Below are 57,671 nucleotides of genomic sequence, written 5' to 3' on the forward strand. Positions count from 1 at the left end.
GCCGGCGCCTACCCGGGATCGGGGCAATCGATCCACTATGCGCACGGCCCGGTACCCCAACTGGACACCGTCTACCTCGACCAGGCCCATGGCCTCGCCTTCCTCGACGCCGAGGCACAGTTGCACAAGTACCGCACGCTGTTCGACCGGATCGACGCCGTGTCACTGAGCCCGGAAGAGACCCGATCCCTCATCGGCAACCTGATGCGAGAGTTGTGAGGCACCCCGAATGAACTGGCAGAAGTCGTCGTACTGCTCCGAAGGCGCGTCCTGCGTGCACGTCGCCACCGCCCCCGAAACCATCCACATAACCGAATCCAGCGACCCGACCGGCGCGATACTCACGGCCACCCCCGCCGCCTTCGGCACCCTCCTCGCCGCACTCAAGAACGAACCGCGCGGCCCCCACGCCCCGATCCAGGTCACCTTCGGCAGCGAGGACGAGGACACCGTCCGCATCCACAGCACCGCCGCCCCGCACACCGCAGTGACCACCGACCGCGCCAAGTGGAACGCCTTCGTACTCGGCGTACGGGCGGGCGAGTTCGACCACTTCGCACAGGCCGGCTGAAGCCCGTCAACAGTCAGCAGTCGAACACCGACCAGCAGATGTCGTTGCGCAGCCGCTGGTCATCAAGCACGAGTTCGCGGATCGCCTCCGGGAGCCGCTCGCGCTGCCACTGGCACTCCAGTCGCCCCGCGGCCTCGCTCCCGCCTTCCGGTGCCGCCGCACGTGCGGCCTTGATCGCGTAGGCGGCCGCGCCGAGTTCGTGAGCGGCGACGTGGGCGACGGCCCCGGCCTGGCCGGCGGCGTACGCGGCATGGCGTGCCGCCCCACGCAGATCTCTGGCCGCCCCCATCGCATGGCCGCCCGCCGCGCGAGCCTGCATCATCGGGACCTCGCCCCGCACCCAGGCCCGCGCGTGCTCGATCGCCTGGCGTGGCCGCGGATCCCCGGGCCGGGCCGACTCGAAGAGACCGAGGACGTGTTCGGCACACGAGGCGGCCCACAGAGCGAGGAGACGGTGATCCGCGTCGGTGAGAGTCCCACCACGGCGGATCGTCACGAAGCGAGGGTCCCGGACCTTCGGAAGGATCACGACGCCCAGGGTGCTCGCCAGGCACCCCTACGGCAAGCACGGCAGAGCACGGCAGAGCGCCAACAGGCGAGCGAGTGACGCGCGTAACCCTGTCGACTTTCTGCCCACTCCCTGTCCATTTCCTGTCCTCTGCCTGTGGGCGAAGTCAAGCCACTCCCATCCCCCCTCCATCGCCCCGCCATTGATCAGTAAGCCCCAACCCCCTTCAGTAATGCGGAAGTCAGGATTCCGAAACGGTCTTGTTTGTCGCGTACTCAACAAGCGATGGTCTACGCGGGTCGCCGCCCCTGCCGGACACCTCCGGCAGTCCCCCCATCGCAGGCCTCTGCCCACCACGCCCAGGAGGCTGTACCTTGCGTACGACCACCCCCAACTCCCCCCACATATCCGGCAGATGGCGCCGCGTCGGCTCGGCAGTCGCCGCCACCGCGGCCCTCGCCCTCGCCGGACTCGGCACCGCCGTTCACGCGAACGCCGCCACCACCGACGCGATCCCCGCCACCCACAAGGTGAGCACCAAGGCGATCGCCGCCCAGGTCGCCAAGGCCCACGTGCAGTACACGAAGGCATGCGCCGCGACCCCCAAGAAGGGCTACGCCGCCTGCAACGCGCTCCGCGTCACCGGCGGCACCACCGCCTTCATGGAGAAGCAGGCCGCACTCAAGGGCAGCACGCCCAAGACCGTCAAGCCGAACGCCGCCTCCGACGCCCCGACCGGCTACGGCCCCTCCGACATCCAGTCCGCCTACGGCCTGACGAACGCGGCCGCCTCCAACGGCTCCGGCAAGACGGTCGCCATCGTCGACGCCAACGACGACCCCAACGCCGAGGCGGACCTGGCCACTTACCGCGACCAGTACGGCCTCCCCGCCTGCACCACCGCCAACGGCTGCTTCAAGAAGGTCAGCCAGACCGGCTCGACGACCTCCCTCCCCTCCGCCGACAGCGGCTGGGCCGGCGAGATCTCCCTCGACCTCGACGTGGTCAGCGCGACCTGCCCGAACTGCAACATCCTCCTCGTCGAGGCGACGTCGGCGAGCGACGCCAACCTGGGCACGGCGGTCAACGAGGCCGTCAAGCTGGGCGCCAAGTTCGTCTCCAACAGCTACGGCGGCTCGGAGTCCTCCTCCGACACCACGTACGACTCCTCGTACTACAACCACCCGGGCGTCGCCATCACCGCCAGCGCCGGCGACAGCGGCTTCGGCGCCGAATACCCGGCCGCGTCCAAGTACGTGACCGCGGTCGGCGGCACCGCCCTCAAGACGTCCTCCAACAGCCGCGGCTGGACCGAGAGCGTCTGGAACACCAGCAGCACCGAGGGCACCGGCTCCGGCTGCTCCACCGTCGACGCCAAGCCGACCTGGCAGACCGACACCGGCTGCACCAAGCGCATGATCGCCGACGTCTCAGCGGTCGCCGACCCCGCCACCGGCGTCTCCGTCTACGACTCCTACGGCTCCGACGGCACCGGCTGGAACACCTACGGCGGCACCAGCGCCTCGTCCCCGCTCATCGCGTCGGTCTACGCCCTCGCGGGCACCCCGGGCAGCAGCGACTACCCGTCCCAGTACCCGTACAACGCGGCCGGCACCTCCGCCCTCAACGACGTGACCAGCGGCAGCAACGGCTCCTGCTCCACCAGCTACTTCTGCACCGCGAAGTCGGGCTACGACGGCCCGACCGGCTGGGGCACCCCCGAGGGCCTCGACGCCTTCACCGGCTGAGCACACGGCACCACACCGCACGACCGCCCCGTCGGGTCACGGGGAGCCGCCTGAAGTGAGGAGAACGTGGGGTCTCCTCGGCGGCACGGAAAGGGGAACGGGTCACGGCAGCCGGCCGCGGCCCGTTTTCCCACGCCTGGACGCCTCGTCCCCGGTCATCAGGGGCCGACCGACTGACCCTCCGTCACCGAACGGGCCCCGGCGGCCAGCTGCGCCCCGTTCACCGTGCCGGGATACCCTTCACCCGGAGAACATCGGCACGACCACTCCCCCGACCGGCCGTCAGAAACGGCCCAGGTCATGAATGGGGTCAACGACGGAACCCCACCAAGGGTTCCGCTCAGGCCTCATTGCCCGGCGTGACATGCCGTGATACACAGAGTGACCTAAGTGCTATTCGTACGAAACCCGCCAAGCAATGACGTCAAAGTCGACATACGACGGCAGCATTGTCGGCGAGAATGAGCCTGACCTCTGCACCCCCGCAGGGGGACTGCGGAACTACCCACCAGGGGCGGTGACTTACATGCTCTTTGCGGCCGACAAGGGAGACATCAACACCATCATCGGCGGGATCGCTCCGGACTGGGGCCCCTTCGGCAGCCTGGGCAACGAGGCGAAGGTGATGATCGAGGTCGTGATGGCGGTCGCCATCCTGCTCTGTCTCGGCCTCGCCGTCTGGGGTGCCGCGAAGCAGCGCATCGGCGCGACAGCGCTCCGCGACACCTTCAGCGCCGAACAGGGCAAGGGCCTGATCATCGCCGGCCTCACGGGAGTCTTCATCATCGGTTCCCTGGGCACGCTCTTCACCATCGTGTACGGCATGGCCGTCTAGCAGGCTGTTTACGGCAGGCGTCCTCCCGTCCGCCCCGGGCACGCCCGGCCCCCCTCCACCCACCCGCCCGTCGCGCCCACCGGCTGAGGTTGCGTTTCCCTGATGTCGAGTCACCACACCGCGCCCGCGCGGGAACCAGCACGGCTACCGTCGTATGTCTACGAGCTGGAGAGGGCGTACACGGCATGAGTCTCGGAGACGAGCACGAGGCCTCCGGCGGTTACGGCGGCACGGGCCAGACCCGGACACGACTGCCCGAGACGGGCGGCGACGTGTACGGGGGCGCACGGCGCGGCGGCCGCTCGTCGTCCCGGAGCCTGATCACGGTGGTCGGCGTGGTGGTCCTACTGATCGCAGCGATCGCCTTCGCGAACCGTGGAGGAGACGATTCCTCTTCGGCCGGCGGATCCGGAAACAAGCCGAAAGCATCGACAACGGCAGCCAGCGGCACGAAGCCGGTGCAGTCGGGGTTCGCGCATGACCAACAGGGGGCGCAGAGCGCTGCCGCGAACTATGCGGTGGCGCTGGGGTCGGCCGAGATGTTCAACGCCGTCAGTCGGCACGACATCGTCAACACCGTCTACGCCCCCGATGTCGCCACCGCTCGGCAGTCAGACCTGGACAGCGCATACTCCAGCGAGAAGTTCCTGAGCAACATCGGCCTCGACAAGGACGGCAGGGCGCCGAACGGCCAGACATTCGTCTCCCGTGTCGTTCCGGTGGGCACCAAGGCCACGTCCTTCAGCGAGAGCGCCGCCACCGTCGAGGTTTGGTACACATCGCTCTTCGGCCTCTCCGGTGAGACCTCGACCAATCCGGTGTCCGAGAGCTGGTACACCACGACGTACCAGCTGAAGTGGATCGACAACGACTGGAAGGTCACCGACTTCCAGCAGAAGGACGGACCCGTGCCGGTCGGGCGCGACCAGAAGGCTTCCACCGCCGACGACATGACGAAGGCTGTCGAGGAGTACGGAGGCTTCACCTATGCGCGCTAACCACCCCTTCCTCAAGGTCTCGGTCGCTGTCGCCACCGTCCAAGCCACCACCGTGCTGTTGGCCACGCGCGTCTTCGCCGCACCCACGCCCACCCCGACGACGAGCAACGACCCCTGCGACCTCATCCGCGGCCCCGCCAAGGACTACTGCGAACGCGGCAGCGGCGACAAAGGCAGCAGCAACGGTCCCTCCATCGACCCCACCGGCACCCTCGACCCCCTCTCCTCCCTCGCCAAGGGCTGCGCCGACGCCGCGTCCTGGACCATCGGCAAGCTCGGTGACGCCGTCAAAGAGACCGCGAACGTCGACTTCACCAACAGCAAGTTCCTGCAGCAGTACGCCGTCGTCTTCGCCGCCTCCACGATCCTGACCCTCCTGCTGTGGCTGCTCGCCGTGGCCAAGCGGGCCGTCCGAGGTGTCCCCCTCACGACGGCCATCTCGGAGGCGATCGGGTTCCTCTGGCTGACGGTCCTGGCGTCCGCGTTCACGCCCCTGATCCTCTACACCGTCGTATCGGCGACCGACGGCGTGACCGACGTCCTCGCGAAGACCACCGGCAACCAGACGGACACCTTCTTCGGCACGTTCTCCGGCGCCCTCGACAAGGGCGAGAACATCGGCGGCGGCCCCATCATGCTGATCGTCGTGTCCCTGGTCAGCATCCTCGCCGCGGGCGTCCTCTGGCTGGAGCTGGTCATCCGCGCCGCGCTCCTCTACGTCGGCGCCCTCCTCGGCACCGTCGTCTACGCCGGCCTGGTCGACAAGAACCTGTGGGGCCACGTCCGCCGCTGGGCGGGCATCATGATCGCCGTGATCCTGGTGAAGCCGGTCATCGTGATCGTGCTCGGCCTCGCGGGCGCGCTCTCCTCCGACAACGGCCCGAACTCCTTCTCCGCCGTCGTCTCCGGCCTGGCGATCATCCTGCTCGCCATCTTCGCCAGCGCGATGATCTACCGCTTCGTCCCCGGCTTCGGCGACGAGATCGCGAACGGCCGCAACAACCGCCTCATGCAGGGCGCCGAGAGCAAGGCCGCCGCGGTCATCAGCTCCCCGGCGACCATGGTCGCGCAGGGCATCAAGACCCACAGCGCCCGCGCCAACGACAACGGAGGCGGCGGCCAGTCGTCCTCCGGCGGCGGCGCCCGCCCGGCCAACCCGGCCAGCGGCGGCGTGGCCGCCCACAGCACCCGCCCCTCGAACGGCGGTTCCGGCGGATCCGTCCCCTCCGCCGCACCCGCACCCCGTTCGTCGAGCCCGGTCAACACCCCGCACGCCGGCAACAACCGCAACAGCAGCAGCAACCGCACGGGAGGTGAAGGGCGTTGACGACCGAGTCCCACCTGTCCCATCCGGTCACGCCCCGCCGTACATATCTCATCGGCCGCGCCCGGCCGAACGCGATCGTCGGCCGCAACCGCGAGTCCGGCGAGATCGCGCTCATCGTCGGCGGCGCGTTCCTCGGCATGATGTGCGGGCTCCTGGTCCCCGTCCTCTCCCTGCGCATCGTGCTGCTGATGGGCTTCCCGCTGCTCGCGCTGGCGGCCGTGTACGTGCCGTACAAGCACCGCACGTTCTACAAGTGGTTCGAGATCAACCGCAGTTACAAGCGCACCCTGAAGCAGGGCACGCTCTACCGCAGCAGCGTCATCGAGGCCGGCACCCACCTCGACGGGCGGGAGGTCGAGATCGGGCCGCCGCCGGGGATCGGCCGCATCACCTGGCTGGCCGCCCCCTTCGGGCCCGACGAGATCGCCGTCCTGCTGCACGCCGACCGGCGGACGGTGACGGCCGCGATCGAGATCGAGGGGCCGGGCGTCGGCCTGCGCGACTCCGAGGACCAGGAAGCCCTCGTCGACCGCTTCGGCACCCTCCTCAAGCACGTGGCCAACGGCGACGGCTTCGTCACCCGCCTGCAGATGCTCGCCCGCACCCTCCCCGCCGACCCGGACGCCCACGCCAAGGACGTCGCCGTACGCGGCGACGAGAAGTCACCGGGATGGCTGCAGGGCTCGTACGACCAACTGCAGTCGATGGTGTCGACGAGCAGCGAGCAGCACCGCGCCTACCTCGTCGCCTGTATGCACTTCACTCGCGAGCTGGCCGCCGAGGCGCACGCGATGGCACGGGCGGCCCGCCCCCAGAGCGGCCGCAAGGTGGACCGGGACGCGGGTCTCGCGGTCGTCATGGCCCGCGAGCTCACCGACATCTGCTCCCGCCTCCAGGAGGCGGACATCCGCGTACGGCAGCCCCTCGGCCAGGGCCGCCTCGCCTCCCTCATCCACTCCATGTACGACCCGGACCACCCGATCGACCACATCCAGGCGATGACCAAGCGCAACGCCTGGCCGGCCGAGCTGGACGCCATGCAGCCCACGTTCCTCCAGGCCAAGACCCGGGAATCCAGCACCCGCGCTCCCTGGTGCCACGCCACGGCCTGGGTGAAGGAATGGCCGATGACCCCGGTGGGCGTCAACTTCCTGGCCCCGCTCCTGGTCCACACCCCGGACGTCATCCGAACGGTCGCCGTGACGATGGATCTCGAACCCACCGAGGTAGCCATCGAACGCATGCTGACCGAGAAGACCAACGACGAGGCCGAGGCCTCCCGCGCCGCCAAGATGAACCGCACCGTGGACCCCCGTGACGTCGCCGCCCACAACCGCCTGGACCAGCGCGGTGAGGACCTCGCGAGCGGCGCCGCGGGCGTGAACCTCGTCGGCTACATCACCGTCTCCTCCCGCAACCCCGAAGCCCTGGCACGCGACAAGCGGACCATCCGGGCGTCGGCCGGAAAGTCGTACCTGAAGCTGGAGTGGTGCGACAGAGAGCACCATCGCGCCTTCGTGAACACGCTTCCGTTCGCCACCGGCATCCGAAGGTAGGGGCTGAGTTCTGATGCGGGATCCGATGTCCGTCCTCACCGACGCCTTCACGGGCTTCCTCTTCGGAAAGGTCGAGACGACCCGACTGCCGGTGCGCACGTCCACGGGCCAGGCCCAGGCGGTCTACCTCCCGACCGCCGCCCCCGGCCTCGGCGACTCGGGCGTCATCATCGGCCGCGAGGTCTACTCCGGCAAGGGCTACATCTACGACCCCTTCCAGCTCTACGGCCAGCAGCTGCCCGCCCCGCACTGGCTGGTCCTCGGCGAGTCCGGCAACGGCAAGTCGGCCCTGGAGAAGACGTACGTCCTACGCCAGCTGCGCTTCCGCGACCGCCAGGTCGTCGTCCTCGACGCCCAGGGCGAGGACGGCGCCGGCGAATGGAACCTGATCGCACAGGAGTTGGGGATCACCCCCATCCGTCTGGACCCGACGGCGGCCCTGGACCACGGGATCCGGTTGAACCCGCTGGATCCGGCAATCACGACCACCGGTCAGCTGGCCCTCCTGCGCACCATCATCGAGGTGGCGATGGGCCACGGCCTCGACGAGCGCTCGGGCTTCGCGCTGAAGGTCGCGCACGCCTACGTCAACGAGACGATCGTCGAACGCCAGCCGGTCCTCACCGACATCGTCGAGCAGCTACGGCACCCCGAACCGGAGTCGGCCGAGGCGATGAACGTCGCCATAGACGACGTACGGGCGTGGGGCCTGGACGTGGCACTGGTCCTGGACCGCCTGGTCGACGGTGACCTGCGCGGCATGTTCGACGGCCCGACCACGGTCGGCATCGACCTGGACGCATCCCTCACCGTGTTCGATTTGTCCCACATCGACCGCAACTCCATCGCCATGCCGATCCTGATGGCGATCGTCGGTGTATGGCTGGAACACACCTGGATCCGCCCCGACCGGAAGAAGCGCATCTTCCTCGTCGAGGAGGCCTGGCACATCATCAACAGCCCCTTCGTGGCACAGCTGTTCCAGCGACTGCTGAAGTTCGGCCGACGACTGGGCCTGTCCTTCGTCGCGGTCGTCCACCACCTGTCCGACGTGGTGGACGGTGCGGCGGCGAAGGAGGCGGCGGCGATCCTGAAGATGGCGTCGACGCGGACCATCTACGCCCAGAAGGCGGACGAGGCGAGGGCCACGGGACGCGTCCTGGGCCTGCCGCGCTGGGCCGTGGAGATCATCCCCACGCTCACCCCCGGCATCGCGGTGTGGGACGTCAACGGCAATGTCCAGGTCGTCAAACACCTCATCACCGAGACGGAACGCCCACTGGTCTTCACCGACCGCGCCATGACGGAGTCGTCCGCCGAGCGCGACCTGACCGTCGACGCCCTGCGCGCCGCCGAGTTGGAGGCGGAGGAGCGCGCGGCCGCCTTCGTGGAACAGCACCTGAGCGACTTCGAGGGACCGTCCGAGTCGACGGTGGCGTAGCGGGAGGCTGGACGTGGTGAGACCGGACGACCACAGGCGGGAAGGCAGGGAGGGCCGGGGCGGCATCCCGGACGGGCTCCTGATCGGCATACTCGCCTTCCTGCTCGGCATGACCCTGCTCGTGTGGTCGGCCACGGGTCTCGCCGGCTGGTTCGCCCGGGACGGCTGGCCGGACGGCGTCACCTTCACCCGCACACCCCTCGCCATGCGCCACCTCATCGGCGAACCGCACGACATCCCCGGCGCCTGGCCCGAGACACCCCGGGCCCAACTCTCCGGATACGGGCTGTTCTGGGGCCTGTTCATCGGCCAGCTGATGGTGCTGTTCGTCCTGACCGTGTTCTCGATGGGAACGTTCGTACGCTGGCGAGCCGTCCGGCAGAAGCGCCGAGCCGCACAGGCCGTCGCGTTCGAGGCGCCCAGGCCCGCGACGAGCCCGGCACCCGAGCCGATGCCGAGCCACCACGAGGTCCCGACCCCGAGAACAGCACCGCCGGCACCACTGGCACCAGAACCGGCCGGACTCCACCAGGAAGCGGCACTCACGCCCGAGCCCGCCACCTCGCCGTTCGCCGGCGAAACGGTCATGGTGGGGGGACAGGAAAAAATCCTCGTGGCCCCGCGCGAGAGCCGCCAGGCCACCGCGACCCAGGCCGTACGGGACGCAGAGGGCCCGGCCCTCGTCATCACCTCGAACCCGGCGGTCTGGACGGACACAAAGGACGCCCGATCAAAACTGGGCCCCGTCCTCCTCTACGACCCCGCCCACCTCTGCGACACCCCGGCCCGCCTCCACTGGTCCCCCACCGCCGGCTGCGAGGACAAGCAGACGGCAACAGCGAGAGCCGCCGCGCTCCTTGCCCCGGTCCGCCCGACGGCCAAGCTCGACCAGGCGCTGTCGGAGACAGCCGAAACGCTCCTGCGCAGCTATCTGCACGCCGCCGCGGTCGACGGCCGCACCACCCGCCACGTCCACCGCTGGTCCCAGGGCTCCCAGGTCCAGGACGCGGTCCGCATCCTCCGTACGAATCCCAAGGCGGCCCCGGGCTCCGCGGGCGAACTCGAGGCCGCGCTCACCGCGCATCCCGAACGCCGCGACATGGCACAGGAGTTGACCAGCCGAGCCCTCTCCGCCCTCTTCACCGTCAACATCCGCGAGGCCTGCACTCCCAACCGAACAGATGCCCTCGCCTTGGATTCCTTCGTCCACGAAGGGGGCACGCTTTATGTGGTGGGTGAATCCATCGAGGACCCCAGAACCAACCCAGGCGCGATGCCCCTTCTGACGGCACTCGTCTCAAGCGTGGTCGAGCGCGGCCGGCACATGGCCGAACGGTCATCCTCCGGTCGCCTCGACCCACCACTGACGCTCGTCCTCGACGACGTCGCAGCCGTGGCTCCACTTCCCCAGCTCCCGGAGCTACTGGCCACCGGAACGGAGCGGGGGCTGCCGACGCTGGCCCTGCTCCGCTCCCGGGAACAGGGCCGCGCCCGCTGGCCGCACGACGAACTGCCGGTGTAGCGCCTCAGCTTGCGTCGCGTTCGAGCACGAACTCCAGCTCCAGCTCACCGGCGCTCTTCGCCAGCGGCACGGTCCGCCCGCTGGGCAGGAACCCCGCCCTGCGGTAGAAGGCCTGAGCCCGCCCGTTCTCCTCGTGCACGATCAACCGCACCAGCTCGACTCCACGCGCCCACGCCCACTCAAGTCCGGCGTCGAAGAGCACCTCGGTCAGACCGATCCCCCGGAGCTCGGGCCGTATGAACACCCCGACGACATGCCCCTGACTCCGCTCGACAGGAAAGCCGGCCCAGTCCGTCGCCCCGGGCTCCTCGATCAGCACGGTCAGTGTCCCCACCCACTCACCGTCCGGCCCCTCGGCAATGAACTGCTGCGCACCCAAGGCACCCTCGGCACCGCCGGCCGTACGATCCCGCCAGAAGGAATCGGGGTGAGCCAGCGCCTCCTCGTAGGTCTCCAGGAAGGCGAGATGCGCGACCGGATCCTGCAACGCGACAAGCCGCAGTGCCTTCGCCTCAACCCACTCATCGGTACGTACGGGACGGATCTTGTAGTTCATGTCAGACACGGTAACCGAACGCAGAAAACCCCCGGACCGGTATCCCCGGCCGGGGGTTTTCTTAAAAATTGTTCGGCGGCGTCCTACTCTCCCACAGGGTCCCCCCTGCAGTACCATCGGCGCTGTAAGGCTTAGCTTCCGGGTTCGGAATGTAACCGGGCGTTTCCCTCACGCTATAACCACCGAAACACTATGAAACTGTTCAGCCGCACCGTTGTCGTGGCCCGACAACGGGGCTGTTCGTGGTTTCAGAACCAACACAGTGGACGCGAGCAACTGAGGACAAGCCCTCGGCCTATTAGTACCGGTCACCTCCACCCATTACTGGGCTTCCAGATCCGGCCTATCAACCCAGTCGTCTACTGGGAGCCTTACCCCATCAAGTGGGTGGGAATACTCATCTCGAAGCAGGCTTCCCGCTTAGATGCTTTCAGCGGTTATCCCTCCCGAACGTAGCCAACCAGCCATGCCCTTGGCAGAACAACTGGCACACCAGAGGTTCGTCCGTCCCGGTCCTCTCGTACTAGGGACAGCCCTTCTCAATATTCCTGCGCGCGCAGCGGATAGGGACCGAACTGTCTCACGACGTTCTAAACCCAGCTCGCGTACCGCTTTAATGGGCGAACAGCCCAACCCTTGGGACCGACTCCAGCCCCAGGATGCGACGAGCCGACATCGAGGTGCCAAACCATCCCGTCGATATGGACTCTTGGGGAAGATCAGCCTGTTATCCCCGGGGTACCTTTTATCCGTTGAGCGACGGCGCTTCCACAAGCCACCGCCGGATCACTAGTCCCGACTTTCGTCCCTGCTCGACCCGTCGGTCTCACAGTCAAGCTCCCTTGTGCACTTACACTCAACACCTGATTGCCAACCAGGCTGAGGGAACCTTTGGGCGCCTCCGTTACTCTTTAGGAGGCAACCGCCCCAGTTAAACTACCCATCAGACACTGTCCCTGATCCGGATCACGGACCCAGGTTAGACATCCAGCACGACCAGACTGGTATTTCAACGACGACTCCCCCTGAACTGGCGTCCAGAGTTCACAGTCTCCCAGCTATCCTACACAAGCCGAACCGAACACCAATATCAAACTGTAGTAAAGGTCCCGGGGTCTTTCCGTCCTGCTGCGCGAAACGAGCATCTTTACTCGTAGTGCAATTTCACCGGGCCTATGGTTGAGACAGTCGAGAAGTCGTTACGCCATTCGTGCAGGTCGGAACTTACCCGACAAGGAATTTCGCTACCTTAGGATGGTTATAGTTACCACCGCCGTTTACTGGCGCTTAAGTTCTCAGCTTCGCACGCCCGAAAGCGCACTAACCGGTCCCCTTAACGTTCCAGCACCGGGCAGGCGTCAGTCCGTATACATCGCCTTACGGCTTCGCACGGACCTGTGTTTTTAGTAAACAGTCGCTTCTCGCTGGTCTCTGCGGCCACCCCCAGCTCATGGAGAAAATCCAATCACCGGTGATGGCCCCCCTTCTCCCGAAGTTACGGGGGCATTTTGCCGAGTTCCTTAACCATAGTTCACCCGAACGCCTCGGTATTCTCTACCTGACCACCTGAGTCGGTTTAGGGTACGGGCCGCCATGAAACTCGCTAGAGGCTTTTCTCGACAGCATAGGATCATCCACTTCACCACAATCGGCTCGGCATCAGGTCTCACCCACATGCCATCCGGATTTACCTGGATGACGGGCTACACCCTTACCCCGGGACAACCACCGCCCGGGCTGGACTACCTTCCTGCGTCACCCCATCACTCACCTACTACAAGTCTGGTCCGTCGGCTCCACCACTTTCCATTCCCCGAAGGGTCCGGAACGGCTTCACGGACTTAGCATCGCCTGATTCAATGTTTGACGCTTCACAGCGGGTACCGGAATATCAACCGGTTATCCATCGACTACGCCTGTCGGCCTCGCCTTAGGTCCCGACTTACCCTGGGCAGATCAGCTTGACCCAGGAACCCTTAGTCAATCGGCGCACACGTTTCTCACGTGTGTATCGCTACTCATGCCTGCATTCTCACTCGTGAACCGTCCACCACTGCCTTCCGGCGCGGCTTCACCCGGCACACGACGCTCCCCTACCCATCCATGCGGGCGTTGGCCCTATAGCATGAATGACACGACTTCGGCGGTACGCTTGAGCCCCGCTACATTGTCGGCGCGGAATCACTAGACCAGTGAGCTATTACGCACTCTTTCAAGGGTGGCTGCTTCTAAGCCAACCTCCTGGTTGTCTGTGCGACTCCACATCCTTTCCCACTTAGCGTACGCTTAGGGGCCTTAGTCGATGCTCTGGGCTGTTTCCCTCTCGACCATGGAGCTTATCCCCCACAGTCTCACTGCCGCGCTCTCACTTACCGGCATTCGGAGTTTGGCTAAGGTCAGTAACCCGGTAGGGCCCATCGCCTATCCAGTGCTCTACCTCCGGCAAGAAACACACGACGCTGCACCTAAATGCATTTCGGGGAGAACCAGCTATCACGGAGTTTGATTGGCCTTTCACCCCTAACCACAGGTCATCCCCCAGGTTTTCAACCCTGGTGGGTTCGGTCCTCCACGAAGTCTTACCTCCGCTTCAACCTGCCCATGGCTAGATCACTCCGCTTCGGGTCTTGAGCGCGCTACTATACCGCCCTATTCGGACTCGCTTTCGCTACGGCTTCCCCACTCGGGTTAACCTCGCAACACACCGCAAACTCGCAGGCTCATTCTTCAAAAGGCACGCAGTCACGAGAATGTGCAAGCACATTCCGACGCTCCCACGGCTTGTAGGCACACGGTTTCAGGTACTATTTCACTCCGCTCCCGCGGTACTTTTCACCATTCCCTCACGGTACTATCCGCTATCGGTCACCAGGGAATATTTAGGCTTAGCGGGTGGTCCCGCCAGATTCACACGGGATTTCTCGGGCCCCGTGCTACTTGGGTGTCTCTCAAACGAGCCGCTGATGTTTCGACTACGGGGGTCTTACCCTCTACGCCGGACCTTTCGCATGTCCTTCGCCTACATCAACGGTTTCTGACTCGTCTCACGGCCGGCAGACCGTAAAAGAGAGATCCCACAACCCCGTATACGCAACCCCTGCCGGGTCTCACACGCATACGGTTTGGCCTCATCCGGTTTCGCTCGCCACTACTCCCGGAATCACGGTTGTTTTCTCTTCCTGCGGGTACTGAGATGTTTCACTTCCCCGCGTTCCCTCCACTTGCCCTATGTGTTCAGGCAAGGGTGACAGCCCATGACGACTGCCGGGTTTCCCCATTCGGACACCCCCGGATCAAAGCCTGGTTGACGACTCCCCGGGGCCTATCGTGGCCTCCCACGTCCTTCATCGGTTCCTGGTGCCAAGGCATCCACCGTGCGCCCTTAAAAACTTGGCCACAGATGCTCGCGTCCACTGTGCAGTTCTCAAACAACGACCAGCCACCCATCACCCCGAACCTAAGTCCGAGTGCACTGGGGCCGGCATCAGAAGAACGAGCAACGCTCGCACCCTCAGACACCCAACAGCGTGCCCGACACCCCCGCCACTCATGATCAGCTTTCCACGCCCCGAAGAGCAGTACTCACAGCCTGAGATGACCGAAGATGCCGAATAATCAACGTTCCACCCATGAGCAACCACCGTCGAACGTGTGCCGACGTAATGGCCCTGGACCACCAGGCACGCCTGGCGGTCTAGATGCTCCTTAGAAAGGAGGTGATCCAGCCGCACCTTCCGGTACGGCTACCTTGTTACGACTTCGTCCCAATCGCCAGTCCCACCTTCGACAGCTCCCTCCCACAAGGGGTTGGGCCACCGGCTTCGGGTGTTACCGACTTTCGTGACGTGACGGGCGGTGTGTACAAGGCCCGGGAACGTATTCACCGCAGCAATGCTGATCTGCGATTACTAGCAACTCCGACTTCATGGGGTCGAGTTGCAGACCCCAATCCGAACTGAGACCGGCTTTTTGAGATTCGCTCCACCTCACGGTATCGCAGCTCATTGTACCGGCCATTGTAGCACGTGTGCAGCCCAAGACATAAGGGGCATGATGACTTGACGTCGTCCCCACCTTCCTCCGAGTTGACCCCGGCGGTCTCCTGTGAGTCCCCATCACCCCGAAGGGCATGCTGGCAACACAGGACAAGGGTTGCGCTCGTTGCGGGACTTAACCCAACATCTCACGACACGAGCTGACGACAGCCATGCACCACCTGTACACCGACCACAAGGGGGGCACCATCTCTGATGCTTTCCGGCGTATGTCAAGCCTTGGTAAGGTTCTTCGCGTTGCGTCGAATTAAGCCACATGCTCCGCTGCTTGTGCGGGCCCCCGTCAATTCCTTTGAGTTTTAGCCTTGCGGCCGTACTCCCCAGGCGGGGAACTTAATGCGTTAGCTGCGGCACCGACGACGTGGAATGTCGCCAACACCTAGTTCCCACCGTTTACGGCGTGGACTACCAGGGTATCTAATCCTGTTCGCTCCCCACGCTTTCGCTCCTCAGCGTCAGTAATGGCCCAGAGATCCGCCTTCGCCACCGGTGTTCCTCCTGATATCTGCGCATTTCACCGCTACACCAGGAATTCCGATCTCCCCTACCACACTCTAGCTAGCCCGTATCGAATGCAGACCCGGGGTTAAGCCCCGGGCTTTCACACCCGACGTGACAAGCCGCCTACGAGCTCTTTACGCCCAATAATTCCGGACAACGCTTGCGCCCTACGTATTACCGCGGCTGCTGGCACGTAGTTAGCCGGCGCTTCTTCTGCAGGTACCGTCACTTTCGCTTCTTCCCTGCTGAAAGAGGTTTACAACCCGAAGGCCGTCATCCCTCACGCGGCGTCGCTGCATCAGGCTTGCGCCCATTGTGCAATATTCCCCACTGCTGCCTCCCGTAGGAGTCTGGGCCGTGTCTCAGTCCCAGTGTGGCCGGTCGCCCTCTCAGGCCGGCTACCCGTCGTCGCCTTGGTGAGCCATTACCTCACCAACAAGCTGATAGGCCGCGGGCTCATCCTTCACCGCCGGAGCTTTCAACCACCACCCATGCGAGTGGCAGTGATATCCGGTATTAGACCCCGTTTCCAGGGCTTGTCCCAGAGTGAAGGGCAGATTGCCCACGTGTTACTCACCCGTTCGCCACTAATCCACCCCGAAGGGCTTCATCGTTCGACTTGCATGTGTTAAGCACGCCGCCAGCGTTCGTCCTGAGCCAGGATCAAACTCTCCGTGAATGTTGTCCCGTAATCGGGATGACACCACGAGAGCGGAACAGCCGGGCGGAATAAGCCCAGCCGTTCACAGCGTCCTCGCTGTGTTTTACTTCAAAGGAACCTCGACCACCGGATGATTCCGGCAGACGGGGTATCAACATATCTGGCGTTGATTTTTGGCACGCTGTTGAGTTCTCAAGGAACGGACGCTTCCTTTGTACTCACCCTCTCGGGCTTTCCTCCGGGCGCTTCCCTTCGGTCTTGCGTTTCCGACTCTATCAGACCGTTTCCCGATCCGATTTCCTCGGTGCTTTCCAGGTTTCCGCTTTCGCGTTTCCCTTTCCGGCGGTTCCGACTCTATCAGATCCTTTCGGGCCTGACTCCCAGTCAGCGGGCTTGTCCTCGCGGCCGTTGGGCCGTTCCGACGTCTCAAACCTTAGCGGATTCCTTGGGCAGTTCCTAATCGGGCTGCCCGCCCCAAAGTGAATTGAATTTCGGCATGCCGAAATCAATCCCGTTGGGAGGTTGTGCTGATGGTTTGAGGTGCCGCTCGTGCGGCGGAGGTGCTGTCGCAGAACCGTTACGGCCCCGCGGCAACCCGGAGAACACTACGCATCCCCCAGGGGGCTGTCAACTGCCCCCTGTCAAGATCTTTTCTCTTCGCCTCAGTCCAGGTCGGTGAGGCGTCCGCCCGCGTCCGGCTGGGCGTGCTCCACCCTGCGCAGGAGGCGGGTGAGGACCTCGCCGAGGGCGGTGCGCTCCTCCAGGGACAGGTCCTGGAGGAGGTCCTCCTCGAAGACCGTGGCGAGGCGCATGGCCTCGAGCCACTTCTCGCGGCCCTCCGCGGTCAGCTCCACGATCACACGGACGCGATTGGACTCGTCGCGCTCCCGGGTCGCCAGGCCCTCGGCGACCATGCGGTCGATGCGGTGGGTCATCGCGGCCGGCGTCAGCCCGAGGCGCTTGGCGAGGTCGCTTGGGCCCAGGCGGTAGGGGGCGCCGGAGAGGACGAGGGCCTTGAGGACCTCCCACTCGGCGTTGCTGATGCCGAGGGCGGCGGTCTGGCGGCCGTAGGCGACGTTCATACGGCGGTTCAGCCGGGAGAGCGCCGAGACGATCTTCTCGACCTGGGGGTCGAGGTCCCGGAACTCGCGCTGGTACGCAGCGATCTGCTCTTCGAGGGTCGGCTCCGCGACGCCGGGGGTCTGGGCCATGTGCGCAGTATCGCACGGGGTTCGTTGGCATTGAAGTACTTCTGGATGTACTGTTTAGCTTCGAACTTTAGCTTTGAAGTCTTCGGTGCTAAGTACTGAGGTACTCCAACTATCTGAGAGAGGTGAACGTGACCAGGGCGATGGGCGCAGCGATGCGCCGGATCCACGTGGGTAACGCACTCAGCGCGTTCGGGCTCGGCTTCACGGTCCCGTACCTGTACGTCTATGTGGCGCAGGTGCGAGGGCTGGGGGCCATGACGGCGGGGCTCGTCCTCGCCGTCTTCGCCGTGGCCGCGTTGATCGTGCTGCCGTTCGCCGGGCGGGCCATCGTCCGGCGCGGTCCGCTGCCGGTCCTGCTCGCCGCCCTGGTCACCGCCGCGCTGGGAGCGCTGAGCCTGGGGCTGGCGAGCAGCGCGACGACCGTGCTGCTGTCGGCGGCGGCCCTCGGGGCCGGGCAGGCCGTGATGCAGCCGGCACTGGCGACGATGATCGTGGACTGCTCCACGGCCGACACGCGCTCGCGTGCCTTCGCCACGCAGTTCTTCCTGCAGAACCTCGGGCTGGGTGTCGGCGGGCTCATCGGTGGTCATCTGGTCGACACCTCGCGCGTCTCCTCCTTCACTCTGCTGTTCGCGATCGAGGCGGCGATGTTCCTACTGCTGGCGGTCGTGATGACGACGGTGCGCATGCCGCACTCCCCGCGGATCGAGGACGCACCTGCGGGCTCGGGACGGGGCAGCTGGAAGCAGCTGCTCGGCAATCGGGCCATGGTGCAGCTGTGTGTGCTGGGCTTCGTGCTGTTCTTCGCCTGCTACGGACAGTTCGAGTCGGGGCTGAGTGCGTACGGCGTCGAGGCCGCCGGGATCTCGACGTCCGCACTGGGCACGGCGCTGGCCGCCAACACCCTGATGATCGTCGTCGCGCAGTTCGCCGTGCTGAAGTTCGTCGAGCGGCGTCGGCGGTCTCGTGTGATCGCGGCCGTGGGGCTGATCTGGGCCGTCGCGTGGGTCGTGGCGGGATACGCCGGACTCGGGCACGGCAGCCAGGAGATGGCGACGGCTGCGTTCGTGTCGACGTACGCCCTGTTCGGGCTCGGTGAGGCGATGCTGTCGCCGACCGTCGCTCCGCTGGTCGCCGATCTCGCGCCGAGCGGGATGGCCGGGCAGTACAACTCCGCCTTCGCCCTGGTGAAGCAGCTCGCGCTGGCCGTCGGGCCGGCGGTCGGTGGGCCGATGGGGGCCTCGCTGCAGGCTCCGTACATCGTGACGTTCCTGCTGTTCTCGCTGGGAATCACCTACCTCGCCGTACGGCTGGGTCGGCAGCTCACCGCCGTACAGGATCGGCCGTGGCTGGGCAGGAGCCGGGTGGTTGCGCGGGGTGGGGCGTCTGCGGAGACGGTGGTCGCGGAGGCGTAGGGCCGGTCAGGTCTTCGGGAGGACGAACTCGCACCAGACCGCCTTTCCGCCGCCCGGTGTGCGGCGGGAGCCCCAGTTGGAGGCGATCGTCGCGACGATCGCGATGCCTCTGCCGGATTCGTCGGCGGGTTCCGCGCGGCGGCGGCGGGGGAGGTGGTCGTCGCCGTCGGTGACCTCGATGATCAGGCGGCGGTCGGTGCGGCGCAGGCGCAGGCGCATGGGCGGGGTGCCGTGCTGGAGGGAGTTGGCGACGAGTTCGCTGGCGGCGAGGACCCCGAGGTCGTGCAGGTCTGCCGGGAACCGCCAGCTCGTCAGGACGCCCGAGGCGAACGCACGCGCGCGGGGGGCCGCTTCGATGCCGCCGAGGAGTTCCAGGGCCGCGTTGCGGAACAGGTCGCTGTCCGGGCCGGTGCGGGCCGGGTGCTGGAGGACGAGGACGGCGACGTCGTCGTCGTGGTCCGCCGTGACGCCCGCCGAGCGGACCAGGCGGTCGCAGACGACCTGGGGCGTGCCGGTCGCGCCGGACAGGGCTCGGGCCAGGGACGCGATGCCCTCGTCCAGGTCCTCGTTCCTGCGTTCCACCAGGCCGTCCGTGTAGAGCACCGCCGTGGAGCCGGGGCTCAGGGGGATCGAGCCCGATGTGTGCATCCAGCCGCCGGTGCCGAGCGGCGGGCCGGTCGGTTCGTCCGCGCGCTGGACCGCTCCGCTCTCGTCCCGGACGAGGATCGGGAGGTGGCCGGCGGAGGCGTACACGAGGCGGCCCTCGTTCGGGTCGTGGATGGCGTACACGCACGTGGCGATCTGGTTGGCGTCGATCTCGATGGCCAGGCCGTCGAGGAGCTGGAGGACCTCGTGCGGGGGGAGGTCGAGGCGGGCGTAGGCGCGGACCGCCGTGCGGAGCTGGCCCATGACGGCGGCGGCCCGGACGCCCCTGCCCATGACGTCGCCGATGACCAGGGCCGTGCGGCCGCCGCCGAGGGTGATGACGTCGTACCAGTCGCCGCCGACCGCCGCTTCCGTGCCACCGGGCTGGTAGGTGGCGGCGATGCGCAGGTCGTCGGGTTCCTCCAGCTCCTGAGGGAGCAGCGAACGCTGGAGCGTGACCGCCGTTTCGCGCTGCTGGCGCTCGCTGGCGCGGAGGCGTTCGGCGGCTTCGGCGTGGTCGGTGACGTCCGTCGCGAAGACGAGCACGCCCGCGTGGTCGCCCTCGGTGACCGGGGTGCAGGTGAACGTGTAGGAGCGGCCGTCGGAGGCCTTGCGGGACTTGAGGGTGCGGGGCTTGCGGCTGCGCAGGACCTGGTCGAGGAGCGGGAGCAGGCCCAGTTCGTCGAGTTCCGGGAGGGCCTCGCGGGTGGGTTCGCCGAGCGGGCGCAGGCCGAAGGCGCTCACATAGGCGTCGTTGACGTAGGCGACGCGGTGGTCCGGGCCGTGGACCAGGGCCACGAGAGCCGGGACGCGGTCGAGGACCTCGCGGACGGGGAGTGCGTCGACGGCGGGTACGGGTGTGGGCTCGTCGGTGAGCTGTTCGGCGCGGGCCGCGGGGACGGAGCTCGCGGTCTCGGCCTGCCGGTCGGGGGCGGCCGTGTGATCGGTCCGCGCTGCGGCGCGGCGCTGCGTTCCGGGGAGCCGGGCGCTCCAGCGCGTGAAGTTCACGAATCCTTGCCTCGTGTCGTCGTCTTCGGCGTCTTCGGCCGACTCCGGCCCCGGCCGGAAGGCTGGGGCGTGATGCCCCCGGGATGCAGCACGGTGGGGAGAGCCTCTTGGGTTCGAGGAGCGAGCTTCTGCTCGCCCTGGGGGCGGGGATCAGTTAGGCAGTGTGGCCTACCGGGGCGACATCCGTCAGACGCCTACCCGGTCGGTGGAGTTCCTCGGTCCGGTCAGGACGACCCCTTCGGGTCGTTCATCGGGTCGGTAGGAGGCTTTCCACCGGCCGCGAGTTCGAACTCCGCCCGGGGATGTTCGAGCGAACCGAGTGAGACGATCTCCCGCTTGAAGAGGCCCGACAGCGTCCATTCGGCCAGGACACGGGCCTTGCGGTTGAAGGTGGGCACCCTGCTGAGGTGGTAGACGCGGTGCATGAACCAGGCAGGGTAGCCCTTCAACTTGCGCCCGTAGACGTGGGCGACGCCCTTGTGCAGGCCGAGGGAGGCGACCGAGCCGACGTATTTGTGGGAGTACGTCTCCAGGGGCTCGTCGAGCAGGGCGTGGGCGATGTTGTCGGCGAGGAGCTTGGCCTGACGGACGGCGTGCTGGGCGTTCGGGGCGGTCTCCGTGCCGGGTTCGTCGGCGGTGACGTCGGGGACGGCTGCCGCGTCTCCTGCCGCCCACGCGTGCGTGGCGCCGTCGATCGTCAGCTGGGGGGTGCACTTCAGCCGGCCTCGCCCGGTGAGCGGGAGGTCGGTGGCGGCGAGGAGCGGGCTGGGTTTCACGCCGGCCGTCCAGACGACCGTGCGGGTCGGGAAGCGAGCGCCGTCGCTGAGGACGGCGACCCGGTCCACGCAGGAGTCGAGGCGGGTGTGCAGGCGTACGTCGATGTTGCGGCGGCGCAGTTCGGTGACCGTGTAGCGGCCCATCTCCTCGCCGACCTCGGGCAGGACGCGGTCCGAGGCCTCCACGAGGATCCACTTCATGTCCTCGGGCCGGACGTTGTGGTAGTAGCGCGTGGCGTAGCGGGCCATGTCCTCGAGTTCACCGAGCGCCTCGACCCCGGCGAATCCGCCGCCGACGAAGACGAAGGTGAGCGCCGCGTCGCGGATCGCGGGGTCGCGGGTGGAGGAGGCGATGTCCATCTGCTCGATGACGTGGTTGCGCAGGCCGATGGCCTCCTCGACCGACTTGAAACCGATGCCGTGGTCGGCGAGACCGGGGATCGGGAGGGTGCGCGAGATCGAGCCGGGGGCCAGGACGAGTTCGTCGTACGTCAGCTGCTCCGGCCCCGCTCCCTCTTCCTCGGTGGCGAGGGTGGTGAGGACGGCGGTGCGCTTGGCGTGGTCGATCGACCGGACCTCGCCGATGACGACATGGCACTGATCGAGGACGCGGCGCAGCGGTACGACGACATGGCGGGGCGAAATGGCGCCGGCCGCCGCTTCGGGAAGGAATGGCTGATAGGTCATGTACGGGTCGGGAGTGACGACTGTGATCTCGACCTGGCCCCGTCTGAGTTCCTGTTTCAGCGTCCGCTGCAGGCGCAGGGCCGTGTACATCCCGACGTAGCCGCCGCCGACAACGAGAATGCGCGCACGTTCCTTCACCATCCCATGACGCACCCAGCGCTGGAGTTTGTCCACAGCCCCGACAATTTGTGTGACCGCGTGCCCAGGACGCCCAGGCTTGGCCGAATTGCCCGAGTGCTCGGAAGGATTGCAGGTCAGCGGGTGTGTGCCCGGTGACCTTGGGGGGTGCAATCGGGACGTAAGCGGCCCGTACTCCGATCGGGGGGCGCTCCGTGCGGAACCTGCCCCTTCTGAATTGACCCTCGCTCAACTATGTTCGTGTGTCGACGGGGTGTAGGGGGATGCGCTCATCGCTCACCGGGTCCGCGACAGGCGGGACGGTGAACCGAGCCCGTTCCCACGCCCTGGCAACCAATGAATGGCGGGGAGAGTCTCCGGGGGGAGACGTCATTACCGGGGGAACACTTATGCATGTTCAGGATTCTCATTGGTCGACCGCGTCAGCACTGGCATCGGGCGGCATCGTGAGCGCGGCGACGAGCAACGGACGCGGGGACGCCTCGCGTACGACTCCGCTGCGCGTGGACGCACAGCGCAATCTGGAGCACGTCCTGCGCGCGGCGCGGGAGGTCTTCGGCGAGCTGGGGTACGGCGCGCCGATGGAGGACGTGGCGCGACGGGCGCGGGTGGGTGTGGGCACCGTGTACCGGCGCTTCCCGAGCAAGGACGTCCTGGTGCGGCGAATAGCCGAGGAGGAGACCTCCCGGCTGACCGACCAGGCCAGGTCGGCGCTCGGCCAGGAGGACGAGCCGTGGTCGGCGCTCTCGCGCTTCCTGCGGACGTCGGTGGCCTCGGGCGCCGGGCGGTTGCTGCCGCCGCAGGTGCTGCGCGTGTCGGTCTCCGACGAGCAGGCCGACGGCACGGTGTTCGACGAGGCCCGGGTGCCGCAGCAGCGGACGCAGCCGGGTTCCGGGGAGCTGCGTCTGGTCGCCGACGGAGTCCCGAGGATCTCGGCGGACGACGACACGGGCGCGGCGGCGCTGCTGGAGGTCGTGGGCCAGCTCGTGGAGCGGGCGCGTGCGGCCGGTCAGCTGCGGCCCGACGTGTCGGTGTCGGACGTACTGCTCGTCATCGCGACGGCCGCACCCTCGCTTCCGGACGCGGCACAGCAGGCGGCGGCCTCGGCTCGGCTGCTGGACATCCTGCTGGAGGGGTTGCGCTCGCGGCCGGCCTGAGTGGTCCGTGCCTGCGGGCGGATCGATTCGGTGACTGTGGTGGGGCGTGGGCGGTGCGCGGCGTGAGCCGGGCAGCGCCGGGAATGCGCCGGACGCCGGATATGCGTCGGCCGCCGGGAATGTGCGGGGCATTTCCGGCATGCCGCCCAACTTCCGTGTGGTGAGCGGTAATTGAGCCTTCCCCGAATGGGTGATGGCTAGTACTACGGCACGACAAGTCCCCACGGACGAGTGGATGGTCCGCACTGCGGGGTCCTGAACAAAAGCCAATATGGCACTCTGACCCGGTGTTCGGGACTGGTTGGGCAGGCAGCGGGGGCTTTCCGCGATGAGCTTTGACGGGCGGGACGAGTCGCCGGGTGACGGCGACGCGGAGGCCGGCGGTCCGCCGCAGGTGCCGAGTCAGGGAGGACGGGCGGGCGTCCCGCGGAGCGGCGGCCGCGCGGAGACCGTCGTCCCGCAGCAGGGCGGCGAACCGGTCGAGCCCGTCGAGGGCACTGTCCCGGCCCAGCGCGATCGCCGGGAGGACGGAGTCCTGCCGCCGCCCCGGGATCTGCCGCCGTCCGACGCCGAGCTGATCGGGCGGATGCGCTCGGGCGACGACACCGCCTACGAGGAGCTGTACCGGCGCCACGCGGGCGCGGTGCGCCGGTACGCCCGCACCTGCTGCCGCGACGCCCACACCGCGGACGACCTCACGGCCGAGGTCTTCGCCCGCATGCTCCAGGCGGTGCGCGGCGGCCACGGCCCCGAGCAGTCCGTACGCGCCTATCTGCTCACCACCGTCCGGCGTGTGGCCGCGAGCTGGACGAAGTCCGCCAAGCGGGAGCAACTGGTCGACGACTTCGCGGTGTTCGCCGCGCAGGCCGCGCGATCCTCCGAGACGACCGACGACACCGCGTCCCTCGGCTCGTTCGGAGCGGGTCTGGACCTCGGGGCCGATGTGCGCGCGATGCACGAGGCCGAGCAGTCCATGGCCATGCAGGCCTTCCTGTCGCTGCCGGAGCGCTGGCAGGCCGTGCTGTGGCACACCGAGGTCGAGGACGAGTCGCCGAGCGAGGTCGCCACTCTCTTCGGGCTGGACGCCAACGGCACGCGGGTGCTGGCCAGTCGCGCCCGCGAGGGCCTCAAGCAGGCCTACCTCCAGGCCCACGTCAGCGCCACGCTCGCCCGCGACGAGGAGTGCGCGCGCTTCGCCGACCGGCTCGGCGCCTACGCCCGCGGCGGACTGCGCACACGTGCCGAGCGGGGACTGCGCAAGCACCTGGAGGAGTGCGCCAAGTGCCGGCTGGCCGCGGGCCAGATCAAGGAAGTCGCCAACGGCATCCCCGGCGTGGTGCCGGTCGCGGTCATCGGCTGGTTCGGTGCCGCCGGGTACGCCAAGGTGGCCGCTCTCATCGCCGGCGGCACCGGAGCCGGTGCCGCGGGCGCCGCGGGGGCGGCCGCGGCCGCGAGCGGCAGCTCGTCCGGCGGGGCGGGTGCCGGTGGTGCGGCGGTCTCCGAGGGGCTGGGGGCGCCCGCGAAGGCCGGTATCGCCGCCGGTGTCGTCGTCGCGGCGGGCGTGGCGGTGGCACTCGCGTTGTCGGGGAGCGACAGCCCGGCCGGGAAGCCGGACGCCAAGGCCCCCGCCTCGACACCGGCCGTCCGCCCGGAGTCACCGAAGCCGAAGCCGACGCCGACGCCTGCGAAGAAGCATCCCGAGCCGAAGCAGCCGGTGATCGTGCCCGTGGTGGCCGCCACGCCGAGGCCGGCCCCGACCCCCACACCCCGGCCGAAGCCCACACCGACTCCGACTCCCACCCCGACCCCCACACCGAAGCCGACCCCGAAGCCCACCCCCACACCGGCCCCACCCGCGCCGGTCGTCTACCAGTGGAGCGAGCTGGCCTACGACGTCACGGGCGACGGCACGCGGCCCGAGATGCGGCTCGGCGGGAGCAGCTGGGTGTGGCAGCGCTACGGCCTGTCGATCGCCGGCAAGTCCTACACCCACGGCGTGACCGTGCACGGCCGGTCCTCCGCGACCGTCGACCTCAACCGCACCTGCTCCGCCTACGACGCCATGGTCGGCATCGACGATCTGACCCTGGGACTGGGCAAGGTGTCCTTCTCGGTCTACGCCGACGGCGTGCGGCTGTGGAAGTCCGCGACCATCCAGGGCGGCGACCCGGCGGTGCCGGTCCATGTGAACCTCGCCGGGCGCAAGAGCGTACGGCTCGTCGTCGAACCGCGCACCGACTTCGACTCCGTGACGCTCGCGGACTGGGCCGAGTCGAGGTTGACCTGCTCGTAGCGGACCGCGGTCGGCCTACGGGAGGTGCTCGGCGGGGTGTGCGCGCAGGGCCTCGTCGAGTTCGGTGAGAAGGTCGTCGACGGTGAGGGGGGCGCCCCGGTCCTGTTCCTCCTCGTACGCCCCGGTGCTCAGCGTGGCGCGGGCCGCGTCATCGGCCCGGTCGGCCTCGGCGCGCTCCGGCATGGGGCGTGGTGCGCCACCGCGCAGTTGCTCCGCGGCGGTGAGCAGGCGGACCGCGCGCCGATGGTCCCCGAGATCGGAGAGCAGAACCGCCGCGCTGTCCACGAGGGTCGCCGTGACCACGTCGGCGCACCGCCGCTCCACCGCCTCGCGGAAGGTGTCGGCCAGCTTCGGCAGTCCGTGCGCAGGGCCCGACTCGGCGGCCGTCACCACGGCGTCGATGGCGTTCAGCATCACCATGAACTGGGGTGGTGGCGTGCCGCGTCCGGTCTCCTCCCGCGCCGCCCGGTGCAGAACACGCGCGCGTGCCGTGTCCTTCTCGTCCAGCGCCAGTAGGGCGCGCATCAGCAGGACGAACGCTCTGGAGTCCGGGACCCCGTAGCGATCGGCGGCAGCGGTCGCCTCGTCCAGCCCGCTCGACGCGGCCCGGCGGTCGCCCGCTCGGTAGGCGATCTCGGCGAGCCGGGCCAGCAGGAACGGCGACTCGGCGTGCGCCCCCACCTCGTAGGCGAGCCGCAGCGCCTCCTCGTACTCGCCCTTGGCCTCTTCCAGGCGGCTTCGGGCCATCGCCGCCTCGCCGGCCGCGCTGCACACCTGGGCCCGCATCCAGCGGTCGCCGACGCGTCGGCTCAACACCCTGAGCTGCGCGAGATCCTCGTCCACGCCCTTCATGCCGCCCGGTGAGTCGACGGCCATGTGCGTACGGAACATCAGGGCCACGCCGATCGCCCAGTCGTCGCCGTGGGCACGGCAGTTGACGACGGAGACGTCCATGTCCGCACGGACGTCCTGCGAGTCGTCCAGGACGAAGGTGGCGAACGGCCAGACGAGACCCGGTATACGGGCCGCGTCCGGACCGCCCCGCGCGAAGAAGTCCCGCACCCGGCCGACGTACGCACGCATCCGGTCGTCCAGCGGCCCGTCCATCGGTTCGAGGTCGGACCTGAGGAAGAGGTGGAGTATGCGGAGGTTCATACGGAGGGAGTGGTGGGGGTGGCGTGCCTCGGCGTGAGGGGCGGCCAGGAACGCGTCCACGGGGTCGGGGTGGACGGCGGGGGCGGGGTGGCCGGTGCGGGCCGAGCCAGGGGCGCCGTCGTGAGTGGGGGCGCCGTCGTGAGTGGGGGCTCCGTCCAGCCTCACGCCCAGGCGCAGGACCTGGTGCGTCCAGGACATGCCCTCGTGGCGGTAGTTGCGCAGCCACCAGAACCAGCTCGTGGACAGGACGAGAGCGGCGGCCTCCGTCTCGGCGCCCGAGGCGAGGGCGCGCCGGAGGGCCGCGCGGATGTTGTCCAGCTCGGTCTCCAGGCGGGATATCCAGGGGAGTTGGCCCGCGGACCGCAGCAACGGCTCCGCCTCCTCCACCAGCGCGCGCACCCACGCGCGATGCCGGTGCTCGGCCCCGGCGCGCCCCTCGGGGACCTCGGCGGCGCGCTCCGCGGCGTACTCGTGGATGGTCTCCAGCATGCGGTACCGCATGACGCCGAAGCCGGCCCCCTCGTACGGGGTGGCGACGATCAGGGACTTGTCGACGAGCGCCCCGACGATGTCGGCCGCCGGACCGGTGCACACGGCCTCCGCCGCCGCGAGGTCCCAGCCGCCGGCGAACACGGACGCCTCGCGCAACACCGTCCGCTCCCGCTCGTCGAGCAGCTCCCAGGACCAGTCGACGACCGCGCGCAGGGTCTGCTGGCGGGGCAGGACCGTACGGCTTCCGGAGGTGAGGAGGCGGAAGCGGTCGTCGAGACGGTCGGCGATCTGCCTCGGGGTGAGCAGCCGCAGCCGGGCCGCGGCCAGCTCGATGGCGAGCGGCAGTCCGTCCAGGCGGCGGCAGATCTCCTGCACCGCCTCGCGGTCGCGGAGCACGCTGTCCGCGTCGGGACGGACGGCGGACGCACGCTCCTCGAAGAGGCGGCGTGCCTGGTCGGGGACGAGGGGTTCGACCGGGCGCACCGACTCGCCGGGGACGCCCAGGGGTTCACGGCTGGTGGCGAGGATCGTGAGCCCGGGGCAGCGGGTGAGCAGTGTCTCGGCGAGGGCAGCCGCCGCTTCGATGACATGTTCGCAGTTGTCAAGGACCAGGAGTTGGCTGCGCGGGGCGCAGTACTCGACGAGCAGGGCGACGGGGTCGTCCTGCGGGGCGGTCAGCTCGGTGGTCATCAGCACGGTCTCGCGCAGACCGAGCGCGCTGACCACCGCGCCTGGCACCGCCTCCGGCCGGTCGAGCGGTGCTAGCTCGACCAGCCACGCCGGTGGGAACCCGGTGGCGGCTTCCTCGGCGAGGCGGGTCTTTCCGGAGCCGCCCGGTCCGGTGAGGGTGACGAGCCGTGCCCTGTGCAATTCGGAACGGATGGCGTCGAGTTCGGGTTCCCGGCCCACGAAAGAGGTAAGGCGGGGACGGATGTTGCCGCTGCGGATCGGGGGCTCGGCTGATGGGGAGGGGGCGAGGGGGTGGGGCTCCGAAGGGAGCGGACGGGTCGTCGAGGGGAGGGGATGTGCGGGGCGCGGCGGAGTGGGGTCGGCGCCGGGGGTGGGGGTGAGCAGTTCCTTGTGCAGGGCGCGTAGTGGGGGGCCCGGGTCGGTGCCCAGGCCGTCGGCGAGGGCGCGGCGGGCGGTCTCGTAGGCGGCGAGGGCGTCCGCTGTGCGGTCCGTGTCACGCAGGGCGCGGATGAGGAGGGCGTGCAGCGGCTCGTCGTACGGGTGCGCCGCGGTCAGTTCCTTCAGGTGCGGAACGGCCTCGTGGGCGTGGCCCAGGCGCATCGCCGCCTCGATACGGGCTCGGGTCGCCTCAAGGTGCAGCGTGTCCGGGCGGGCTGCGGCGGTGCGGTCGGGGAGGTCCGCGAGGGCGGGGCCGCGGTACAGGGCGAGGGCCTCGTCCAGGGTGTGGGCGGCGGTCTGCGGGTCGCCGTCGTCGAGGGCCGTCGTGCCCTGTCGTACCAGGCGCTCGAAGACGAACAGGTCGACGTCGTCCTCGGTCGCCGTCAGGCGGTAGCCGCCGGGGGCGAAGGTGATCGTGTCCTTGCCGAGGGCGCGGCGGAGGCGGCCGATCAGGGCCTGGAGGGCGGCGGGGGCGTCGTGCGGCGGGGTGTCCGACCAGACCTCGTCGATGAGGGTGTCGGGGGTGGTGACGCGGCCGGGGCGCAGGGCCAGGGCGGTGAGCAGGGTCCGGAGTCGGGGGCCGGGTATGGGTACGGCGGTGCCGTGGTCGTCGTCGGCCTGGGTGATGCCCAGGATTCTGTACCGCACCGGATCATTGTCGCTGGGGGGACGGGGGCGGCACTGTGTTTTGCGGGGGTGGCCGGGGGAGGGGCCCGTGCGGGTGGGGTGCCGGGGTGTTTTCGCCCCCGCCGCCCTTTCGCGTCCCGCCCCCAGGGGCTCCGCCCCTTCGACCCCGCCGGGGGCTTCGCCCCCTGGACCCCCCGATCGGTCTGAACGGCCTCGTCCTCAAACGCCGGACGGGCCGAGAGTCCTCACCCGCCGGACCGGCTGGGATGCGGCCTGAGATTCCTCACCCGCCCGAAGCCAACGCCCCCCTCTTGGGTGTGATGCCCCCCGGTACCGCCCTCTGGCGGGCCGGGGTGCCCGTCCAGCAGGTGCCTCGACGGGCCAGGAGGCGGCGTAGCCAGAGTTCCAGGGAGACGATGTCCGCCAGGCCGTCGAGGGGGAGGGGTTCGCCTTCGGCGGCGGCGCGCAGGGCCTTGCGGACGACGCGTGCCTCCACCAGGCCCGCCTCCGCCAGCAGTGGCGTCCCGAACAGGGACATCAGGGAGTCGGCGGCGACGCGGAGGCCGGTGCGGGCCGCCACCGCTGCCGAGGCGTGGGAGGGGGTGCCCCAGCCCGGTGGGAGGTCGCTCACGCCCGCGCCCTCCAGGACGGTGCGCAGGATGGCGGCACGCGCGCCCGGCTGGACGCGCAGGGCCTCGGGGAGGACTCGGCAGGCGCGTACGACCTGGTTGTCGAGGAAGGGGGCGTGCAGGCGCTGGGAGCGGATCTCGGCCGCCTGTTCCAGGATGCGGAGGTCCGCGGCATGACGGGCCAGGGCCGCACGCGCGCGGTAGTCGCCGGGACGCTGGCCCGGGCCCACGCCCGAGCGGCTCGTCGACGCCTGCAGGCGAACCGATACTTCAGCGAGGGCCTCACCGGTGAGCCAGCGTGCCGCAGGGCCGGGTCTGGCCCAGGTGAGGGCGGCCAGGGAGGCACCGACGGCGCCTCCGGGCTCGTCGAAACGGCGCTGCAGGAGGCGTTCGGCGAGCAGTTCGAGGCCCTCCCTGTACGGCGTCCGCGCCAGCTTCCTGGCCGCGCCGTACACGCGCGCGGGGACCATCACCGAACCGTCGGCCTTCGCGAGTGCCGCGACGGGGCGGACCAGGTGGCGGCGTTTGCGGTCCATGAGGAGGTCGGCCAGGCGGGCCGGATGGGCGTCCAGGACCTGGCGGGCTCCGTAGCCCGTGAAGTGGTCCGCGCTGCCCGAGGCGAGGCGGGCGCGGTGGCGGGCGGCGGTCACCAGGGACTGGCCCGGTTCGTCGGTCAGGGGGCCGTCCAGTTCGGCGTACGGGAGGGCCTCCTCGCCGCCGGTCACCACCACGTGGTGCAGGCGCGGGTTGGCGGCGAGCGATCCCGCCCGCTCCAGTTCGGCCTCCCGGCCGCCGACCGCCAGGTCGTTGAAGGTGACCGCCAGCAGGCGCTCGCCCGCGCCGGTGCCGTGGCCCAGGACCGTGCCCGGCATGCCGGGCAGCCCGGCGGCGAGCAGGGCGAGCGTGCCCGAGGCCGGCCCGCCGGAGAGGTCCGCGCCGATGCCCGCGACCGGCATCCCGCGCGCGGCGCGGCGCTCGGCCGGCCCCATACCGGGCACCGGGCCGGGGTCTATGTCGGTCCCCGGGACGTGCCTGGGCGCGGACAGGCGCGCGCGCACCGCCTCCACCAGTGCGTCGCGCACCGCGTCGACCGCACTGTCCGGGTCGGCCGAGGGCGCCGCCACCGCGAGGGAGGCGACGGGGTCGTAGCCGGCGATCTCGCGCGCTCCGGCGCGCAGGATCAGGGTGTGCCCAGGTGGGATGCGCCGTACGCCGTCGTAGGGCGTGGAGTCGTGCAGCGCGGCCGGTACGTCGGGGGCTGCGAGCAGCGCGGCGAGGTGGCCGAAGTCGAGATTGGCCTCGATGAGGTCGGCGAGGGGGAGGGCCGCCGTCGCGTAGGCCGTGCCGCCCGCCCAGGGGGTGTAGAAGACCGGGCGGGCGCCCGCGAGGTCGCCGCAGACGGTGACCCGGCGGCCGACCTTGACGACCGCGGTGTAGCTGCCCGGCCAGGCCGTGAGGTGGCGAAGTGCGCCTCCGCGCGCGGCGAACAGTCCGACCCGCAGCTCCTCGTCGGACGCCCCGCACGTGCCCAGGACCGCTATCCGGGTCTGCGCGTCGGCGTTCACCACCCGCACCTCGTCGGGGCGCCAGTCACCGACCGCCCAGAGCGGATCGGGGTCACCCCACAGGAGTTGGGAACCCACCGGGTGGACGGTCTCGCCGTCGCTTCCGGTGGCCCCCGCGGAACCCGTCCCGGGAGTCACCGCGGCGGTGCTGCTCCATCCCACCAACCACCGCATCGACGCCTCCACAGGCTGTGGACAACCAGTGCACGGTACGAACTGGTTCCCCATGCTGCCATGAAGGGCGCACGCTGGAGGGAGGGTGGAGCCGCTTACGACCCCTGGAACGCGCCGTGGCGCTCACCCGTCCGAGAGGGCGAACACCCGTACCCGGCAAGGCGTCTGCGACGCGAATGCGCCCCCGAAACGCTCCCCGAAAACGTCCTTCGCGCCCTCAAGTTCCATGGTGGGAGCGGTAATTGCCCGGCGGATCGAGGGGCGGTTTTCAGCCAAATCGGGGATGGCGGGACACGCGTGCACACGCTCCGTGCAGGCTCTGCGCGCCGCATCCCCCGCGCGCAGCCCGGGAGACGGAGTTCGCCCCCCGGGCCCCTCCGCCGCCCGCGGGGATGGAGGCGGCGGTGTCCCCCAGCCCACTGGATCCAGTACAGCGGGCCGACCCACGCAGCATCCATGGAAGCGCTCCCCCGATGGCCGGAGAAGAGCGCACGGACGGGCGCACGGCCACACAACGGGAGCACGGCGCAACTGCGCGTATCGGACCCGCACTTCAGTACGGACCACAATCCCGCCATCCGGAACTATGCCCCTTAACGCTTGGGATGCGGCGAACTACGCTGGGTTTACGAATGCCGCGTGGTTATGCCAGCGCGGCAGCCGTCTGTGTCGAGGGGTGGCGCATGTCCAGGGAGCAACGCGGGCCGAACGAAAAACTCGGCACCGTTCTCGCCCTCGCGGGAATCAGCAACGCAGGACTCGCGCGTCGCGTCAACGATCTTGGCGCCCAACGCGGGTTGACTCTTCGCTACGACAAGACGTCGGTGGCGCGCTGGGTGTCGAAGGGCATGGTGCCGCAGGGTGCCGCGCCACATCTCATCGCCGCCGCCATAGGCCAGAAACTCGGCCGTCCGGTGCCGCTCCACGAGATCGGCCTGGCGGACGCGGATCCCGCACCCGAAGTGGGCCTCGCCTTCCCCAGGGACGTCGGCCAGGCGGTGAAGTCGGCGACGGAGCTCTACCGTCTCGACCTCGCCGGGCGCCGGGCCGGCTCCGGTGGCATCTGGCAGTCGCTGGCCGGATCGTTCGCAGTAAGCGCATACGCAACGCCCGCCTCACGATGGCTGATAACACCGGCCGACAGTTCGGTGGCGCGCGAGGCGAACTCCGCCGAGGACTCGGGCGCACCGCTCAAAGTCGGCCACAGCGATGTGCAGAAGCTGCGGGAGGCCGCCGAGGACGCCAGGCGCTGGGACTCCAAGTACGGCGGCGGTGACTGGCGTTCGTCGATGGTTCCCGAGTGCTTACGGGTGGAGGCGGCACCGCTGCTGCTCGGCGCGTACTCGGACGAGGTCGGCCGCGCACTGTTCGGGGCCAGCGCCGAACTGACGCGCCTCGCAGGCTGGATGGCCTTCGACACGGGGCAGCAGGAGGCCGCGCAGCGCTACTACATCCAGGCGCTGCGACTCGCGCGGGCAGCCGCCGATGTGCCCCTGGGGGGCTATGTTCTGGCCTCCATGTCGCTGCAGGCGACCTACCGCGGCTTCGGCGACGAGGGCGTCGACCTCGCGCAGGCCGCACTGGAACGCAACCGGGGCCTGGCGACCGCACGCACGATGAGCTTCTTCCGGCTCGTCGAGGCACGAGCACACGCGCGTGCGAGTGACGCGCAGGCGGCCGGGGCTGCCCTCAAGGCCGCCGAGGGCTGGCTGGAGCGCTCCCGGGAGGGCGACAACGACCCGTCCTGGCTCGGCTTCTACTCCTACGACCGCTTCGCCGCGGACGCCGCGGAGTGCTACCGCGACCTGAAGGCACCGCGCCAGGTGCGCCGCTTCACGGAGCAGGCGCTGTCGAAACCGACGGAGGAGTTCGTACGGTCGCACGGGCTGCGGCTGGTGGTGTCGGCGGTCGCGGAGCTCGAGTCGGGCAATCTCGATGCCGCCTGCGAACAGGGCGTGCGGGCGGTGGAGGTCGCCGGGCGCATCTCGTCGGCGCGCACGACCGAGTACGTCAAGGATCTGCTCCACCGTCTGGAGCCGTACGGAGACGAGCCGCGCGTGGTGGAGCTGCGGGAGCGGGCACGCCCGCTGCTGATGGCCCCCGCCTGAGCCGGGACCGCTGACAGATACGGGCGACAGATACCGGTGACAGATACCGGGTACGGCTTGTACAGGCACCGGGTACCTGTACAAGCTGTACAAGTACAGGTGCAGGAAGACCCCACTCCTCCTGCGTTTGAAGCCGGTGTCAGTGGCGCAGTGCACTATCGGTAGTGGGAGGTGGTGCAGGTGCGGCCGGGGATCGCTTATGACTGCGATGTGCTCGTGATCGGTGGTGGGATCGTCGGGCTGTCCACCGCGTACGCGATCACGCGTGCCGCGCCCGGCACGCGCGTGACCGTGCTGGAGAAGGAACCGGGGCCGGCCCGGCACCAGACGGGGCGCAACAGCGGCGTCATCCACAGCGGGATCTACTACCGGCCCGGGTCCCTCAAGGCCCGGTACGCGGTGCGGGGCGCCGCCGAGATGGTCAAGTTCTGCGCCGAGTACGGCATCGCGCACGCCGTCACCGGCAAGCTGATCGTCGCGACGGAGCGACAGGAGCTGCCGCGCCTGCACGCCCTGGTGCAGCGCGGGCGGGAGAACGGGATTCCGGTGCGGGAGCTGGGCGCCGCCCAGATCGCGGAGTACGAGCCCGAGGTGTACGGGCTCGCGGCCATACACGTCGGGACGACCGGCGTGTGCGACTTCGTGGGGGTCGCCCGGCAGCTGGCGGAGGCGTCGGGGGCGGAGATCCGGTACGGGGCGCGGGTCGAGCAGGTCGACCGGCGCCCGGAGCTCGGGGTCGCCGTCCGGACGACGGCCGGCGACGTCGTACGCGCGCGTGTTCTGGTGAACTGTGCCGGGCTGTACTGCGACGAGGTGGCGCGGCTGACGGGCGACGACCCCGAGATGCGGATCGTGCCGTTCCGCGGGGAGTACTACTCGCTGGCGCGGCCCGAGCTGGTGCGGGGACTGGTGTATCCGGTGCCGGATCCGGCGTTCCCGTTCCTCGGCGTGCATCTCACGCGCGGGATCGACGAGGACGTGCACATTGGTCCCAACGCGGTGCCGGCGCTGGCCCGGGAGGGGTACGGATGGGATGTCGTACGGCCGCGGGAGGTCGCCGGGACGCTGGCCTGGCCCGGCGCCTGGCGCATGGCCCGGCGGCACTGGCGGTACGGGGCGGGCGAGCTGCGCCGGTCGGTGTCCAAGGGAGCGTTCACCACGGCGGTGCGAAGGCTGCTGCCGGCGGTGACGGAGGATGACCTGTTGCCGACGGCGGCGGGGGTCCGGGCGCAGGCGGTGCTGCGGGACGGGTCACTGGTGGACGACTTCCTGATCAAGGAGGGACCGCGGGCCGTCCATGTGCTGAACGCACCCTCACCTGCGGCGACGGCGTCGCTGCCGATCGGCCGGGAGGTGGCGAGAAGGGCGCTGGCCGTGCTCGGCCCGTCCTGACCGGCCCGCTCGGCGGCCACCGGACGGGTCGGCCGTCTCACCGTCCCCGTAAAATCGGTCGCACTGTGTCTGACTCCCTCCATACCCCCGAATCCCCACAGCCCGCCGCGGCCGCGCCGGCCTCTGCCTCCGTGCCCTCCCTCGCGCCCGCGCCCGGCGAGCACACGCCGCACACCCCCGGTGTCTCCCTCCGGCACACCCGGGCCAAGGGCGAGCCGCGGTTCCCCGACGGGCCGAAGGCCGATCCGGCCGGCTCGCACTTCGAGCGGCGGATCCGCAGCTTCCAGCCGCGCCGCAGCCGGGTGACCGCAGGACAGGCGGACGCGCTGCAGCGGCTGTGGCCCAAATGGGGGCTGGACATCGACGGCCAGCAGTCGCTCGATCTCGCCGAGCTGTTCGGGAACACCGACCGCGTCGTGCTCGAGATCGGGTTCGGGATGGGCGAGGCCACCGCGCAGATGGCCGCCGCGGATCCGGCCACGAACGTCCTCGCCGTGGACGTGCACACCCCCGGGCAGGGACATCTGCTCAACCTCGCCGACGAGCACGGGCTGTCCAACGTCCGCGTGGCCAACGGGGACGCGATCATCCTGCTGCGCGAGATGCTCACCCCGGACTCACTCGACGGGCTGCGCGTCTACTTCCCCGACCCCTGGCCCAAGAAGCGGCACCACAAGCGACGGCTCATCCAGCCCGAGTTCCTCGACCTCGCCGCGGCCCGGATCAGACCCGGTGGCATCGTGCACTGCGCGACCGACTGGGAGCCGTACGCCGAACAGATGCTCGACGTGCTGACCGCGCACCCGGGGTTCGAGAACACACGTCCCGACGGCGGTTTCGCGCCGCGTCCCGACTTCCGGCCGCTGACCCGTTTCGAGGGCCAGGGTCTGGAGAAGGGACATGTCGTGAACGACCTGCTCTTCCGTCGCGTACAGCATCACCACCAGCCCCCCACCGGCGCCTGAACCCCCCTCGGCCCCGCGGGCGATCCGACGTACCGTCGCGGGCGGCGCCCTCCCTCGTTAGGGTCAATGCCGTGGCCACCAGTCCCCCGTATCCGACGCATCCGCCGCACCCCGGTGGCCCCGCCGGCGGTGCGCTCAGGCATGCGCACTGGTGGCAGCGCGGATGGGTGCGGTACGGCGCCCTCAGCACCCTGCTCGCGCTCTCCGGGCTGGTCATCCTGGCCCTGGTGCGTGAACAGACCGGCACCGAAGGGTTCCTGGTGGGACTCGGGCTGGCCGTCCTGCCCGTCCCCCTCCTCATAGCCGCCTTCCGCTGGCTCGACCGCGTCGCCCCGGGCCCCTGGCGCAATCTGCTGTTCGCCTTCGCCTGGGGGGCCTGCGCCGCGGCGCTGATAGCGATCGTCGCCAACAGCTTCGCCACGAAGTGGATAGCGACCGCGACCGCCGATCCGTCCAGCGCGGACACCCTCGGCGCCACCGTCATAGCGCCCATCGTCGAGGAGTCCGCGAAGGCCGCCGCCGTCCTCCTGGTCTTCCTCTTCCGCAGACGGGACTTCACCGGGATCGTCGACGGCGTCGTCATAGCCGGCGTCACCGCCACCGGCTTCGCGTTCACCGAGAACATCCTCTACCTGGGCACCGCCTTCGGTACCGACCAGCTCACCGGCGACCGCGGCATCGCCTCCGTCACCGCGGCGACGTTCTTCGTGCGGATCGTCATGTCCCCGTTCGCGCACCCGCTCTTCACCGTCCTCACCGGCATCGGCTTCGGCATCGCCGCGCTCTCGGCGGAGCGCCAGCACCTGCGGCGCGTCCTCGTCCCGCTCTCCGGCCTGCTGCTCGCGATGAGCATGCACGCGATCTGGAACGGCTCGTCGACGTTCGGCGAGTACGGGTTCTTCGCCGTCTACGCCGCCTTCATGGTCCCCGCGTTCGGCCTGCTGACCTGGCTGGTCATCTGGACGCGCCAGCGCGAACTGCGCACTGTGCGCGAGGAACTGCCGGCCTACGCCGTCGCCGGCTGGCTCACCCCCGCCGAGCCGTACGCCCTCGGCTCGATGCGGGCGCGCCGGCTGGCCCGCGACTACGCCGCCCACCACCTCGGCAGGCCCGCGGCCCGCACGGTCGCGCAGTACGAGGCACACGCGACCTCCCTGGCGTTCCTGCGGCACCGGGGGCGCCGTGGCCGCGCGGGCGCCGACTTCGTCGTCAGGGAGCAGGAGTTGCTGCACCAGCTGTGGCTACGGCGTGAGGTGGCCCGCCCGGCCCTGGACTACGCGGCGCGGGTGACAGCGCCTCCGGTGCCGGTGGCGGCGGCGCCCTGGGCGATGTACGGGGTGTACGGGTACCCGGCGATGCCGAATTCCGCGTACAACCCGTACCAGACGTAGGGCGTACCGCTGGTGGGACCGGTACGCCCATGGCCCTCAGGGGATCAGGCCGACGCCTCGGTCAGACGCCCGATCTCGGCCTCGGTGAGCGTCAGCTCCCCCACCCCCAGCAGGGCCGGCAGCTGCTCCACCGTCCGCGCGGACGCGATCGGCGCGATGACCGTCGGCCGGGCCGCGAGCCAGGCCAGGGCGACCGTCGCCACCGGGGCCCCGTGAGCGTCGGCGATCTCGTCGAGGGCCGCCAGGACCCTGCGGCCGCGTTCCGTGTCCAGGTGCTTGCCGGCGCCCGCGCGGGCGCTCTCGACCGTCGTACCGGGCCGGTACTTGCCGGTGAGGAAGCCCGAGGCAAGGGCGAAGTACGGGACGGCGGCCAGGCCGTACCGCGCGGCGACGTCCTGGAGCTCGCCCTCGTACGTGTCGCGCGAGACCAGGTTGTAGTGGGGCTGGACGGCCACGTACTTGGCCAGGCCCTCGCGGTCGGAGAATTCCAGGGACGCACGGAGCCGCTCGGGAGTGATGTTGGACGCGGCGATGTGCCGCACCTTGCCCGCCTTCACCAGTTCGTCGAGCGCGCCGATGATCTCCTCGACCGGCACCTCCGGCTTGTCGAAGTGCGTGTAGTACAGATCGATGTGGTCGGTGCCGAGGCGGCTCAGGGAGGCGTCCGCGGCGGCCTTGATGTTGGCGGCCGTCAGGCCCGGGAACTCGGGGTGCTGGCTGACCTTGGTCGCGATGACGATGTCGTCGCGGTTACCGCGCGCCCTGACCCACTTGCCGATGATCGTCTCGGACTCGCCGCCCTTGTTGCCGTCGACCCACGCCGAATAGGAGTCGGCGGTGTCGACGAAGTTGCCGCCCGCGGCCGCGTAGGCGTCGAGCACGGCGAAGGACGTGGCCTCGTCGGCGGTCCAGCCGAAGACGTTGCCGCCGAGGGAGAGGGGAAAGACCTCCAGGCCGGAGGAGCCGAGCTTGCGAAGAGAAGTCATGTAGTACGTCAACACCGGCCTCGGAGGGCGATCTTCCGCTACGGCCGCAAAATCCCCGTAAACAAGCGGAGTCAGCGATTCCGACGGCTGGGCAGCGGAAACCGGCGGTCCTGACGTCGGGGGGATGCCGTCAGGACCGCCGGGATCAGAAACAACAGGAAGAACAAAGAGAACAGAGAGAACAGGAAGAACGGGGACAAGCAGAGGTCAGGGGTTGAGGCCCTTGCTGCGCAGCCACGTCATCGGGTCGATGCCGGTGGCCTGCCCGTCCGGGTGGACCTCAAGATGCAGGTGCGGACCGGTCACGTTGCCGGTGGCGCCGACACGCCCGATCACATCGCCCGTGCCGACCTTCTGGCCCACGCTCACGCTGATCGACGACTGGTGGCAGAACCAGAGTTCCGTACCGTCGTCGAGCGTGATGATCGTGCGGTAGCCGTACGATCCCGCCCAGCCGGCCTCCGTGACGGTGCCGCCGTGGACGGCCTTGATGAGCGTGCCCGTGGGGGCGGCGAAGTCGAGACCCGTGTGGTAGCCGGAGGACCACATGGAGCCGGCCTGTCCGAACGTGCCGGTGATCGTGTACGACACGACCGGCAGCTTGAACTGCTTGGCCAGTTCGGCGAGTCTGGCGGCCTCGGCCTTCTTCTTGGCCTCCGCCTCGGCCTTCTCCTTCGCGGCCTGCGCCTTGACCGCGGCCGCCTTCTCCGCCTGGGCGGCGGCGTCGTCGACCTGCTTGGCGAAGACGGCCTCGGTGGCCGACTGGGCCTTGCCTTCGACCTGGACCTGCTGGCTCTCGGCCTGGGCCATGATGCGGTTGCGCAGCGCCTCACCGGCGTCCGCGGCGCCCTGCGCGGTGTCGTCGGAGCTGACGCCGACGGTGCTGAGGGCGGTGGCGGAGCCCTTGGCAGCGTGCGAGGAGCCTCCGAACACGCCGCCCACGGAGGGCAGATCGGGCATGGAGATGGACACCGGGGGCTTGCCGGTGTTGGCGCTGGCCATGCCGCCCGCGCCTACGGCGGCTATGACACCGACGCCGAGAACCGTGGAGCTGCGGGCGAGTCCCCCGCCGCGCTGCTTGGAGACACGGTGCCGGCCGCGTATCGGGCGGAGGGAGTCCTCGGTGGGGTTCCACTCCTCCCACGGGCCCTCGTCGGTGCGGGGGCCGGCGAAGCCGAATGGCTCGGTGCTCGGCACGAACGGCGCTGCCGGGGCAGGCGGGTTGGACGCCACGTGGGCGCGCTCCTTCCTTCCTTCTCGCCTACCGGGTTAGCTGACGGGTTCGGAGCAGGAAGGTCTCCTACGCGCGTATACCTGCCGTAGGTTCACGGCGGCTTCAGCGCGATTCACCCCAGGGTGGTGGTTCCCCGGTTCCCTTGCGGGATTCGGCGCGTGCGCACGGAGCCGTCTCTTGTGACGGCTGGGACGACCGCGCTGCGTTATCGAACGTTAATAGACCCGGGGTGCCGTTTCCAAGCTGTTCGGCTTGATCATTAATGCTTCTTGCCCTGGACGTAGGGCCCATGAGTGGCCAAAAACGGGCGAGTTGACCAAGCCTCAGGATCCACACAGGTATTGACGGTATGTCAGTTGTTATGCGGAGGGCGGTCGCTCGATCACACCCGGTCACATCACGACAGCAGAGGCAGGAGAGACAAGGGGAGGCGCGGAGAGGTGCGGAGAGGTACAGGGAGGTACGGGGAGACAAAGGAAGCGGGAAAACACTCAGGGCCGGAATCCAGTACTGGATTCCGGCCCTGAGCCTTGAGTAGCGGGGACAGGATTTGAACCTGCGACCTCTGGGTTATGAGCCCAGCGAGCTACCGAGCTGCTCCACCCCGCGTCGTTGTGTAACCAGCATACGCCATCCGTGGGGTGCTCAGAACCAAGGTCACGACCGCCGGTCACGACCGCGGGGCACAACCCCGGGTCACGGCCCCGACAGATGCCTGTTCGGCGCCTTGGCCTGCTCCTCGTACTCCGGCAGTACGACGACCTCGACGCCCCGCGACGCCAGCAGCCCGCTCCCGTCCGCCTCCGTGACGAACGTGTCCGGCTCCCGCCACGCCGTGACCACCCGACGTACTCCCGCGTCGAGGATCAGTCGCGCGCACGGCCTGGGCCGGGAGGCGCGGTGGGCGCAGGGCTCCAGGCTGCTGTACACCGTCGCCGCCGCGAGTCTCGGATCGGCCGGGTCGAGCTTGGCCAGGGCCGCCTCCTCGGCGTGCACGACCGGGTCGCCGGCCTCGCGCGAGTGACCGCGGGCCAGCTCCGTGCCGTCGGCGGCGACGATCACCGCGCCCACGCTGAAGGCCGTGCGGGAGGGCGGGCACTGCGCCGCCAGCTCGCAGGCGAGGGCCAGCCAGTGGCGGTCGGCGGCGGCCGGGAGCGGGCCGGTGCCGGGGGCCGTGGGCTCGTAGCGCATGAGGACGACGTCCTCGATCCGCCGGGTCTCCGTCAGGCGCAGGCGGCCACCCTGGTAGGCGCCGGGGCCGAAGAGGCGGGGCGCGTCCGGGTCGCCCACGAAGAGGGGGGCGAGGACGAGCTGGAGTTCGTCGGCGAGGCCCTGCTGCAGGAGCTGGGTGTGGATCGTGCCGCCGCCCTCGACCATCAGGCGCCGTACGCCGCGCGCATCGTGCAGATGCTCCAGGAGCCGCCGCCAGTCGAGGTCGGGGCCGAGCGGGGCGACGTCGGCGGCGAGGCCGAGTGAGCGGGCCCGCCCGGCGCCCTTGTCGGTCGTGAAGACGAGCTTCTCGCCGCCCGTGTGCCAGAACTTGGCGTCCGGGTCCAGGTCGCCGGAACCGCTGACGGTGACCTTGAGGGGGTACTCCGGCTTCCCCGCCGCGACCCGGGCGGCCCGGCGCTCGGGCGAGTTGACCAGCAGCCGCGGGTTGTCGGCGCGGATCGTGCCGGCGCCGACGAGGATCGAGTCGACGGACGCCCGCACCTCGTCCACGCGGTCGAAGTCGGCCGGGGAGGAGAGCAGGAGGCGTTCGGGGCCGGTGTCGTCGAGGTAGCCGTCGAGGGAGACGGCGGCGGACAGCAGGACGTAGGGGTACGGCATCGGACGCGCTCACTCTCGGCGGCGGGCGGGGCGGGCTCGGACGGTCGGGGGCGGGCTCGGCCATGCGGACCGGGCTCGGACGGGCGGGGCTTGGTTCAAGTTTGAAACAAACCTACACTGGGGGCATGACGACTCGCTGGCTCACCTCCAAGGAGCAGCGCGCCTGGCGCGCGTACATCGCCGCTGCGCACCTCCTGGAGGACGCGATCGACCGGCAGCTCCAGCAGGACGCCGGCATGCCGCACCTGTACTACTCCATCCTGGCCAATCTCTCCGAGGTACCCGAGCGGCGGCTGCGGATGACCGATCTCGCCGAGCGGACGAAGATCACCCGAAGTCGGCTGACGTACGCCGTGTCCCGGCTGGAGAAGGACGGTCTGGTCCGGCGCGAGAACTGCAAGTGGGACAAGCGGGGGAGCATCGCCGCGCTCACCGACGAGGGCATGGCGGTACTGGAACGGACGGCGCCCGGCCACGTCGAGACCGTGCGCGCCTCGCTCTTCGAGCACCTCACCGAGGAGCAGGTGGAACAGGTGGAGGAGATCTTCTCGGGGATCGCGCGGGCTCTCGACGAGGGGGGCAGCCGGCCCACACCCGACGAGGTGCCGTGGCGGCGGCGGTCGTCGCCGCCCTGTTCGTGAGGCAGTCCCCGCAAACGGGTTGCTTCAAATTTAAATCATGGGGTAGTGTCCGGGACCGTAGAACTGCTTCAAATCTGAAGCAGGACTGCCGAAGCAGGACTGACAACGCAGGACTGACCAAGCAGGACTGCTCAGGCAGACGCCCACCGGACCCGGGAGAACCCGCATGCCCGACTTCCCCGCCGCCACCCCGCGCTCCCGCGTCCGGGTACCGCTGCACTTCCAGGACGGCTACAGCGTCGACGCCGAACTGGTCACCTTCCACGGCCTGACCGACGGACAGGAACACGTGGCCGTCGTCCTGGGCGACCCGGGCCCCGTCCCGCTGGTCCGGCTGCACTCCGAGTGCCTCACCGGCGACGTCTTCGGCTCGGCCCGCTGCGACTGCGGCCCGCAGCTGCGCGAGGCGGTCGAGCGGATCGCGGCCCGCGGCGGCGTGCTGCTCTACCTGCGCCAGGAGGGGCGCGGCATCGGCCTCTACAACAAGCTGGACGCGTACGCGCTGCAGGACCAGGGCCTGGACACGTACGAGGCGAACGCGGCCCTCGGCCTGCCCGAGGACGACCGCGACTACACGGCGGCCGCGCAGATGCTCCAAGCCCTCGGCATCGACACCCTCGACCTGCTGTCCAACAACCCCGACAAGGCCGGTCAGCTCCGCGACCTGGGCATCGACGTCCACGAGCGCGTCCCCACGGGCGTTTTCACCACCGCCCACAACGTCCGCTACCTGCGCGCGAAGGTCCTCCAGACCCAGCACACTCTGCCGCTGGGCGAACTGACGGAACTCAACGCCGGTTGACGGCGACGGCGACGGCGACGGCGACGGCTGACGATCTACGTTCGGGGCGGTGGCGTCGGATCGTCCCGTCTGTCCGTCTCGGGCGTCGTCACCACACGCACGGCAGCATCACGTCGATCACCGTCGGCCCGCCGGCGGGGCTGGACACCTCCATGGTCCCGTCCAGCGCGGCGACCCGCCGGCGCATGGACCAGTCGGCCTCCAGGTCCGCGAGCCGCACGATCAGCGGCAGGACGAGGGGCGTACGGCCCAGCGGCCCGCACCACACCCCGTCGACGACCAGGCCGAGGGGCCGCAGCGGCAGCGCGAGGGCGATCAGGGCGCCGTAGAAGTAGGAGGCGATCATCCAGCGCGGGTCGGTGAGTGTGCCGGGGTCGCGTACGGCGGTACGGATCCGCTCGCGGAGGGTTCCGGTGAGGGGCTGGTAGGCCTCAGGGATCCGCTGTTTCGTGCGGGCGGCGGTCATGCCCCGCTTGGCACCCGCGATCCGCCGGATGATCAGCACCGTCTCGGGCAGCATCCAGGCTCCGACCACCAACGTGGCGATGACCGTGATGATCAGCACCGTGACGAAAATCCACGGGCAGAACGTCATCGCCGCGGCCACCGTCTCGGTCTTCCATCACCTGCCGCTCGCCCTCGGTGTGGAAGTCCAGCGGGCCCTGGGCCTGCTGGTCTTCGACCGAACCGGTCGAAGACCGCCGGGCGCCTTGATTCGTCCGCCCGAGCGGCACCCGATCCGCAGGCCACGCACGCATCCGCTCGCGCATCGCTCAGGCAGTGGCTCGAAAACGAAGCAGCGCCTGACCCGACCGAAGCCGACTCAGGCGCTGCACAGCAGGTCAGAGGGGATGCCCCCGTCACCCGCACCGTAGGCCCTGTGGGACTCGAACCCACAACCAATGGATTAAAAGTCCACTGCTCTGCCAATTGAGCTAAGGGCCCTTGGCGATGTTGCTCCCCCGAGCATAGCGGGACACGGCCGCGTCTCCGATCGGGTATCGGGGACGCGGCCGCGCCGCGGGGGAAGATCCTGCCGGAGTGTCAGGAATCAGTCTTGTCGGGGGCGCCTGGGGAGGCCACCGCCGGGGACGCCCCGCGGGCCGGCGTGCGTCGGTGGTCCGGGTTGAGGAACCAGTGCCGGGCCGACGCCAGCCACCACACCGCCGCGAAGCCCAGCACGGCCAGGACGGCGACCGGGGCGTAGTTGAAGCTCTCCCAGGTGACCGGTGAGACCTGGGGCAGCATGAAGAGGACCGTGATGACGCCCACCCACATCACCGAGACGATGCCGATCGGGCGCGACCAACGGCCCAGGTGCCACGGCCCGCGCTCGAACGCCTCGCCCTTCACGAGCCGCAGCAGCGTCGGGATGACGTACGCGATGTAGAGGCCGATCACGGCGACGGACGTCACGGCCGCGTAGGCGGTGTAGTTGATCAGGTACGGCAGACCCAGCACCAGCGCCGCGGCCGCGGCCAGCCAGACCGCCGCCACCGGGGTGCGCGTACGTGGGCTGACGGTGTGCCACAGACGCGAGAAGGGGAGAGCTCCGTCGCGCGAAAAGGCGTAGATCATGCGGCTGTTGGCGGTCACCGACGCCATTCCGCAGAACAGCTGCGCCCCGATCACCACCAACAGCAGCAGCTTGCCCGCGGTCGCGCCGAGCGCGTCCAGCAGGATCTGCGCGGGCGGCGCGCCGGTCGGGGAGGCGAGCTCCTTGGCGTACGACTGGATGGCGAAGGTGAAGCCGAGCAGCAGCACGAAGCCGGCTATCCACGACGTCCAGATGGACCGGACGATGCCCTTCGGGCCGGCCGTCGACGCGTCGTGGGTCTCCTCCGTCATGTGCGCGGAGGCGTCGTAGCCGGTGAAGGTGTACTGCGCCATCAGCAGGCCCAGGAGCACGACGTACACCCCGCTGCCCCAGCCCGTGTTGTTCACGAACTTCGTGAACACGAAGGACGCCGACTGGTGGTGGTCCGGTACGAAGGCCAGCGCGCCGACGATCACCCCCACGCCCAGCACGTGCCACCACACGCTGACGCTGTTGAGCAGGGCGACGATCCGCACCCCGAACGTGTTCAGCAGGCCGTGCAGGAGAAGGATCGCCGCGAAGAGCAGGATCGTGCGGCCGGGAGTCACCTCGAAGTCGAACTGCAGGTTCAGGTACGCGCCCAGGAAGGACGCCGCCCCGAAGTCGATGCCCGCGGTCACGGCCACCTGGCCCAGCACGTTGAACCAGCCGGTGAACCATGCCCAGGCCGCGGCCGAACGCGAGGGCGCGAGCTGGTACGCCCAGAAGTACAGGCCCGCCGACGTCGGGTACGCCGAACAGATCTCGGCCATGGACAGGCCGACGAAGAGCGTCATCAGGCCCACGGCCACCCAGCCCCAGGTGATCACCGCCGGGCCGCCGGTGTTCATGCCGAACAGATACAGCGTCAGACATCCCGACAGGACCGAGATGATCGTGAAGGAGACCGCGTAGTTGGAGAACGCCGACATGCGGCGGGCCAGAACCTGCGTATAGCCGAGCTGGGCAAGCCGTTCTTCGTCGGATAGGCCCGACTGCCCACTTGCTATGGCGTCATCTGTCATGCCCCCAGCGATTCCCTCGGCAAGGGCGTGACATGCGCCACACGGTAGGTGCTTTGGCCAAAAGTTGTCGTCGCCACCGAACGGCGAAGGGCCCGTACGACCGAAGTCGTACGGGCCCTTGCTCACTTCACTAGGCGTCAGCCGTTGCGCTTCCAGCGCGGCTTGTCCTCGCGGCGGCCGAAGGAACCGGTGCCGGTACCCGTGCCGCGGTGGCTCGGACGGTCGTGGCCGCCGGCGCGGAAGCCGGGACGGTCGCCCTGGCGGTCACGGTTGAACGGACGGTCGCTGCCCCGGTGACCGGTCGCGGGACGGTCGTCACGGCGGAAGCCGCCACGGTCGTTGTCCCGGCGGTCGTTGTCCCGACGGAAGCCACCCGAGGGGCGGTCGTCACGGCGGTCGAAGGAACGGCCACCACGGTCGCCGTCACGGCGGTCGTTGTTGAAGCCGCCGGACGGACGGTCGTCACGACGGTCGAAGGAACGGCCACCACGGTCGCTGCCCCCACGGTCGTCGCGGCGGAAGCCGCCCGACGGACGGTCGTCACGACGGTCGAAGGAACGGCCACCACGGTCGCTGCCCCCACGGTCGTCGCGGCGGAAGCCACCGGACGGACGGTCGTCACGACGGTCGAAGGAACGGCCACCACGGTCGCTGCCCCCACGGTCGTCGCGGCGGAAGCCGCCCGACGGACGGTCGTCACGACGGTCACGGCGCTCGTAGTTGCCCCGCTCGTCACGCTGCTGACGCGGACGCTCGTAGGAGGAGGACACCTCACGCGCCGGCGCCTCGGCGGCGGCCTGCTCGGCCGCGGCCTCCACGACGGCAGCGGCCTCGGCGACCGCGGCCTCCGGGTCCTCGCCCCGCTCACGGGCGGCGCGGGCGACCAGGCGGTCGGCCTCCTCGCGCAGCTCGGTCGCGCGGCGCTGCGCCCGCTCCAGCTCCTTGGTGAGCTGGGAGACCTCACGCTCGGCCTGCTGCGCCGCGTTGGCCGCGGACTCGGACTGGACCTCGGTCATCGAACGGGCGCCGGTGATGTCGGCGACCTCGGGCTCGAAGGCCGTACCGGAGTTGATGATGTGACGCCCGGCGTCGACGCCCGCGTCCTCCATCAGGCGGAAGATCTGGCGGCGCTGATGCGGCAGGGAGAGGGAGACGACCGTTCCCGTACGACCGGCACGGGCCGTGCGGCCGGCGCGGTGCAGGTAGTCCTTGTGGTCGCCGGCCGGGTCCACGTTCAGGACCAGGTCGATGCCGTCGACGTGGATACCGCGGGCGGCGACGTCGGTCGCGACGAGCGCGTTGACGTAGCCGTCCTTGAAGTCGGCCAGCGTGCGGGTACGCGCGCCCTGGGTCATGCCGCCGTGCAGCGCGTCGGCCTTCACACCGGAGTCGCGCAGCTGCTCGGCGATACGGTCGGCGCCGAGCTGGGTGCGGACGAAGATGATGGTGCGGCCCTTGCGGGAGGCGATCGCGGCGGTGACCGGCGCCTTGTCCTTGGGCTTCACGATCAGGATGTGGTGCGACATGGTCGTGACGTTGCCCTGGGCGCTGTCGACCTCGTGCGTGACCGGGTTGCTCAGGTAGCGCTTGACCAGCGTGGAGATCTCGTTCTCCATCGTGGCCGAGAACAGCATCCGCTGGCCGCCGGCCGGGATCTGGTCGAGCAGCTCGGTGACCTCGGGCAGGAAGCCCAGGTCGGACATCTGGTCGGCCTCGTCGAGGACGGCGACCTCGACGTTCTCCAGGGAGCAGGCGCCGCGGTTGATGATGTCGCGCAGGCGGCCGGGCGTGGCGACGAGGATGTCGACACCGCGCTCCAGGGCGTAGATCTGGTTGCCCATCGACGTACCGCCGCAGACGACCTTCATCTTGAGGCCGAGGACGTCGCCGTAGGGCTGGAGGGCGTCCGCGACCTGCATCGCGAGCTCACGGGTCGGGGTGAGGATGACGGCGCGCGGCTTGTGCTTCTCGGTGCGGCCGCCGGCGAGGCGGGCCATCGTCGGCAGGCCGAAGGAGAGGGTCTTGCCGGAGCCGGTGCGGCCACGGCCGAGGATGTCCTTGCCGGCCAGGGCGTCCGGGATGGTCGCGGCCTGGATCGGGAAGGGGGTGGTCACGCCGTTCTGGGCGAGCTTGCGCACCACGCCCTCGGGGAGACCGAGGTCCGCGAAGGTGGCCTCGGGAGCTTCCGCCGCAACCTCAGTGCCCTCGTTCTCGGGCACGACGACGTGATCAGTACTGGAAATGGACATGCGTAAGCGAAACCTTCCGGAGTCTCGTCGGCACGCGCCCGTCAACTCCGTGTTTCGCAATACGACCGCCTCTATGCGGTCAGCCACGGCAAGGGAGAGAACGCGCCACACGGCGCGCTCTGCGTTGGCGCCGGGCAATGGGATCAAACGATCTACCACCATACGCACCCACCACCCCCCAAGGCAAACCGATCCTCATAGACGTACGTCACACCCGACGAGGCCCGGCCTCTCGCCGCCCCAACTCCCTTGCGCGCCCGAACTCTTCTACGCCGGCGACCCCGCGGTCGGCGCCGGCTCCCGCTCCGCCAGCTGCGGCGCCGTCTCCTCGTGCGCCGACGACGACGGCTCCGCGACCGTCGGCTCCGGCGAGGCGGACGTCGGCTGCTCGCTCGGCGTCGGCTGCGGCTCGGACGTACGCGTCGGGGTCGGCGACGCCTTGGGCGGCGCGGGAACCCCCGGCTTCGCCGGCTCGCCGGACGCCGGAGCGGACCGGGAGGCCCCCGCGGACGGCGAGGCCGAGGGCGACGCCGACTCCCCGCCCGCCTTCTTCTCCCGCCTGCCGTCCCCGTGCTTGCCGTCGGCGGCGACCCCGCCCCCACCGCCCCGCCCGGACACCGCCGATCCCCCGTCGGGCGCCTCACCACCCCGCTGCCCCGCGGAATGCGACGGCTTCACGCTCCCTCCCCCGCCGTCCTCGCCCACGCTCATGCAGCCGGCGGCAGCGGCGACGGCCATGACCGTGGCGGCCAGACGGACGGGTACGTACAAGGGGCGCACGGAAAGCCACCTCCGAGGCGGGGGAAGGAGTCAACATGCCCAACTCCCGCCGCCCGCAAGAGGACACGCGAGTGAGTGACGTCGCGAGCACGGGCCGGACGGCCCGGCTGCCGGCATTCGGCCGGCGCCCGCCCGTCTGCCGGCCGGTGAGCGGCTCCGCAGTGCCCGGCGGCAGACAGGGGCCGTCCGCGCCGCCGCCACAGACGCTTCGTCCCTGACAATGGCTGTGTGCTGGAGATGACACGCGAATCTTTCGAGGAACTCGTGAGCCAGGCGCTGGACAAGATCCCGCCGGAGCTCGCCAGGGTCATGGACAACGTCGCCGTGTTCGTCGAGGACGAGCCTCCAGCCGACGACCCCGAGCTGCTGGGCCTGTACGAGGGCACCCCGCTCACCGACCGCGGCGAGTGGTACGCGGGCGTGCTGCCCGACCGCATTTCGATCTACATGGGCCCCACGCTGCGCTACTGCGAGACGACCGAGGACGTGGTGCACGAGGTCGCCGTGACCGTGATCCACGAGATCGCCCATCACTTCGGCATCGACGACAAACGGCTCCACGAACTCGGCTGGGGCTGACCCCCTCACCCGCCCGGCCGAACTCCCGACAGGCACGGCACGTCCGTACGAGAGTCACGAGCCCGCCCGCATATCCACGCCCGCACTTGGGCATACGGGACCAATGGCCCGCGTCCCCGCCGTCGCCGTGACCGTCCTGAACCGGATACGAAGGGCTCCAGGCACCCTCGCCCGGCACTACCGCACCCGCCGCCCGCTCCCGGCGCTCGAACTGGTCCGCCAGCCCCACCCCTGGCCCCGCGCCCTGGGCCTGGCCGCCGTCGTCCTGCTCGGCGCCTGGCTGGGGCTGCTGGTCGTCGGCAACGTACGGGTCCCGGTCGGCCCCATGAACACGACGATGACCCTGCGCCCCTCCGTGACCGGCGGCACGAAGATCAACATCTCGCCGCTGGGCGCCCTGGAGCTGAACAGCCACCACGCACCGTTCCGCCTGGACGTCAACGTCGACCAACTGGACCCCGTCCGCGCCCAGGCCCTGGTCGACCACCCCGAACGCCTCTCGGGACTCCAGGACGAGGTCGCCCACGACGTCGAGCACGGCACCCTCGACCTGGCCCTGCGCTCCGGCGTCGCCGTCGTCTCCGGCGCGACGGCCCTCGGCCTCGCCGTCTACCGCCGCCCCCGCCGGGCCCTGGCTGCCGGCGGCACGGCCCTCGCCCTCCTCGCCGCCTCCGGGGCATCGGCGTACGCCACTTGGAACCCCGAGTCCGTCCTCGAACCGAAGTACTCGGGCCTGCTGTCCTCCGCACCCTCCGTGATCGGCAACGCACGCAACATCGTCACCGAGTTCGACGTCTACCAGAAGGAGTTGGCGCGCCTGGTGACCAACGTGACGAAGCTCTACGACGTCACGTCCACCCTCCCCGCCTACCAGCCGGACCCGTCCACGGTCCGCGTCCTGCACGTGTCGGACATCCACCTCAACCCCGCGAGCTGGAAGATCATCGCGTCGCTCGTGGACCAGTACAAGGTGAACGTGATCGTCGACACCGGCGACACGATGGACCACGGCACGACCGCGGAGAACGGCTTCCTCGACCCGGTCGCGGACCTGGGCGCGCCCTACGTCTGGGTGCGCGGCAACCACGACTCCGCGGCCACCCAGCGCTACCTCTCCCGCATGAAGAACGTGCACGTCCTGGACGACGGCCGGGCTGAGACCGTCGCGGGCCTGCGCTTCGCGGGCATCGGCGACCCGCAGTTCACCCCCGACCGCTCGAACGAACTGGGAGCGGACGCGTCGGAGGAGCTCGCGGGCGACCGCCTCGCCTCGGCCCTGCACGACCAGAAGACCGCCGGCACCCCGGTCGACGTGGCCATGGTCCACGAACCGTCGGCGGCCCGCGAGGTCGACGGCGAGGTACCCCTGGTCCTCTGCGGCCACCTGCACCACGAGGGCGACGAGATCCTGAAGAACGGCACCCGTCTGCGCATGGAGGGCTCGACCGGCGGCAGCGGCCTGCGCGCACTGGAGCACAGGTACCCGGCCCCGATCGAGGCCTCGATCCTCTACTTCGACCGCGACTCCCGCCGGCTCCAGGCCTGGGACGCGATCAAGCTGGGCGGCCTGGGCGAGACAACGGCGGAGGTCACCCGCCAGCTCCCGAAGGAGAACCAACCGGGAGCCACCCCGACCTCCCCCGCCCCGTCCACACCTTCCGCGTCCACACCCTCCACCTCAGCCCGGTAAACCGTTTTGGCGATACCTCCCGCCATCCCATATGCTTCTCACGTCCCCGACGCGCTGAGAAGCGCCCAGGCGGGCCGATAGCCCTCATCGTCTAGCGGCCTAGGACGCCGCCCTTTCAAGGCGGTAGCACGGGTTCGAATCCCGTTGGGGGCACGTAAGACCGTGTGCGACACTGTCGTACGCAACAGCTTGGTCCTGTGGAGCAGTTTGGAGTGCTCGCCACCCTGTCAAGGTGGAGGCCGCGGGTTCAAATCCCGTCAGGACCGCTGAGGTTTCCCCGGAAACCTCGTGGCTGGGTAGCTCAGTTGGTACGAGCGATCGCCTGAAAAGCGATAGGTCGCCGGTTCGACCCCGGCCCCAGCCACAACCGCCCTTACCAGGGCATACGCCCCCTCCGGGATCATCCGGAGGGGGCGTTCGCATGCCGCCCCCAGGCCCTGGGCAGAGTGCCGAAACCCCCTCCTGCATAATCCGGCAAGGGATTCTCATTCACGGGATCTCCATTGCTCGTACAGAGCCCGAGGGGGGTTCTTGAGACAGATCGCCAGAGGGCTGGTGACGGCCGGTGCCGTCCTGGTCGGCACACTCGCGATACCCGGTACGGCCCACGCCGCGGGGCCCACCGTCAAGGATGCGTACAGCGACGCGAGCGACTGGTCCGTGCTCGACGTACGCCTCAACTACAGCGGCGGGATCGACAAGATCACCGCCACGCTCCGCCCGGTCGGCAGCAGCGACACGGACGCGCCGGTGGCCACCGTCACCGACTTCACGAAGAAGTACGACATCTACTCGTGGGACGGCGTCTGGGCCTCCCAGCCCCTGCGGCTGGACGCCCTCGGCAAGTACACGGTCGACATCGAGGTCACGGACAGCTCCGGCGAGACCACCGTCCAGAAGGACGCGGGCACGCTGAACTACGCGAAGCAGCCCGTCTTCAGCGACTTCACCGTCACGCCCACCGAGCCGGACGTCGAGCACAGGACGGCCACCGCCACCGGCGACCTGGTCCTCCGCGACCCGCGCACCCACGAGACGGTGCCGCTGGCCGGCACCACCGTGGACGCCGAGTTCGACAACGGCGGCAAGGACGTGCCCACCGTCACCGACGACGCCGGCCATTTCTCCGCCTCGGCCGAGACAACGGGCGGCTGGGCCTCCGCCGAATACGCCGGCGACCTCGGCCATGTCAGCGCGGACGTCGTCCAGGTCTCGCCGCAGGCCGCGCCGACCCGGTTCGTCCTCGACCAGAGCGCCTTCCACGTCACCACCGGCGACAAGATCACTGTCGCCGGCACGCTCCAGTACCAGTACGACGGCGAGTGGAAGCCGCTGGCCGGCACCCCGGTGGAGATCGACTACAAGGACTGCAGCACCTGCAGCCCCGTCGACACGACGACCGACGCGAACGGCCGCTTCTCCTTCGACAAGACCCCGTACGGCGCCAGAACCGTCTACGAGATCTCCATCCCGACGCGACCGTTCAACCCCTACATCGTGCACACGGCCGCCGACGTCACCGCCGCGGTCACCGCGACGACGAAGTTCAGCTCGTTCACGGCGTCGCTGGACAAGGACGCCGAGGTGACGATCAACGGCACCCTCGACGTGACCGGCCGCGACGGCCGCGACTCGGCCAACGTCGCCATCCAGTACTCGGCCGACGGCAAGACGGGCTGGACCACCCAGAAGATCCTGAAGGTCGTCTTCGGTGATGACTTCTCGGATCGGCTGCCGGGCTACACCGACGGCTACTGGCGCCTGAGCTACGCCGGCTCCAGCACCGCGGACATCAAGGGCACCGTCAGCGACAGCCTGCGCCGCAACCGCGCCCTCACCCGGGTCAAGGACGCCAACGCGTCCCCCGAGCCCGTGTACAAGGGCAGGACGATCACCGTCAAGGGTGTACTCCAGGAGCACAAGGTCGGCGCCACCAGCTGGAACGCCTACGGCGGCAGGAAGGTGCAGATCCTCTTCCGGCCCAAGGGGAAGTCGACCTGGTACCTGATGGCCACGGTCACCACGAAGACGAACGGCTCCTTCAGCAAGGGCTTCACGGCCAAGCAGGACGGCACCTGGGTGCCCGTCTTCCTGTACCCCGACAGCAAGCATTTCGTGGGTGACGGCCGGGAGGACTACGTCGACGTGCGGTGACCGCCGTACAGGACACCCGTAGGGAGGGCCGGGGCAGGGGAACACGAAGTCACGGGCCCCGAAAGGCACCGGGCACAAATCGTTCGCCAGGGATTTCCCCGGGATGAGATCCTGGATCGCGTATGTCTACGCACCCTGCCCCCGCCACCCCGGCCCTCGGCGCCCTCGCCGCCCGCCTGACCGAGCTGTCCCTGCGCGACGCGCACCGGCTCGGGCGCAGGCTCGAAGGCGCGCGCAAGATCCGTAAGCCGCAGGCCCAGGCCGCCGTTCTCGCCGAGATCGAGGCGGAGGTCGCGAAGGCCGAGCAGCGGATGGGCGAGCGGCGCGGCCGGCTGCCCGCCGTCTCGTACCCCGAGCAGCTGCCCGTCAGCCAGAAGAAGAGCGAGATCGCCGACGCCATCCGCGATCACCAGGTCGTCATCGTCGCCGGTGAGACCGGCTCCGGCAAGACGACCCAGATCCCGAAGATCTGTCTCGAACTGGGGCGCGGGGTGAAGGGCATGATCGGGCACACCCAGCCCCGTCGTATCGCCGCCCGCACCGTCGCCGAGCGGATCGCCGAGGAACTGGACACGCCTCTGGGCGAGGCCGTCGGCTGGAAGGTGCGGTTCACCGACCAGGTGAACCCGGACGCCACCTTCGTCAAGCTGATGACGGACGGCATCCTGCTCGCCGAGATCCAGACCGACGGCGAGCTGCGCGCCTACGACACGATCATCATCGACGAGGCCCACGAGCGGTCCCTGAACATCGACTTCCTGCTCGGGTACCTCGCCCAGCTGCTGCCGAAGCGGCCCGATCTCAAGATCGTCATCACCTCCGCGACCATCGATCCGGAGCGGTTCTCCCGGCACTTCGGCGACGCGCCGATCGTCGAGGTCAGCGGGCGGACGTATCCGGTGGAGGTGCGCTACCGCCCGCTCCTCGAAGAGGACTCGGACGACTCCGACCGCGACCAGATCACCGCGATCTGCGACGCGGTGGAGGAGCTCCAGGGGGAGGGCAAGGGCGACATCCTCGTCTTCCTCTCGGGTGAGCGGGAGATCCGGGACACGGCGGACGCGCTGGTCAAGAAGAACTACCGGTTCACGGAGGTGCTGCCCCTGTACGCACGCCTCTCCCACGCCGAGCAGCACCGTGTCTTCCAGCAGCACACGGGGCGCAGGATCGTTCTGGCTACGAACGTCGCCGAGACGTCCCTGACCGTCCCGGGCATCAAGTACGTCATCGACCCGGGCTTCGCCCGTATCTCCCGCTACAGCCACCGTACGAAGGTCCAGCGGCTGCCGATCGAGCCGGTCTCGCAGGCCAGCGCCAACCAGCGCAAGGGCCGCTGCGGCCGTACGTCCGACGGCATCTGCATCCGCCTCTACTCCGAGGACGACTTCGTCGCCCGCCCGGAGTTCACCGACGCGGAGATCCTCCGTACGAACCTGGCCTCCGTCATCCTGCAGATGACCGCGGCCGGCCTCGGCGACATCGAGAAGTTCCCCTTCATCGACCCGCCGGACCACCGCAACATCCGCGACGGTGTGCAACTGCTCCAGGAGCTGGGCGCGTTGGACCCGGCGGAGAAGGACGTACGCAAGCGGCTCACGCAGAGCGGGCGCAAGCTCGCCCAGCTGCCGGTCGACCCCCGGCTGGCCCGGATGGTCCTGGAGGCCGACAAGAACGGCTGTGTGCGCGAGGTCATGGTGATAGCCGCCGCGCTCTCCATCCAGGACCCGCGCGAGCGCCCCGCCGACAAACAGGCGCAGGCGGACCAGCAGCACGCCCGCTTCAAGGACGAGACGAGCGACTTCCTCGCCTACCTGAACCTGTGGCGGTACGTCCGCGAGCAGCAGAAGGAGCGGGGTTCGTCGTCCTTCCGCCGCATGTGCAAGCAGGAGTACCTCAACTTCCTGCGCATCCGCGAATGGCAGGACATCTACACCCAACTCCGCACCGTCGCCAAGCAGATGGGCATCCACCTCAACGAGGACGATGCACCCGGCGACCGCATCCACGTCTCCCTCCTGGCCGGACTGCTCTCGCACATCGGCATGAAGGACGTGAAGGAGGGCGCGAAGAACGAGTACCTGGGCGCGCGGAACGCCAAGTTCGCGGTCTTCCCGGGCTCGGCGCTCTTCAAGAAGCCGCCGCGCTTCGTGATGTCGGCGGAGCTGGTGGAGACCTCCCGCCTCTGGGCGCGCGTCAACGCCAGGATCGAGCCCGAATGGGTCGAGCCGCTGGCCGAGCACCTCCTCAAGCGCACGTACAGCGAACCGCACTGGGAGAAGGACCAGGCGGCCGTGATGGCGTACGAGAAGGTCACGCTGTACGGCGTCCCGATCATCGCCCAGCGCAAGGTGAACTACGGCCGTATCGACCCGGAGACGTCCCGCGAGCTGTTCATCCGCAACGCGCTCGTCGAGGGCGACTGGCGCACGCACCACAAGTTCTTCGCCGACAACCGCAGACTCCTCAGCGAGGTCGAGGAGCTGGAGCATCGCGCCCGGCGCCGGGACATCGTCGTCGACGACGACACGCTCTTCGACTTCTACGAGGCCCGGGTGCCCGAACACGTGGTGTCCGGCGCCCACTTCGACTCCTGGTGGAAGCGGAAGCGGAACGAGCAGCCGGAGTTCCTGGACTTCGAGCGGGAGATGCTCATCCGGGAGTCGGCGGAGGCGGTCACGAAGGCCGACTATCCGGACTCGTGGCGGCAGGGGCCGCTGAAGTTCCGGGTGACGTACCAGTTCGAGCCGGGCGCGGACGCCGACGGCGTGACCGTGCACGTTCCGCTCCAGGTCCTCAACCAGGCCTCGGACGAGGGCTTCGACTGGCAGATCCCGGGCCTTCGGGAGGAGCTGGTCACCGAGCTGATCCGCTCCCTCCCCAAGCCGATCCGCCGCAACTACGTGCCGGCACCGAACTTCGCGAAGCGCTTCCTGGACACGGCAGTGCCTCTCCAGGAGCCGCTGACCACGACCATGGCACGCGAACTGAAGCGCATGGTCGGCGTGCCCTTCGAGGCGTCCGACTTCGACTGGTCGAAGGTCCCTGACCATCTGCGCATCACCTTCCGCATCGTCGACGAGCGGCGTCGCAATCTCGCCGAGGACAAGGACCTTGAGGCGCTGAAGCTCCGGCTGAGGCCGAAGGCGCGCCAGGCGCTGTCCCAGGCGGCGGCCGCCACGGCCGAGCGGCAGGGTGGGGAGGCCCTGGAGCGCAAGGGCCTCACCGACTGGACGATCGGCTCTCTCACCCGCGTCTTCGAGACGCGCCGCGCCGGCCAGCCGGTGAAGGCGTATCCGGCCCTGGTGGACGACGGTGACACGGTCTCTGTGCGCCTCTTCGACACGGAGGCGGAGCAGGCGGAGGCGATGTGGAAGGGCACGCGCAGGCTGATCCTGCGCAACATCCCCGTCAACCCGGCGAAGTTCGCGTCCGAGAAGCTGACGAACGCCCAGAAGCTCGCCCTGTCCGCGAATCCGCACGGCTCGATCCAGGCTCTGTTCGACGACTGCGCGATGGCGGCGGCGGACAAACTGATCGGGGACTTCGGCGGCCCGGCGTGGGACGAGGAGTCGTATCGGAAGCTGTTCGACAAGGTGCGCGCGGAGATCGTGGACACGACGATCCGCACGGTGGGCCAGGTGCAGCAGGTCCTGGCGGCCTGGCAGGCGTGTGAACGCCGCCTGAAGGCCGTACGGAGCCCTGCGCTGCTGCCGAACCTCGCGGACGTACGCAAGCAGCTGGACGCCCTTGTGAAGCCGGGTTTCGTGACGGAGGCGGGGCTGCGTCGCCTCGCCGACCTGATGCGCTATCTGGTGGCCGCGGATCGCCGGCTGCAGCAGATGCCGACGGGCGTGCAGCGGGACACGACGCGCATGGAGAAGGTCCACGAGATGCAGGACGAGTACGCGTGGCTGCTGGAGCAGATGCCCCAGGGCCGCCCCGTCCCGTCCTCGGTGCTGGACATCCGCTGGATGATCGAGGAGCTCCGGGTCAGCTATTTCGCCCACGCCCTCGGCACGGCCTACCCCGTCTCCGACAAGCGGATCGTGAAGGCGATCGACGCGGCCGCACCGTAACCACCCGCGCACACGGGGTGAGTTCGACCAGCGGGCTCACCCTCCTGTACAGTCTCTTCTCGCAGCGCAACGCAAGAATCGCACTGCGAAACCTGGTCCTGTGGAGCAGTTTGGAGTGCTCGCCACCCTGTCAAGGTGGAGGCCGCGGGTTCAAATCCCGTCAGGACCGCAGTAGAAGGACGAAGGCCCGCATCCCGCCAAGGGACCGCGGGCCTTTCACATGCCACCACCGCACCCCCCAGCCCCGTCCAGGCGGACGCCGCGCCCGCGGCGAAGCCGCAATCGGACACAGCAAATCCCGTCAGGACCGCAGTAGAAGGACGAAGGCCCGCATCCCGCCAAGGGACCGCGGGCCTTTCGCATGTCACGGGCCTTCCACAGCTGCCTTCACCGTTCGGCGCCGGTCCGCATCTCCCAGCCCGTCCGGCGTTTGAGGACGAGGCCGTTCAGGCCGACGCGGGGGCTGGGGGCGGCAGCCCCCAGGAGGCGGTCGGTTCAGCGCGCGGCGGTGAAAATGGGGCGGCGCGGCAGGCACACGCGTCCCGCGGGGCACCACGCCGTCTTGACGCCGTCACTTTCCGTCGGTACCCAGGAGGCAGGGCCCGTTCCCCGTGCGGCCCACGGAGGTGGCGTATGGCGGCATCGGTCAGGCACGAGACACGGGCCTTGCTCCGTGCGCACCTGTCGGCCGCTTCGTCGTACGGCCACCTGACCCGCCACTGCCCGATCTGCCACCACCTGCTGCGGCTGGCGATGGACTCACCGAGGGGCGCCGACGCACCGGACGACGTCGTGGAGGACGAAAGTCCCGCCG

At 69.3% G+C, this 57,671-nt stretch carries 38 protein-coding genes, 6 tRNA genes, 3 rRNA genes and 1 riboswitch (2 of these 48 only partly in view); of the genes, 28 read left to right on the forward strand and 19 right to left on the reverse strand.

Features of this window, described 5'->3' with window-relative positions; all coding sequences use genetic code 11:
• On the forward strand, positions 1-219 hold the 3' end of the coding sequence (locus OG870_RS21860; RefSeq protein WP_266583421.1) for a helix-turn-helix domain-containing protein. The gene continues 627 nt to the left of window position 1, outside the view; only the last 219 of its 846 coding nucleotides appear in the window; the start codon falls outside the window, past its left edge; the stop codon is at positions 217-219.
• Between the two features lie 10 nt (positions 220-229).
• Complete coding sequence (locus OG870_RS21865; RefSeq protein WP_266583416.1) at positions 230-571, forward strand: DUF397 domain-containing protein; 342 nt, start codon at positions 230-232, stop codon at positions 569-571.
• A 13-nt stretch (positions 572-584) separates the two neighbouring features.
• Here the strand turns inward: OG870_RS21865 and OG870_RS21870 are convergent, their stop codons facing one another.
• Entirely contained in the window at positions 585-1,100 is a 516-nt protein-coding gene (locus OG870_RS21870) for a putative immunity protein (protein WP_323187409.1), read from the reverse strand.
• Positions 1,101-1,453: 353 nt separating this feature from the next.
• On the opposite strand from OG870_RS21870, the gene OG870_RS21875 reads away from it, so the two are divergent.
• The 7 genes from OG870_RS21875 to OG870_RS21905 all read left to right on the forward strand — a co-directional run bounded on the left by OG870_RS21875 (position 1,454) and on the right by OG870_RS21905 (position 10,506).
• The gene (locus OG870_RS21875) at positions 1,454-2,827 is read left to right on the forward strand and encodes a S53 family peptidase (protein ID WP_266839647.1); all 1,374 of its coding nucleotides are present in this window, start codon (positions 1,454-1,456) and stop codon (positions 2,825-2,827) included.
• 526 nt (positions 2,828-3,353) lie between these two features.
• Positions 3,354-3,662 (forward strand): hypothetical protein, encoded by a 309-nt coding sequence (locus OG870_RS21880; RefSeq protein WP_016436843.1) that lies wholly within the window; start codon positions 3,354-3,356, stop codon positions 3,660-3,662.
• A 185-nt stretch (positions 3,663-3,847) separates the two neighbouring features.
• Positions 3,848-4,660: a hypothetical protein gene (locus tag OG870_RS21885; RefSeq protein ID WP_266839645.1), complete on the forward strand. Its 813-nt coding sequence runs from the start codon at positions 3,848-3,850 to the stop codon at positions 4,658-4,660.
• Positions 4,650-5,987, forward strand: a complete 1,338-nt coding sequence (locus OG870_RS21890; RefSeq protein ID WP_327691301.1) for a hypothetical protein — start codon at positions 4,650-4,652, stop codon at positions 5,985-5,987. Before OG870_RS21885 ends, OG870_RS21890 begins: the two co-directional genes overlap by 11 nt.
• Entirely contained in the window at positions 5,984-7,543 is a 1,560-nt protein-coding gene (locus OG870_RS21895; protein ID WP_266517075.1) for an SCO6880 family protein, read from the forward strand. The genes OG870_RS21890 and OG870_RS21895 overlap by 4 nt, the downstream gene beginning before the upstream one ends.
• A gap of 13 nt (positions 7,544-7,556) precedes the next feature.
• Positions 7,557-8,984: an ATP-binding protein gene (locus OG870_RS21900; RefSeq protein ID WP_266517077.1), complete on the forward strand. Its 1,428-nt coding sequence runs from the start codon at positions 7,557-7,559 to the stop codon at positions 8,982-8,984.
• Positions 8,985-9,000: 16 nt separating this feature from the next.
• Positions 9,001-10,506: a type IV secretory system conjugative DNA transfer family protein gene (locus OG870_RS21905; protein ID WP_266588335.1), complete on the forward strand. Its 1,506-nt coding sequence runs from the start codon at positions 9,001-9,003 to the stop codon at positions 10,504-10,506.
• A 4-nt stretch (positions 10,507-10,510) separates the two neighbouring features.
• Here OG870_RS21905 and OG870_RS21910 read toward each other — a convergent pair whose 3' ends face one another.
• The 5 genes from OG870_RS21910 to OG870_RS21930 form a co-directional block, all read right to left on the reverse strand.
• Positions 10,511-11,062, reverse strand: coding sequence for a GNAT family N-acetyltransferase (locus OG870_RS21910; protein ID WP_266517079.1), 552 nt, complete (start codon positions 11,060-11,062; stop codon positions 10,511-10,513).
• A 70-nt stretch (positions 11,063-11,132) separates the two neighbouring features.
• Positions 11,133-11,249 (reverse strand): 5S ribosomal RNA (gene rrf / locus OG870_RS21915).
• 91 nt (positions 11,250-11,340) lie between these two features.
• A 23S ribosomal RNA gene (locus OG870_RS21920) occupies positions 11,341-14,458 on the reverse strand.
• 313 nt (positions 14,459-14,771) lie between these two features.
• Positions 14,772-16,297 (reverse strand): 16S ribosomal RNA (locus OG870_RS21925).
• The 16S, 23S and 5S rRNA genes sit together here, the layout of an rRNA operon.
• A gap of 644 nt (positions 16,298-16,941) precedes the next feature.
• Complete coding sequence (locus OG870_RS21930) at positions 16,942-17,490, reverse strand: MarR family winged helix-turn-helix transcriptional regulator (RefSeq protein WP_266517082.1); 549 nt, start codon at positions 17,488-17,490, stop codon at positions 16,942-16,944.
• 140 nt (positions 17,491-17,630) lie between these two features.
• Here OG870_RS21930 and OG870_RS21935 point away from each other — a divergent pair, with 140 nt between their 5' ends.
• Complete coding sequence (locus tag OG870_RS21935) at positions 17,631-18,905, forward strand: MFS transporter (protein ID WP_266520410.1); 1,275 nt, start codon at positions 17,631-17,633, stop codon at positions 18,903-18,905.
• Positions 18,906-18,911: 6 nt separating this feature from the next.
• On the opposite strand, the gene OG870_RS21940 is transcribed toward OG870_RS21935, so the two are convergent.
• Together OG870_RS21940 and OG870_RS21945 are read right to left on the reverse strand one after the other, a co-directional pair.
• On the reverse strand, positions 18,912-20,558 hold the full coding sequence (locus OG870_RS21940) for an ATP-binding SpoIIE family protein phosphatase (RefSeq protein WP_266583407.1): 1,647 nt from the start codon (positions 20,556-20,558) through the stop codon (positions 18,912-18,914).
• Positions 20,559-20,782: 224 nt separating this feature from the next.
• Entirely contained in the window at positions 20,783-22,162 is a 1,380-nt protein-coding gene (locus OG870_RS21945) for an NAD(P)/FAD-dependent oxidoreductase (protein WP_266839638.1), read from the reverse strand.
• Positions 22,163-22,548: 386 nt separating this feature from the next.
• On the opposite strand from OG870_RS21945, the gene OG870_RS21950 reads away from it, so the two are divergent.
• Positions 22,549-23,316, forward strand: a complete 768-nt coding sequence (locus tag OG870_RS21950; RefSeq protein WP_266583402.1) for a TetR/AcrR family transcriptional regulator — start codon at positions 22,549-22,551, stop codon at positions 23,314-23,316.
• Positions 23,317-23,644: 328 nt separating this feature from the next.
• On the forward strand, positions 23,645-25,609 hold the full coding sequence (locus tag OG870_RS21955; protein ID WP_327691303.1) for a sigma-70 family RNA polymerase sigma factor: 1,965 nt from the start codon (positions 23,645-23,647) through the stop codon (positions 25,607-25,609).
• A 15-nt stretch (positions 25,610-25,624) separates the two neighbouring features.
• On the opposite strand, the gene OG870_RS21960 is transcribed toward OG870_RS21955, so the two are convergent.
• Entirely contained in the window at positions 25,625-29,032 is a 3,408-nt protein-coding gene (locus tag OG870_RS21960) for an AfsR/SARP family transcriptional regulator (RefSeq protein ID WP_327691304.1), read from the reverse strand.
• A 262-nt stretch (positions 29,033-29,294) separates the two neighbouring features.
• A complete protein-coding gene (locus tag OG870_RS21965; protein ID WP_266517096.1) occupies positions 29,295-31,379 on the reverse strand; it encodes an asparagine synthase-related protein in 2,085 nt (694 codons plus the stop codon).
• Between the two features lie 683 nt (positions 31,380-32,062).
• Between OG870_RS21965 and OG870_RS21970 the strand changes: the two genes are divergently transcribed.
• The 4 genes from OG870_RS21970 to OG870_RS21985 all read left to right on the forward strand — a co-directional run bounded on the left by OG870_RS21970 (position 32,063) and on the right by OG870_RS21985 (position 37,235).
• Complete coding sequence (locus OG870_RS21970; RefSeq protein WP_266517099.1) at positions 32,063-33,487, forward strand: MFS transporter; 1,425 nt, start codon at positions 32,063-32,065, stop codon at positions 33,485-33,487.
• A gap of 171 nt (positions 33,488-33,658) precedes the next feature.
• Positions 33,659-34,879: an L-2-hydroxyglutarate oxidase gene (lhgO, locus tag OG870_RS21975; RefSeq protein ID WP_327691305.1), complete on the forward strand. Its 1,221-nt coding sequence runs from the start codon at positions 33,659-33,661 to the stop codon at positions 34,877-34,879.
• Between the two features lie 65 nt (positions 34,880-34,944).
• Positions 34,945-35,844, forward strand: coding sequence for a tRNA (guanosine(46)-N7)-methyltransferase TrmB (trmB, locus tag OG870_RS21980; protein ID WP_405660208.1), 900 nt, complete (start codon positions 34,945-34,947; stop codon positions 35,842-35,844).
• Positions 35,845-35,915: 71 nt separating this feature from the next.
• Positions 35,916-37,235 (forward strand): PrsW family intramembrane metalloprotease, encoded by a 1,320-nt coding sequence (locus OG870_RS21985; protein ID WP_266517103.1) that lies wholly within the window; start codon positions 35,916-35,918, stop codon positions 37,233-37,235.
• 44 nt (positions 37,236-37,279) lie between these two features.
• Here OG870_RS21985 and OG870_RS21990 read toward each other — a convergent pair whose 3' ends face one another.
• The 4 genes from OG870_RS21990 to OG870_RS22005 form a co-directional block, all read right to left on the reverse strand.
• Positions 37,280-38,221: an aldo/keto reductase gene (locus OG870_RS21990; RefSeq protein WP_266517106.1), complete on the reverse strand. Its 942-nt coding sequence runs from the start codon at positions 38,219-38,221 to the stop codon at positions 37,280-37,282.
• Between the two features lie 207 nt (positions 38,222-38,428).
• Positions 38,429-39,454, reverse strand: coding sequence for a M23 family metallopeptidase (locus tag OG870_RS21995; RefSeq protein WP_266517108.1), 1,026 nt, complete (start codon positions 39,452-39,454; stop codon positions 38,429-38,431).
• Positions 39,455-39,464: 10 nt separating this feature from the next.
• A riboswitch (cyclic di-AMP (ydaO/yuaA leader) is annotated at positions 39,465-39,622 on the reverse strand.
• A 368-nt stretch (positions 39,623-39,990) separates the two neighbouring features.
• Positions 39,991-40,064: transfer RNA gene (locus tag OG870_RS22000), tRNA-Met, on the reverse strand.
• Between the two features lie 87 nt (positions 40,065-40,151).
• A complete protein-coding gene (locus OG870_RS22005) occupies positions 40,152-41,285 on the reverse strand; it encodes a dihydrofolate reductase family protein (RefSeq protein ID WP_327691306.1) in 1,134 nt (377 codons plus the stop codon).
• Between the two features lie 125 nt (positions 41,286-41,410).
• Between OG870_RS22005 and OG870_RS22010 the strand changes: the two genes are divergently transcribed.
• The gene (locus OG870_RS22010) at positions 41,411-41,926 is read left to right on the forward strand and encodes a MarR family winged helix-turn-helix transcriptional regulator (protein WP_266583392.1); all 516 of its coding nucleotides are present in this window, start codon (positions 41,411-41,413) and stop codon (positions 41,924-41,926) included.
• Positions 41,927-42,092: 166 nt separating this feature from the next.
• Positions 42,093-42,728 (forward strand): GTP cyclohydrolase II, encoded by a 636-nt coding sequence (locus tag OG870_RS22015; RefSeq protein ID WP_266517112.1) that lies wholly within the window; start codon positions 42,093-42,095, stop codon positions 42,726-42,728.
• A gap of 88 nt (positions 42,729-42,816) precedes the next feature.
• Here the strand turns inward: OG870_RS22015 and OG870_RS22020 are convergent, their stop codons facing one another.
• Entirely contained in the window at positions 42,817-43,293 is a 477-nt protein-coding gene (locus OG870_RS22020) for a sensor domain-containing protein (protein WP_327691307.1), read from the reverse strand.
• On the opposite strand from OG870_RS22020, the gene OG870_RS22025 reads away from it, so the two are divergent.
• Positions 43,274-43,603 carry a hypothetical protein gene (locus tag OG870_RS22025; protein WP_266588663.1) on the forward strand — a complete coding sequence of 110 codons (330 nt, stop codon included), beginning with the start codon at positions 43,274-43,276 and terminating at the stop codon, positions 43,601-43,603. The genes OG870_RS22020 and OG870_RS22025 overlap by 20 nt on opposite strands.
• Here the strand turns inward: OG870_RS22025 and OG870_RS22030 are convergent.
• The 4 genes from OG870_RS22030 to OG870_RS22045 all read right to left on the reverse strand — a co-directional run bounded on the left by OG870_RS22030 (position 43,601) and on the right by OG870_RS22045 (position 48,358).
• Positions 43,601-43,673 (reverse strand) — tRNA-Lys (locus OG870_RS22030). The genes OG870_RS22025 and OG870_RS22030 overlap by 3 nt on opposite strands.
• A gap of 99 nt (positions 43,674-43,772) precedes the next feature.
• A complete protein-coding gene (locus OG870_RS22035) occupies positions 43,773-45,329 on the reverse strand; it encodes an amino acid permease (RefSeq protein ID WP_266517114.1) in 1,557 nt (518 codons plus the stop codon).
• Between the two features lie 137 nt (positions 45,330-45,466).
• Entirely contained in the window at positions 45,467-47,578 is a 2,112-nt protein-coding gene (locus OG870_RS22040; RefSeq protein ID WP_266583390.1) for a DEAD/DEAH box helicase, read from the reverse strand.
• A gap of 267 nt (positions 47,579-47,845) precedes the next feature.
• Complete coding sequence (locus OG870_RS22045) at positions 47,846-48,358, reverse strand: hypothetical protein (RefSeq protein WP_266583388.1); 513 nt, start codon at positions 48,356-48,358, stop codon at positions 47,846-47,848.
• A 228-nt stretch (positions 48,359-48,586) separates the two neighbouring features.
• On the opposite strand from OG870_RS22045, the gene OG870_RS22050 reads away from it, so the two are divergent.
• From OG870_RS22050 to OG870_RS22090, 9 genes are all read left to right on the forward strand, one after another.
• A complete protein-coding gene (locus tag OG870_RS22050; RefSeq protein WP_266517121.1) occupies positions 48,587-48,937 on the forward strand; it encodes a metallopeptidase family protein in 351 nt (116 codons plus the stop codon).
• Positions 48,938-49,040: 103 nt separating this feature from the next.
• Positions 49,041-50,627 (forward strand): metallophosphoesterase family protein, encoded by a 1,587-nt coding sequence (locus OG870_RS22055; protein WP_266583386.1) that lies wholly within the window; start codon positions 49,041-49,043, stop codon positions 50,625-50,627.
• 80 nt (positions 50,628-50,707) lie between these two features.
• Positions 50,708-50,780: transfer RNA gene (locus OG870_RS22060), tRNA-Glu, on the forward strand.
• 38 nt (positions 50,781-50,818) lie between these two features.
• Positions 50,819-50,893 (forward strand) — tRNA-Asp (locus OG870_RS22065).
• A 24-nt stretch (positions 50,894-50,917) separates the two neighbouring features.
• Positions 50,918-50,991 (forward strand) — tRNA-Phe (locus OG870_RS22070).
• 167 nt (positions 50,992-51,158) lie between these two features.
• Positions 51,159-52,781, forward strand: a complete 1,623-nt coding sequence (locus OG870_RS22075; protein WP_266583384.1) for a hypothetical protein — start codon at positions 51,159-51,161, stop codon at positions 52,779-52,781.
• 122 nt (positions 52,782-52,903) lie between these two features.
• On the forward strand, positions 52,904-56,857 hold the full coding sequence (gene hrpA, locus OG870_RS22080) for an ATP-dependent RNA helicase HrpA (RefSeq protein WP_266583382.1): 3,954 nt from the start codon (positions 52,904-52,906) through the stop codon (positions 56,855-56,857).
• 94 nt (positions 56,858-56,951) lie between these two features.
• Positions 56,952-57,026 (forward strand) — tRNA-Asp (locus OG870_RS22085).
• 464 nt (positions 57,027-57,490) lie between these two features.
• A protein-coding gene (locus OG870_RS22090; RefSeq protein WP_266517133.1) for a DUF6274 family protein crosses the window boundary here: on the forward strand, positions 57,491-57,671 show its 5' portion. 8 nt of this gene lie beyond the right edge of the window; the window shows 181 of its 189 coding nt (coding positions 1-181); its start codon is at positions 57,491-57,493; its stop codon lies beyond the right edge, outside the window.

Source organism: Streptomyces sp. NBC_00461, from assembly GCF_036013935.1.
In the GTDB taxonomy this organism is placed as follows: Bacteria; Actinomycetota; Actinomycetes; order Streptomycetales; family Streptomycetaceae; genus Streptomyces.

What these genes read in the sequence shown, in the direction of transcription:
- OG870_RS21865 (WP_266583416.1), top strand. Translation starts at nt 230, where the DNA reads ATGAACTGGCAGAAGTCGTCGTACTGCTCCGAAGGCGCGTCCTGCGTG.
- OG870_RS21880 (WP_016436843.1), top strand. Translation starts at nt 3,354, where the DNA reads ATGCTCTTTGCGGCCGACAAGGGAGACATCAACACCATCATCGGCGGG.
- OG870_RS21885 (WP_266839645.1), top strand. Translation starts at nt 3,848, where the DNA reads ATGAGTCTCGGAGACGAGCACGAGGCCTCCGGCGGTTACGGCGGCACG.
- OG870_RS21890 (WP_327691301.1), top strand. Translation starts at nt 4,650, where the DNA reads ATGCGCGCTAACCACCCCTTCCTCAAGGTCTCGGTCGCTGTCGCCACC.
- OG870_RS21900 (WP_266517077.1), top strand. Translation starts at nt 7,557, where the DNA reads ATGCGGGATCCGATGTCCGTCCTCACCGACGCCTTCACGGGCTTCCTC.
- OG870_RS21910 (WP_266517079.1), bottom strand. Translation starts at nt 11,062, where the DNA reads ATGAACTACAAGATCCGTCCCGTACGTACCGATGAGTGGGTTGAGGCG.
- OG870_RS21930 (WP_266517082.1), bottom strand. Translation starts at nt 17,490, where the DNA reads ATGGCCCAGACCCCCGGCGTCGCGGAGCCGACCCTCGAAGAGCAGATC.
- OG870_RS21935 (WP_266520410.1), top strand. Translation starts at nt 17,631, where the DNA reads ATGGGCGCAGCGATGCGCCGGATCCACGTGGGTAACGCACTCAGCGCG.
- OG870_RS21945 (WP_266839638.1), bottom strand. Translation starts at nt 22,162, where the DNA reads ATGGTGAAGGAACGTGCGCGCATTCTCGTTGTCGGCGGCGGCTACGTC.
- OG870_RS21950 (WP_266583402.1), top strand. Translation starts at nt 22,549, where the DNA reads ATGCATGTTCAGGATTCTCATTGGTCGACCGCGTCAGCACTGGCATCG.
- OG870_RS21955 (WP_327691303.1), top strand. Translation starts at nt 23,645, where the DNA reads ATGAGCTTTGACGGGCGGGACGAGTCGCCGGGTGACGGCGACGCGGAG.
- OG870_RS21965 (WP_266517096.1), bottom strand. Translation starts at nt 31,379, where the DNA reads ATGCGGTGGTTGGTGGGATGGAGCAGCACCGCCGCGGTGACTCCCGGG.
- OG870_RS21970 (WP_266517099.1), top strand. Translation starts at nt 32,063, where the DNA reads ATGTCCAGGGAGCAACGCGGGCCGAACGAAAAACTCGGCACCGTTCTC.
- OG870_RS21990 (WP_266517106.1), bottom strand. Translation starts at nt 38,221, where the DNA reads ATGACTTCTCTTCGCAAGCTCGGCTCCTCCGGCCTGGAGGTCTTTCCC.
- OG870_RS22005 (WP_327691306.1), bottom strand. Translation starts at nt 41,285, where the DNA reads ATGCCGTACCCCTACGTCCTGCTGTCCGCCGCCGTCTCCCTCGACGGC.
- OG870_RS22010 (WP_266583392.1), top strand. Translation starts at nt 41,411, where the DNA reads ATGACGACTCGCTGGCTCACCTCCAAGGAGCAGCGCGCCTGGCGCGCG.
- OG870_RS22015 (WP_266517112.1), top strand. Translation starts at nt 42,093, where the DNA reads ATGCCCGACTTCCCCGCCGCCACCCCGCGCTCCCGCGTCCGGGTACCG.
- OG870_RS22025 (WP_266588663.1), top strand. Translation starts at nt 43,274, where the DNA reads ATGACCGTGATGATCAGCACCGTGACGAAAATCCACGGGCAGAACGTC.
- OG870_RS22035 (WP_266517114.1), bottom strand. Translation starts at nt 45,329, where the DNA reads ATGACAGATGACGCCATAGCAAGTGGGCAGTCGGGCCTATCCGACGAA.
- OG870_RS22040 (WP_266583390.1), bottom strand. Translation starts at nt 47,578, where the DNA reads ATGTCCATTTCCAGTACTGATCACGTCGTCGTGCCCGAGAACGAGGGC.
- OG870_RS22055 (WP_266583386.1), top strand. Translation starts at nt 49,041, where the DNA reads ATGGCCCGCGTCCCCGCCGTCGCCGTGACCGTCCTGAACCGGATACGA.
- hrpA (WP_266583382.1), top strand. Translation starts at nt 52,904, where the DNA reads ATGTCTACGCACCCTGCCCCCGCCACCCCGGCCCTCGGCGCCCTCGCC.